This is a genomic window from Rhodococcus sp. NPDC003348 (assembly GCF_053589375.1).
In genome coordinates this window covers 55,989-113,423 of sequence record NZ_JBSFRT010000016.1, presented here as the reverse complement: position 1 = coordinate 113,423, position 57,435 = coordinate 55,989, and the positions used below count along the sequence as shown (strand labels likewise).

Annotated in this window: 51 protein-coding genes and 1 pseudogene (2 of these 52 running past the window's edge); 19 read left to right on the top strand and 33 right to left on the bottom strand. The window is 69.5% G+C overall.

The window, feature by feature from the left end; translation table 11 throughout:
- On the bottom strand, positions 1 to 317 hold the start of the coding sequence (locus ACWDU4_RS13310; RefSeq protein ID WP_450114371.1) for an acetoin utilization protein AcuC. Its footprint begins 964 nt before the window's first position; only the first 317 of its 1,281 coding nucleotides appear in the window; it begins with the start codon at positions 315 to 317; its stop codon lies beyond the left edge, outside the window.
- A 154-nt stretch (positions 318 to 471) separates the two neighbouring features.
- Here ACWDU4_RS13310 and ACWDU4_RS13305 point away from each other — a divergent pair, with 154 nt between their 5' ends.
- From ACWDU4_RS13305 to ACWDU4_RS13295, 3 genes are all read left to right on the top strand, one after another.
- Complete coding sequence (locus ACWDU4_RS13305) at positions 472 to 1,155, top strand: iron dependent repressor, metal binding and dimerization domain protein (protein WP_450114388.1); 684 nt, start codon at positions 472 to 474, stop codon at positions 1,153 to 1,155.
- Between the two features lie 6 nt (positions 1,156 to 1,161).
- A complete protein-coding gene (galE, locus tag ACWDU4_RS13300) occupies positions 1,162 to 2,151 on the top strand; it encodes a UDP-glucose 4-epimerase GalE (RefSeq protein ID WP_450114370.1) in 990 nt (329 codons plus the stop codon).
- A 149-nt stretch (positions 2,152 to 2,300) separates the two neighbouring features.
- A complete protein-coding gene (locus ACWDU4_RS13295; protein ID WP_450114369.1) occupies positions 2,301 to 3,335 on the top strand; it encodes a phosphatidylinositol-specific phospholipase C in 1,035 nt (344 codons plus the stop codon).
- Between the two features lie 21 nt (positions 3,336 to 3,356).
- On the opposite strand, the gene ACWDU4_RS13290 is transcribed toward ACWDU4_RS13295, so the two are convergent.
- A complete protein-coding gene (locus ACWDU4_RS13290; protein WP_450114368.1) occupies positions 3,357 to 4,409 on the bottom strand; it encodes a DUF4192 domain-containing protein in 1,053 nt (350 codons plus the stop codon).
- Between the two features lie 106 nt (positions 4,410 to 4,515).
- Positions 4,516 to 5,250, bottom strand: a complete 735-nt coding sequence (locus ACWDU4_RS13285; RefSeq protein WP_450114367.1) for a sensor domain-containing protein — start codon at positions 5,248 to 5,250, stop codon at positions 4,516 to 4,518.
- Positions 5,251 to 5,493: 243 nt separating this feature from the next.
- Between ACWDU4_RS13285 and ACWDU4_RS13280 the strand changes: the two genes are divergently transcribed.
- The 4 genes from ACWDU4_RS13280 to ACWDU4_RS13265 all read left to right on the top strand — a co-directional run bounded on the left by ACWDU4_RS13280 (position 5,494) and on the right by ACWDU4_RS13265 (position 11,626).
- Positions 5,494 to 6,456, top strand: coding sequence for a proteasome assembly chaperone family protein (locus ACWDU4_RS13280; RefSeq protein WP_450114366.1), 963 nt, complete (start codon positions 5,494 to 5,496; stop codon positions 6,454 to 6,456).
- A 130-nt stretch (positions 6,457 to 6,586) separates the two neighbouring features.
- Entirely contained in the window at positions 6,587 to 7,624 is a 1,038-nt protein-coding gene (locus ACWDU4_RS13275) for an alpha/beta fold hydrolase (protein WP_450114365.1), read from the top strand.
- 43 nt (positions 7,625 to 7,667) lie between these two features.
- A complete protein-coding gene (locus ACWDU4_RS13270; protein WP_450114364.1) occupies positions 7,668 to 10,172 on the top strand; it encodes a DEAD/DEAH box helicase in 2,505 nt (834 codons plus the stop codon).
- A gap of 35 nt (positions 10,173 to 10,207) precedes the next feature.
- On the top strand, positions 10,208 to 11,626 hold the full coding sequence (locus tag ACWDU4_RS13265) for a cytochrome P450 (RefSeq protein ID WP_450114363.1): 1,419 nt from the start codon (positions 10,208 to 10,210) through the stop codon (positions 11,624 to 11,626).
- 11 nt (positions 11,627 to 11,637) lie between these two features.
- Here ACWDU4_RS13265 and ACWDU4_RS13260 read toward each other — a convergent pair whose 3' ends face one another.
- The 3 genes from ACWDU4_RS13260 to ACWDU4_RS13250 all read right to left on the bottom strand — a co-directional run bounded on the left by ACWDU4_RS13260 (position 11,638) and on the right by ACWDU4_RS13250 (position 13,789).
- Positions 11,638 to 12,276 (bottom strand): LysM peptidoglycan-binding domain-containing protein, encoded by a 639-nt coding sequence (locus ACWDU4_RS13260; protein WP_450114362.1) that lies wholly within the window; start codon positions 12,274 to 12,276, stop codon positions 11,638 to 11,640.
- A 166-nt stretch (positions 12,277 to 12,442) separates the two neighbouring features.
- Entirely contained in the window at positions 12,443 to 13,222 is a 780-nt protein-coding gene (locus ACWDU4_RS13255) for a hypothetical protein (RefSeq protein ID WP_450114361.1), read from the bottom strand.
- 132 nt (positions 13,223 to 13,354) lie between these two features.
- Positions 13,355 to 13,789, bottom strand: a complete 435-nt coding sequence (locus ACWDU4_RS13250; protein WP_450114360.1) for a DUF5997 family protein — start codon at positions 13,787 to 13,789, stop codon at positions 13,355 to 13,357.
- 54 nt (positions 13,790 to 13,843) lie between these two features.
- Here ACWDU4_RS13250 and ACWDU4_RS13245 point away from each other — a divergent pair, with 54 nt between their 5' ends.
- Complete coding sequence (locus ACWDU4_RS13245; RefSeq protein ID WP_450114359.1) at positions 13,844 to 14,599, top strand: LysR substrate-binding domain-containing protein; 756 nt, start codon at positions 13,844 to 13,846, stop codon at positions 14,597 to 14,599.
- 59 nt (positions 14,600 to 14,658) lie between these two features.
- Here ACWDU4_RS13245 and ACWDU4_RS13240 read toward each other — a convergent pair whose 3' ends face one another.
- Positions 14,659 to 15,837, bottom strand: a complete 1,179-nt coding sequence (locus ACWDU4_RS13240) for an acetyl-CoA C-acyltransferase (protein WP_450114358.1) — start codon at positions 15,835 to 15,837, stop codon at positions 14,659 to 14,661.
- Positions 15,838 to 16,072: 235 nt separating this feature from the next.
- Entirely contained in the window at positions 16,073 to 17,002 is a 930-nt protein-coding gene (locus ACWDU4_RS13235) for a LysR substrate-binding domain-containing protein (protein ID WP_450114357.1), read from the bottom strand.
- Between the two features lie 208 nt (positions 17,003 to 17,210).
- Between ACWDU4_RS13235 and ACWDU4_RS13230 the strand changes: the two genes are divergently transcribed.
- A complete protein-coding gene (locus ACWDU4_RS13230) occupies positions 17,211 to 17,885 on the top strand; it encodes a PhzF family phenazine biosynthesis protein (protein WP_450114356.1) in 675 nt (224 codons plus the stop codon).
- A 34-nt stretch (positions 17,886 to 17,919) separates the two neighbouring features.
- Here ACWDU4_RS13230 and ACWDU4_RS13225 read toward each other — a convergent pair whose 3' ends face one another.
- Together ACWDU4_RS13225 and ACWDU4_RS13220 are read right to left on the bottom strand one after the other, a co-directional pair.
- Positions 17,920 to 18,495: a transglycosylase family protein gene (locus ACWDU4_RS13225; protein WP_450114355.1), complete on the bottom strand. Its 576-nt coding sequence runs from the start codon at positions 18,493 to 18,495 to the stop codon at positions 17,920 to 17,922.
- A 484-nt stretch (positions 18,496 to 18,979) separates the two neighbouring features.
- A complete protein-coding gene (locus ACWDU4_RS13220) occupies positions 18,980 to 19,666 on the bottom strand; it encodes a hypothetical protein (RefSeq protein ID WP_450114354.1) in 687 nt (228 codons plus the stop codon).
- Positions 19,667 to 19,683: 17 nt separating this feature from the next.
- On the opposite strand from ACWDU4_RS13220, the gene ACWDU4_RS13215 reads away from it, so the two are divergent.
- Positions 19,684 to 19,941 (top strand): hypothetical protein, encoded by a 258-nt coding sequence (locus tag ACWDU4_RS13215; protein WP_450114353.1) that lies wholly within the window; start codon positions 19,684 to 19,686, stop codon positions 19,939 to 19,941.
- A gap of 309 nt (positions 19,942 to 20,250) precedes the next feature.
- Here the strand turns inward: ACWDU4_RS13215 and ACWDU4_RS13210 are convergent, their stop codons facing one another.
- Positions 20,251 to 20,421: a hypothetical protein gene (locus tag ACWDU4_RS13210; RefSeq protein WP_450114352.1), complete on the bottom strand. Its 171-nt coding sequence runs from the start codon at positions 20,419 to 20,421 to the stop codon at positions 20,251 to 20,253.
- A 205-nt stretch (positions 20,422 to 20,626) separates the two neighbouring features.
- On the opposite strand from ACWDU4_RS13210, the gene ACWDU4_RS13205 reads away from it, so the two are divergent.
- From ACWDU4_RS13205 to ACWDU4_RS13195, 3 genes are all read left to right on the top strand, one after another.
- Positions 20,627 to 20,932, top strand: coding sequence for a hypothetical protein (locus tag ACWDU4_RS13205; RefSeq protein ID WP_450114351.1), 306 nt, complete (start codon positions 20,627 to 20,629; stop codon positions 20,930 to 20,932).
- A gap of 117 nt (positions 20,933 to 21,049) precedes the next feature.
- Positions 21,050 to 22,276 carry a C1 family peptidase gene (locus ACWDU4_RS13200; RefSeq protein ID WP_450114387.1) on the top strand — a complete coding sequence of 409 codons (1,227 nt, stop codon included), beginning with the start codon at positions 21,050 to 21,052 and terminating at the stop codon, positions 22,274 to 22,276.
- A 531-nt stretch (positions 22,277 to 22,807) separates the two neighbouring features.
- Positions 22,808 to 23,485 carry a hypothetical protein gene (locus tag ACWDU4_RS13195; RefSeq protein WP_450114350.1) on the top strand — a complete coding sequence of 226 codons (678 nt, stop codon included), beginning with the start codon at positions 22,808 to 22,810 and terminating at the stop codon, positions 23,483 to 23,485.
- Between the two features lie 934 nt (positions 23,486 to 24,419).
- Here ACWDU4_RS13195 and ACWDU4_RS13190 read toward each other — a convergent pair.
- Together ACWDU4_RS13190 and ACWDU4_RS13185 are read right to left on the bottom strand one after the other, a co-directional pair.
- The gene (locus ACWDU4_RS13190) at positions 24,420 to 25,646 is read right to left on the bottom strand and encodes an aminotransferase family protein (protein WP_450114349.1); all 1,227 of its coding nucleotides are present in this window, start codon (positions 25,644 to 25,646) and stop codon (positions 24,420 to 24,422) included.
- Entirely contained in the window at positions 25,643 to 26,323 is a 681-nt protein-coding gene (locus tag ACWDU4_RS13185; RefSeq protein ID WP_450114348.1) for a Pr6Pr family membrane protein, read from the bottom strand. The genes ACWDU4_RS13190 and ACWDU4_RS13185 overlap by 4 nt, the downstream gene beginning before the upstream one ends.
- Positions 26,324 to 26,416: 93 nt before the next feature.
- Between ACWDU4_RS13185 and hrpA the strand changes: the two genes are divergently transcribed.
- Positions 26,417 to 30,325 carry an ATP-dependent RNA helicase HrpA gene (hrpA, locus tag ACWDU4_RS13180; protein ID WP_450114347.1) on the top strand — a complete coding sequence of 1,303 codons (3,909 nt, stop codon included), beginning with the start codon at positions 26,417 to 26,419 and terminating at the stop codon, positions 30,323 to 30,325.
- 80 nt (positions 30,326 to 30,405) lie between these two features.
- On the opposite strand, the gene nrdR is transcribed toward hrpA, so the two are convergent.
- On the bottom strand, positions 30,406 to 30,921 hold the full coding sequence (nrdR, locus tag ACWDU4_RS13175; protein ID WP_450114346.1) for a transcriptional regulator NrdR: 516 nt from the start codon (positions 30,919 to 30,921) through the stop codon (positions 30,406 to 30,408).
- 163 nt (positions 30,922 to 31,084) lie between these two features.
- Positions 31,085 to 31,597 (bottom strand): LysM peptidoglycan-binding domain-containing protein, encoded by a 513-nt coding sequence (locus ACWDU4_RS13170; protein WP_450114345.1) that lies wholly within the window; start codon positions 31,595 to 31,597, stop codon positions 31,085 to 31,087.
- Positions 31,598 to 32,024: 427 nt separating this feature from the next.
- Here ACWDU4_RS13170 and lexA point away from each other — a divergent pair, with 427 nt between their 5' ends.
- Entirely contained in the window at positions 32,025 to 32,750 is a 726-nt protein-coding gene (gene lexA, locus ACWDU4_RS13165; RefSeq protein WP_450114344.1) for a transcriptional repressor LexA, read from the top strand.
- A gap of 76 nt (positions 32,751 to 32,826) precedes the next feature.
- On the opposite strand, the gene ACWDU4_RS13160 is transcribed toward lexA, so the two are convergent.
- The 3 genes from ACWDU4_RS13160 to ACWDU4_RS13150 form a co-directional block, all read right to left on the bottom strand.
- Positions 32,827 to 33,969, bottom strand: a complete 1,143-nt coding sequence (locus tag ACWDU4_RS13160) for an acyl-CoA dehydrogenase family protein (RefSeq protein ID WP_450114343.1) — start codon at positions 33,967 to 33,969, stop codon at positions 32,827 to 32,829.
- Between the two features lie 205 nt (positions 33,970 to 34,174).
- Positions 34,175 to 35,587 (bottom strand): aldehyde dehydrogenase family protein, encoded by a 1,413-nt coding sequence (locus ACWDU4_RS13155; RefSeq protein ID WP_450114342.1) that lies wholly within the window; start codon positions 35,585 to 35,587, stop codon positions 34,175 to 34,177.
- Positions 35,588 to 35,707: 120 nt separating this feature from the next.
- On the bottom strand, positions 35,708 to 36,835 hold the full coding sequence (locus ACWDU4_RS13150; protein WP_450114341.1) for an NDMA-dependent alcohol dehydrogenase: 1,128 nt from the start codon (positions 36,833 to 36,835) through the stop codon (positions 35,708 to 35,710).
- Positions 36,836 to 36,997: 162 nt separating this feature from the next.
- Here ACWDU4_RS13150 and ACWDU4_RS13145 point away from each other — a divergent pair, with 162 nt between their 5' ends.
- Positions 36,998 to 38,083, top strand: coding sequence for an AraC family transcriptional regulator ligand-binding domain-containing protein (locus tag ACWDU4_RS13145; protein ID WP_450114340.1), 1,086 nt, complete (start codon positions 36,998 to 37,000; stop codon positions 38,081 to 38,083).
- 7 nt (positions 38,084 to 38,090) lie between these two features.
- Here ACWDU4_RS13145 and ACWDU4_RS13140 read toward each other — a convergent pair whose 3' ends face one another.
- Positions 38,091 to 39,380: a uracil-xanthine permease family protein gene (locus tag ACWDU4_RS13140; RefSeq protein WP_450114339.1), complete on the bottom strand. Its 1,290-nt coding sequence runs from the start codon at positions 39,378 to 39,380 to the stop codon at positions 38,091 to 38,093.
- 166 nt (positions 39,381 to 39,546) lie between these two features.
- Here ACWDU4_RS13140 and ACWDU4_RS13135 point away from each other — a divergent pair, with 166 nt between their 5' ends.
- Positions 39,547 to 40,185 carry a pyridoxamine 5'-phosphate oxidase family protein gene (locus ACWDU4_RS13135; RefSeq protein ID WP_450114338.1) on the top strand — a complete coding sequence of 213 codons (639 nt, stop codon included), beginning with the start codon at positions 39,547 to 39,549 and terminating at the stop codon, positions 40,183 to 40,185.
- A 43-nt stretch (positions 40,186 to 40,228) separates the two neighbouring features.
- Here the strand turns inward: ACWDU4_RS13135 and ACWDU4_RS13130 are convergent, their stop codons facing one another.
- The 9 genes from ACWDU4_RS13130 to ACWDU4_RS13090 form a co-directional block, all read right to left on the bottom strand.
- Positions 40,229 to 41,407, bottom strand: coding sequence for an alpha/beta hydrolase (locus tag ACWDU4_RS13130; RefSeq protein WP_450114386.1), 1,179 nt, complete (start codon positions 41,405 to 41,407; stop codon positions 40,229 to 40,231).
- Positions 41,408 to 41,471: 64 nt separating this feature from the next.
- On the bottom strand, positions 41,472 to 42,482 hold the full coding sequence (locus tag ACWDU4_RS13125; RefSeq protein WP_450114337.1) for a PHP domain-containing protein: 1,011 nt from the start codon (positions 42,480 to 42,482) through the stop codon (positions 41,472 to 41,474).
- A 77-nt stretch (positions 42,483 to 42,559) separates the two neighbouring features.
- Positions 42,560 to 43,897 (bottom strand): alpha/beta hydrolase, encoded by a 1,338-nt coding sequence (locus ACWDU4_RS13120; RefSeq protein WP_450114336.1) that lies wholly within the window; start codon positions 43,895 to 43,897, stop codon positions 42,560 to 42,562.
- Between the two features lie 93 nt (positions 43,898 to 43,990).
- Positions 43,991 to 45,082: a hypothetical protein gene (locus ACWDU4_RS13115; RefSeq protein ID WP_450114335.1), complete on the bottom strand. Its 1,092-nt coding sequence runs from the start codon at positions 45,080 to 45,082 to the stop codon at positions 43,991 to 43,993.
- A 53-nt stretch (positions 45,083 to 45,135) separates the two neighbouring features.
- Positions 45,136 to 46,578, bottom strand: a complete 1,443-nt coding sequence (gene hflX, locus ACWDU4_RS13110) for a GTPase HflX (protein WP_450114385.1) — start codon at positions 46,576 to 46,578, stop codon at positions 45,136 to 45,138.
- 61 nt (positions 46,579 to 46,639) lie between these two features.
- Positions 46,640 to 47,512 (bottom strand): diaminopimelate epimerase, encoded by an 873-nt coding sequence (gene dapF, locus ACWDU4_RS13105; RefSeq protein ID WP_450114384.1) that lies wholly within the window; start codon positions 47,510 to 47,512, stop codon positions 46,640 to 46,642.
- An 80-nt stretch (positions 47,513 to 47,592) separates the two neighbouring features.
- The gene (locus tag ACWDU4_RS13100) at positions 47,593 to 48,459 is read right to left on the bottom strand and encodes a TrmH family RNA methyltransferase (protein WP_450114334.1); all 867 of its coding nucleotides are present in this window, start codon (positions 48,457 to 48,459) and stop codon (positions 47,593 to 47,595) included.
- Entirely contained in the window at positions 48,456 to 49,451 is a 996-nt protein-coding gene (gene miaA / locus ACWDU4_RS13095; RefSeq protein ID WP_450114333.1) for a tRNA (adenosine(37)-N6)-dimethylallyltransferase MiaA, read from the bottom strand. Before miaA ends, ACWDU4_RS13100 begins: the two co-directional genes overlap by 4 nt.
- Positions 49,439 to 50,176: a class III extradiol dioxygenase subunit B-like domain-containing protein gene (locus tag ACWDU4_RS13090; protein WP_450114332.1), complete on the bottom strand. Its 738-nt coding sequence runs from the start codon at positions 50,174 to 50,176 to the stop codon at positions 49,439 to 49,441. The genes miaA and ACWDU4_RS13090 overlap by 13 nt, the downstream gene beginning before the upstream one ends.
- Positions 50,177 to 50,396: 220 nt before the next feature.
- Here ACWDU4_RS13090 and ACWDU4_RS13085 point away from each other — a divergent pair, with 220 nt between their 5' ends.
- Positions 50,397 to 51,752, top strand: coding sequence for a DUF349 domain-containing protein (locus ACWDU4_RS13085; RefSeq protein ID WP_450114331.1), 1,356 nt, complete (start codon positions 50,397 to 50,399; stop codon positions 51,750 to 51,752).
- 143 nt (positions 51,753 to 51,895) lie between these two features.
- Here the strand turns inward: ACWDU4_RS13085 and ACWDU4_RS13080 are convergent, their stop codons facing one another.
- From ACWDU4_RS13080 to ctaD, 5 genes and pseudogenes are all read right to left on the bottom strand, one after another.
- Positions 51,896 to 52,546 carry an IMPACT family protein gene (locus tag ACWDU4_RS13080; RefSeq protein WP_450114330.1) on the bottom strand — a complete coding sequence of 217 codons (651 nt, stop codon included), beginning with the start codon at positions 52,544 to 52,546 and terminating at the stop codon, positions 51,896 to 51,898.
- 44 nt (positions 52,547 to 52,590) lie between these two features.
- Positions 52,591 to 53,160, bottom strand: a complete 570-nt coding sequence (locus tag ACWDU4_RS13075) for an Rv2732c family membrane protein (RefSeq protein WP_450114329.1) — start codon at positions 53,158 to 53,160, stop codon at positions 52,591 to 52,593.
- Positions 53,157 to 54,683, bottom strand: a complete 1,527-nt coding sequence (gene miaB, locus ACWDU4_RS13070) for a tRNA (N6-isopentenyl adenosine(37)-C2)-methylthiotransferase MiaB (protein WP_450114328.1) — start codon at positions 54,681 to 54,683, stop codon at positions 53,157 to 53,159. The genes ACWDU4_RS13075 and miaB overlap by 4 nt, the downstream gene beginning before the upstream one ends.
- A 61-nt stretch (positions 54,684 to 54,744) precedes the next feature.
- Positions 54,745 to 55,170 (bottom strand): annotated as a pseudogene (locus ACWDU4_RS13065) (group III truncated hemoglobin); the annotation flags it as partial.
- A gap of 193 nt (positions 55,171 to 55,363) precedes the next feature.
- The gene (gene ctaD, locus ACWDU4_RS13060; RefSeq protein ID WP_450114327.1) at positions 55,364 to 57,097 is read right to left on the bottom strand and encodes an aa3-type cytochrome oxidase subunit I; all 1,734 of its coding nucleotides are present in this window, start codon (positions 57,095 to 57,097) and stop codon (positions 55,364 to 55,366) included.
- A 313-nt stretch (positions 57,098 to 57,410) separates the two neighbouring features.
- On the opposite strand from ctaD, the gene ACWDU4_RS13055 reads away from it, so the two are divergent.
- A protein-coding gene (locus ACWDU4_RS13055; protein ID WP_450114383.1) for an amino acid ABC transporter ATP-binding protein crosses the window boundary here: on the top strand, positions 57,411 to 57,435 show its 5' end (the start). The gene runs 704 nt beyond the window's last position; 25 of the gene's 729 nt are visible here — the first part of the coding sequence; the start codon lies at positions 57,411 to 57,413; the stop codon falls past the right edge of the window.

Here is a 57,435-nt window from a genome sequence, read left to right as displayed (position 1 = left end):
AGTCCGTGCGGGGCGGCCTCCCCCTCGGCGCGCGCGTCCGCGAGGCCCTGCGCGGGGCCTACCCCGGCGGCCTTGACGGCCGCGACGTACCCGGGGGTGTGGACCCGCAACAGGTCCGCGTCGCTCGCCGGGTCGGGGGCGACGATCTCGGCGCCCTCGATCAGCCCCAGCCCCCGGGCCAGGGACATGGTCAGGTCCAGGCGGGTGGGATTCATCGGGTGGTCCGCACTCCACCGATAGTTCAGATAGTCCGGGCTCCACACGACGACGCCGTCGGCGCCGCGATGCGGGGTGACAGGAGGGGACTTGTCGGCCATGAGGTCACGCTACTGGCGCTCGGTGGGAAGGCGCGAGCGGCGCACGGCGTTGTACACCATGTGCCGCGTGTGGTGTGAGTCGCACGCTCAGCGCGTGTGGCAACGATTCGTCGGATCCCCCCGGTAGAATCACCGCGAACGAAGGGGCGTGAGCGTGAAGGATCTGGTCGACACCACGGAGATGTACCTCCGGACGATTTACGACCTTGAAGAAGAAGGCGTTGTGCCACTGCGGGCCCGGATCGCAGAGAGACTCGAGCAGAGTGGCCCGACCGTCAGCCAGACCGTGGCCCGCATGGAGCGGGACGGACTGCTGCTGGTCGCCGGTGACCGGCACCTGGAACTGACCGAGAAGGGCCGCGATCTCGCAGTCGCGGTGATGCGCAAGCACCGGCTCGCCGAGCGGTTGCTGGTCGACGTGATCGGCCTCGAGTGGGATCAGGTGCATGCGGAGGCGTGCCGCTGGGAGCACGTGATGAGCGAGGAGGTGGAGCGCCGTCTGGTGAAGGTGCTCAACAACCCGACGACCTCCCCGTACGGCAACCCGATCCCGGGTCTCGCGCAGCTCGGCCTCGATGCCGACGAGGGCGCCGAGACACTGATCCGGCTCACCGAGGTGCCGCCGGGTCAGCCCACAGCGGTGGTGGTGCGCAGGCTCGCCGAGCACGTGCAGTCGGACCCCGAGATCATCGGACAGCTGCGCGATGCGGGCGTGGTGCCCAATGCCCGCGTGACGGTCGAGACCCACCCGGATTCGGTGACGATCACCGTCCCGGGTCACGAGGGTGTCGATCTGCCCGCGGAGATGGCGCACGCCGTCCAGGTCAAGCAGGTCTGATTCCAGGTGCGACTTCTGGTCACCGGCGGTGCCGGTTACGTGGGCAGTGTGTGCGCGACCGTGTTGCTCGAACGCGGTCACGATGTGGTCGTCGTCGACGACCTGTCGACCGGTAACGCCGATGCGGTCCCGGTCGGCGCCGAGTTCGTCGAGGGCGATGTCGCGACCGCGGCGGCACAGGTGCTCAGCCGCGATCCCGGGTTCGACGGCGTGCTGCATTTCGCGGCACAGTCGCTGGTCGGCGAGTCGGTGCTCGAACCGGCCAAGTACTGGCAGGGCAACGTGGTCACGACGTTGGCGCTGTTGGAGGCGATGCGGGCGTCGGGCACCCCGCGGTTGGTGTTCTCGTCGACGGCGGCCACCTACGGGGAACCGGACCGCACCCCGATCACCGAGGACGATCCGACGCGGCCGACCAATCCGTACGGCGCCACGAAACTGGCGATCGACCACGCGATCACCTCGTACGCGAACGCCTACGGTCTGGCCGCGACGAGCCTGCGCTACTTCAACGTCGCGGGCGCGTACCGGGGCGCGGGCGAGAACCGGGTGGTGGAAACGCATCTCATCCCCCTGGTGCTCCAGGTGGCGTTGGGCCAGCGCGAGAAGATATCGGTGTTCGGCACCGACTGGCCGACGCCCGACGGCACCGCGGTGCGCGACTACATCCACGTCCTCGACCTCGCGGACGCGCACCTGCTCGCGCTCGACCACGCCACCGCCGGAACGCATTCCGTCTACAACCTCGGCAGCGGCGCGGGTTTCAGTGTGCGCGAGGTGATCACGGCGTGCCGGCGGGTGACGGGTCTTCCGATCGCGTCGGAGGACGCACCCCGGCGTGCCGGCGACCCGGCGGTCCTGGTCGCGTCGAGCGAGAAGGCGATCGCCGAACTGGGGTGGAAGCCGCAGCACACCGACCTCGACGAGATCGTCTCGGACGCCTGGGCCTATCTCCAGGCCCTCGGCGATCGTTCGCACGCCGCAGGGCGGAGCTGACAGACACCGCACGGGCCGCGCACACCGGCCCGTGCGGTGCCGTATCTCGCGATCCCGACCGCGCCGCGAGCCGACGTGCGATGCTGCACTCCGTTCGTGGGCCGTCGACGGCTCCCTGTCGATGCGCGTGAGCAAAGGACGGATCTGCTGTGGCGGTGCACCTCCGGGTTGTGCGTGCAGGGCGCGCGAGGCGTTCACTGTTCGCCCTCGTCACCGCACTCCTCCTGATTCCGGCGCCGCTCGCCGCGGCCACCACCGGTTCCGCCGATTCCGGCAGTACGCCGGCACTGGGCAGTTCCTCCGGCTCGGTCGCCGACAGCGGGCTCGATCGGGCCGAGAATCCGGACTGGATGGGCGGGCTTCCCGACGACGTCGGGTTGTCGGAGCTGTCGCTGCCCGGAACCCACGACACGATGGCGATGGGGGCGTCGGTGTTCGCCCTCACCCAGGACCACGATCTCCCGACCCAGTTGCGGGCCGGAATCCGGGTCCTCGACGTTCGGACCCGCCATTTCCGGGACGTGTTCCCGATCCATCACGGGGTCGAGTACCTGCACACCAACTTCACGAATGTCGTTGTGCAGGTGACGGATTTCCTGCGCGATCACCCGACCGAGGCCGTCGTGATGCGACTCAAGGAGGAGTACACGGCAGCCGAGAACACCCGCGGCTACGAGGACACGTTGAACTGGTACATCGACGAGAACGCCGAAACGCGTGACCGGCTCCGGCAACACCTGTGGCATGCTCCCGCCGGAAGTGGTTTCCCGGCTCTCGGTGCGGTGCGCGGCAAGATCGTCGTGATCCAGGACTTCCCGGGCTCGGCCTCGTACGGTCCGCGCTGGGGCGGCGCAGGCACCGACATCCAGGACACCTACGAGCTCGCCGGACTCGGCGAGGTCGACCGCAAGTGGGAACTGGTCCGGGGGCAGTTCGAGCGGGCCGCGTCCGGCTCTCCGGCCACCTTCTTCGTCAACCACCTCAGCGGAACCGGAAATCCGGTCGCACTCGCGACGGGGACCGTTCCGGTCACCGTGGCGCGGGGCGGGCCCGGTGTCATCGGGATCCTCGACCGCACGGAGGCCTTCCTCACCGCGAATCCGGCAGGGCGGACCGGCGCGGTGATGGCCGACTTCCCCACGGCCGACCTGGTGGACGCGCTGGTGTCCCGGAACTTCCGGTAGTCCCTCCGCCGCCACTCGCGCTCACGCGGCCGGCGGCAGGGTCACGCCGAGGGTCCGGGCGACGTCGCGGCCGGTCCGGGCGAGGTCGACGATCACGTCCGGACGAATACCGCCGTGCAGGGCGTCGTCGAGGAGCCCGGCGAGGCGATGCCCGGGGTCGGCGTCGAGGGCGGCGGTGAGGGCCACCCCGGCGAGTGGTCCGTCACCGCGGGCGTAGGCGCTGAACCCGAGCAGCGCGGCCGGTTCGGCGCGGGCGGGCCCGGACAGTGCCCGGGCCATGACGATCCATGCCCGTTCGGCGGCATCGGCGAGTTCGGTGATCGCGAGCGCGAGCACCGAGTCGCGCACGGCCGGTGCCTCCAGAGCGACGGCGATCGCGGCGACCCCCTCGTCGGAGAGGGCTCCGTCGGAGGAGGCGATGCGCGCGAGCACGTCTTCGAGCGCGGAGCGGACGGACCGCGGCCGCGCCCGCGACGTCGGATGCCGGGCCAATGCGAGGAGGCGTGCGACGCGGTCCCGGTCCGCGCGCGGGCGCGGCTCGAGGATTCGTTCGAGTTCGAGCCGCGACGCGCGAATCGGGCGGCCGCGGATCACCTGGGCCACGGCCACCGCCGATGCGGTCGGGTCGGGAACGGTGCCGTGGCGCGGATCTCCGAGCAGACCCCACCACTGCGCACCGGTTTCGATGCCGGTGACCGCGTGAGCGCCGGCCAGCGCGACGCCGACCTCGGCGAGGGACGCGGAGAGGAGGTCGACGAGGGCGTGGTGCAGGTCGTGGATCGGACCGTCGCCGTGCGCTCGGTCGTCGACGACCACGACGATCACGGAGGCGGCGCCGGCTCGTTCGCACAGCGCCGCGAGACGGTCCACGGACAGGCGGTCGCAGTTCGAGGCGGTGCCCGCGAGGTCGTGTCGCATCACGGCCTGCACCGTCGCCGGGACACCTCCCAGGCAGATCACCACGAGGGAGCGGTGCGGCCGGAAGCCGAGCAGCGCGGGGACGGCGGCGATCAGGTCTGCGGGGTCGCTGAGGTGAACCCGTCCGTGCGGACTGTTCGGGTACATGGTTGCCATGCACGAACCGTCCCCGACGGCCGCGACGCCAACCGGTCCGCGATGGCCGAATTCGCCCGGCCTGTGGACGGATTCGCGTGCCGTCCCCAATCCCGCGCGCGCGGCTTTACTTCGCGGCCGCGTTGACCTTCTGGACCGCCTCGGTGAACAGCAGGTCGAGCGTCGCCGAATCGGGGGCGCCGTCCCCGAACGACATGTAGGTGGCGGAGATCCGAACGTCGTCGACCTGAGCGAAGAGCCGCAGCATCGACTGGGTCACCGACTGGTCGGCATTGCCGGAGGAGACGGTCTGCCGCAGGGCGAGGGTGTCGTCGGCGTTCAGCGGCGGGGCGGGCAGCACGACGGTGGTGACCTTCGCGGACGCCCCGTTCTTCGTGGTGGTCACCTCGAGACACCGGTCGATCTCGGCGGCGCGGTCCGACAGGGGCGCGTCGACGCGGGTCAGCTCGATGGAGATGGTGGCCCGGGCGGCGTTGTCGGTGCCGACGACAAGGGCGGTGGCGTCGGGACCGAAGTTCTGCGGCGGAGGCTTGCAGCCGGCAGGGTCCACCTTCGCACCGGCGGGGATCCCGTCGAGGTCGGCGGCGGCCTGCTCGACCGCCTGTTCCGGCAGCACGATCGCCTGGTACGGCTGCGGAAAGTTCTCGGGCGTCAAGAGCATCGACGACAGCGGCGCCGCGATCCGATCGGTCGACGCGCCGCCGGCCTTCGGGGCGGCGGTGCCTCCGGAGACGACGGCGGCTCCCCCGACCGGTTCCGCAACCCCCGAGACGTTCGACGAGCACCCGGCGACGGCGAGGGTGACGGCGGCGGCTCCGGCCACCAGGATTCGGCGTGTCACGACAAGGTCCTCTCGGCGATCGCGGGCGTGTGCCCCAACTCTGCCAGCTCGACGACCGGTCGCCGCCGAAGGCCACGGCGCGTCCGCCGACAGCGAACACCGAAACCGGCAACGAACAGGGAATGATGTGCCCGCCCGTCACGTTGATCGAGGCGAGTGTGGGCGCGAGACCCGGGGGTGACGCGCCCCGCCGACCGGTAAGGGACACTGGTCGACAACGAAGACGCGAAGGGGTTGTGAACGATGGACGAGCAGTCGGGCATGTACGAGCTGGAGTTCCCGGCCCCGGTGGTGTCTGCCAACGACGGCCGCGGCCCGGTCCTGGTGCACGGGCTGGAAGGGTTCTCCGACGCCGGTCACGCGGTGAAGCTCGCCACGACCCACCTCCGCGAGAGCCTCGAGACCGAACTCGTCGCCTCGTTCGCCGTGGACGAGCTGATCGACTACCGGTCGCGACGGCCGACGATGACGTTCAAGTCGAACCACTTCACGGACTACGACGCCCCGGAACTGAATCTCTATGCCGTCAAGGACACCGAGGGCATCCCGTTCCTGCTGCTGGCCGGCATGGAACCGGACCTCAGGTGGGAGCGCTTCACCACCGCGGTGCGGCTGCTGGCCGAACAGCTCGGCGTGCGCCGCACCATCGGGCTGAACGCGATCCCGATGGCGGTCCCGCACACCCGCCCCCTCGGCGTGACTGCGCACTCGGCGAACCCGGACCTGATCGGTGAGAACCAGGGCTGGCCGGGCGACCTGCGCATCCCCGGGAGCGCGTCGTCGCTGCTCGAACTCCGGATGTCCCAGCACGGGCACGAGTCGATGGGGTACTCGGTGCACGTCCCGCACTACCTGGCACAGGCCGACTACCCGGCGGCCGCGGAGACCCTGCTCGAACACGTCGGCGAGGCCGGCGAGCTGACGCTGCCGCTGGCGGCGCTCGGCGAGGCCGCCGCACGGGTCCGAGAGCAGGTCGACGCCCAGGTCACGGGGAACGAAGAGGTCGAGTCCGTGGTGCGCGCGCTGGAACGCCAGTACGACACGTACGTGACCGCGCAGGAACAGCAGTCCAGCCTGCTGGCCACCGACAGCGAACTGCCCAGCGGCGACGAACTCGGTGCCGAGTTCGAGCGCTTCCTCGCCCAACTCGACGGCAACGACGAGGGGCCCGGCCTCGGGGACGGGCCCGGCGGGCGCGACCTGTAAATCCGTTTTACAGTTATCAGGCGCGCAGAGGAGTTCATCTATACGATCGTCCAAATCATCGCTCGGTAGGTCGGCCAACGAAACACCCTGTTGTCAGGGGTACGGAGCCGACGAACGACAGGAGTGACCCATGGGCGGAGACCGAACCCGCGCATTGCGTCCGGTGCCCGACACCGAACCCCGCCTCGCGTTCCGGACCATTCACGGATACCGGCGTGCATTCCGGATGGCCGGCAGCGGGCCGGCGCTGCTCCTGATCCACGGCATCGGTGACAACTCGGCAACGTGGAACGAGGTCATCCCTCACCTGGCGAAGAACTTCACCGTGATCGCGCCGGATCTGCTTGGCCACGGGCGTTCCGACAAGCCGCGCGCCGACTACTCGATCGCCGCGTACGCCAACGGCATGCGGGACCTGCTGACGGTCCTCGGGTTCGACCGGGCGACGGTGGTCGGCCACTCGCTCGGCGGCGGCGTCGCCCTGCAGTTCGCGTACCAGTTCCCGCAGATGATCGAACGCCTCGTGGTGGTCTCCCCGGGCGGCGTCACCAAGGACGTCAACCCGGCACTGCGGTTCGCGGCCCTCCCGATCGCCAACGAGGCGTTGCGCCTGCTGCAGATCCCCGGGGCACTCACGCTGGTCGGGGCGCTCGGCCAGGTGGCGGACCACCTGTATCGGGGACCGTTCAAGGGTGCCGCGCTCTTCCACGACACACCCGACCTGGTCCGGGTGCTGCGCGACCTGCCCGACCCCACCGCCCGGGAGGCGTTCCTGCGCACCCTGCGGGCCGTCGTCGACTGGCGCGGTCAGGTCGTCACCATGCTCGACCGCTGTTACCTGACCGCCGACCTGCCCGTCCAGATCATCTGGGGCGACCGCGACGCCGTCATCCCGGTCAGTCACGCCCACCTCGCACACTCCGCGCTCCCCCACTCCCGCCTGGAGATCTTCCCCGGCAGCGGGCACTTCCCGTTCCACGACGACCCGATCCGGTTCCTGCGCGTGATCGAAGACTTCGTCGCCACCACCCGGCCGATGGAATTCGACCACGACAGGTGGAGGCAGATGCTCGCGGACGGGGTCGGCGAATCGCAGATCACCGGTCCCAGCGCGACCCGCGAGGCGGTTCTCGACGCGATGGGCGCCGACGAACGCAGCGCCACCTGACACCAGGGCACCCCGGGTCCACCTTCTCGAATAGCCTGTATCGGTGCTGCTCTCCGATCTGGTCCCCGACTCCCCCGATGCCGACTCCCTCTTCGACGCCTTTGCCGGCTGGGCATCGGAGCGCGGGCTGACGCTGTATCCCGCGCAGGAGGAGTCGCTGATCGAGATCGTCTCGGGCGCGAACGTCATCCTGTCCACCCCGACCGGGTCAGGCAAGTCGATGGTCGCGATCGGTGCGCACTTCGCCGCGCTCGCGGACGGCAGGCGCACCTTCTACACCGCGCCGATCAAGGCTCTGGTGAGCGAGAAGTTCTTCGCGCTGTGCGAAGTGTTCGGCGCCGAGAACGTCGGCATGATGACCGGCGACGCGTCGGTGAACTCGTCGGCGCCGATCGTGTGCGCGACCGCGGAGATCGTCGCGAACCTGGCGCTGCGGCAGGGCGCGGACTCGGACATCGGCCAGGTCGTGATGGACGAGTTCCATTACTACTCCGAACCGGACCGTGGCTGGGCGTGGCAGGTGCCGCTGATCGAACTGCCGAACGCCCAGTTCCTGCTGATGTCCGCGACCCTCGGCGACGTGTCGTTCTTCTCGGATGACCTCACCCGCCGTACCGGCCGGCCCACCACGGTGGTCGGGGGCACCGAAAGGCCGGTGCCGCTGACCTTCTCGTACGCGAGGACACCGATCGGCGAGACGATCGAGGAACTGGTCACCACGCACCAGGCGCCGGTGTACGTCGTGCACTTCACGCAGGCCGCCGCCCTCGAACGCGCGCAGGCGTTGACGAGCGTCAACATGTGCAGCAAGGAGGAGAAGGCCGCGATCGCCGACGCGATCGGCGGATTCCGGTTCACCACCGGCTTCGGCAAGACGCTGTCCCGGCTGGTGCGGCACGGCATCGGCGTGCACCACGCGGGCATGCTGCCGAAGTACCGGCGCCTGATCGAACGGCTCGCGCAGGACGGCCTGCTCAAGGTCATCTGCGGCACCGACACCCTCGGCGTCGGCATCAACGTCCCGATCCGCACCGTCCTGATGACCGGGCTGACGAAGTTCGACGGCACCCGCACCCGGCACCTGCGTGCGCGCGAGTTCCATCAGATCGCCGGCCGCGCCGGCCGCGCCGGGTTCGACACCATGGGCACCGTCGTGGTTCAGGCGCCCGAGCACGAGATCGAGAACCACCGCCTCGTTCTCAAGGCCGGTGACGATCCGAAGAAGCTCAAGAAGATTCAGCGCAAGAAGCCGCCGGAGGGCTTCGTCTCGTGGGGTGAGCCGACGTTCGAACGTCTCGTCGCCGCCGCCCCGGAGCAGCTCACCTCCCGGTTCCGGGTGTCGAACTCGATGCTGCTCAACGTGATCGCCCGGCCCGGCAACTGTTTCACCGCGATGCGACACCTGCTCGAGGACAACCACGAGGCGCGGCCGCAGCAGCGCAAGCACATCCGTCGCGCGATCGCCCTCTACCGCGGCCTGCTGCAGGCCGGGATCGTCGAGCAGTTGGACGAGCCGGACGAGAACGGCTCGTGGGCGCGGCTGACCGTCGACCTGCAGCGCGACTTCGCGCTCAACCAGCCGCTGTCGCCGTTCGCGCTCGCGGCCATCGAACTGCTCGACGTCGACGCCGTCACCTACGCCCTCGACGTGGTGTCGGTGATCGAGTCCACCCTCGACGACCCGCGGCAGATCCTGATGGCGCAGCAGCACGCCGCCCGCGGTGAGGCCGTGCAGCAGATGAAGGCCGACGGCATCGAGTACGAGGAGCGGATGGAACTCCTCGAGGACATCACCTGGCCGAAGCCGCTCGAGGAGCTGCTGTACCCGGCGTTCGAGACGTACCGGGGCGGGCACCCGTGGGTGTCGGAGTTCGCGCTGTCCCCGAAGTCGGTGGTGCGGGACATGATCGAGAAGACCATGACGTTCGCCGAACTCGTCAGCCACTACGGCCTCGCCCGGTCCGAGGGCCTGGTGCTGCGCTACCTCGCCGACGCGTACCGCGCTCTGCGGCAGACGGTTCCCGACTCCGCGCGCACCGAGGAGTTCGAGGACATCGTCGAGTGGCTCGGCGAGCTGATCCGCCAGGTCGACTCGTCGCTGCTCGACGAGTGGGAGCAGCTCACCAACCCTGGTGTCGAGTCCGACGACCAGCAGGTCGCGTTCGGCGCAGACATCCCGCGCCCGGTCACGGCCAACGTCCGCGCGTTCACCGTCATGGTCCGCAATGCGATGTTCAAGCGAGTGGAGCTGGCGTCCCGGCACCGATGGGACCTGCTGGCCGAGCTGGGTGACGGGCTCGAGGAGCAGGACTGGTCGGAGCTGATGGAGCTGTACTTCGACGAGTACGACGAGATCGGCACCGGACCCGACGCCCGCGGCCCGCAGCTGTTCACGGTGTCACGGGAGGCGGAACTGTGGCGCGTGCGGCAGACCCTCGCCGACCCGAACGGCGACCACGGCTGGGCACTGGTCGGCGAGGTCAACCTCGCCGAATCCGACGCCGCGGGCGAGGTCGTCTTCGACGAGTTCGAAGTGATCGAGGGGTGAGCGGAGTTTCGCTCCACACGAAGAGGGGGAATGTCATGTCGGGGGTTCTGCGACCACCACACCCGCCCCGGCGGGTACCGATTCTCGGTGACGTGCTCGGGCTCGACCCGGTACGGCCGATGCAGAAGACCGCGCGGATGCTCGACCGGCTGGGGCCGATCTACCAGCGCCGCATCCTGGGGTTGCGTCTGACGTTCGTCGGCGGCGCGGACCTCGCGGCCGAGGTGAACGACGATGCCGTGTGGCAGAAGGCGGTCGCGCGACCGCTGCAGCTGCTGCGCCCCATCGTCGCGGACGGGTTGTTCACCGCCTACAACGACGAACCCAACTGGGCGAAGGCGCACGCGATCCTCGCACCGGCGTTCACCCAGTCGGCGATGCGGTCGTACCACGACACGATGGTCGAGGTCGTCGACGAGATGTGCGCGGCATGGGACTCGGCCCCCGGTGAGCTCGACGTGGCGGCCGAGATGACGAAACTGACACTCGAGACGATCGGCCGCTGCGGGTTCGGTTACCGCTTCGGCTCGTTCGACCGCGCCGACCTCGACCCGTTCATCCGGGCGATGATCAGTGCGCTCGGGTACGTGCAGAAGCAGGGTGTCCCCGTGCCCGGACGTGCCCTGTACGACCGCGTCACGGGCCGCGCTCGCGACCACCGCGGCAACATCGAGCACATGTTCACGGTCGTCGACGATGTCGTCGCGGACCGGCATGCCCGTCCCCACGACGAGCCACTCGACCTGCTCGACCTGATGCTCGCCACCCGGGACCCGGAGACCGGCGAGCGCCTCGACGCCGTCAACGTGCGCAACCAGATCCTCACGTTCCTCGTCGCCGGACACGAAACCAGCTCGTCCGCATTGGCTTTCGCGCTGTACCTGCTCGCGCGGCATCCGGAGGAGGCGGCTCGGGCGCGCGCGGAGGTCGACGCGTTGTGGGCTGCGCCGATGTCGGCGCCGTGCATCCCCGTCCGGTTCGAGGAGGTGGCGAAGCTCCGGGCCGTCCGCCGGGTTCTCGACGAGACGCTGCGGCTGTGGCCGACGGCTCCCGGGTACTTCCGGAAAGCCAAGCAGGACACCGTCCTCGGCGGCCGCTACCCCTTCGAGAAGGGGCAGATGCTGATGGTGGTGTTGCAGCGGGTCCACCGCGATCCGGCGGTGTGGGGTGACGACGCCGGCGAGTTCCGGCCGGACCGGTTCCTGCCGGAGCAGGTCCGCGCGCGGCCCGGCCACGGGTACAAGCCGTTCGGCACCGGAATCCGGGCATGCATCGGCAGGCAGTTCGCATACCACGAAATGATTCTCGCGCTCGCCACCATCCTGCACCGCTACGAATTCACGGCCGACCCCGCCTACACGCTCGACGTGCGCGAACAGCTGACGTTCAAGCCGGAGGGGTTCCGGATGGCGGTCACCCGCCGCGTGGGATCGAAGTCCGCACACGCTCGGTGAGGGGCGTTCCGTCAGTTCGTCGACGGGAAGAAGAGGACCTGCCCGACGCGGATCAGGTTCGGGTCGGGAATCAGATTCGCGGCCGCGACGAGGGCCACCTTGGTGTCGAGGTCTCCGGGACCGTACGTTTCCAGCGCGAGTTGCGACAGGGTGTCACCAGCGACCACGGTGTGCCGTCCGTTCAGCCGAGGCTGGATCAGCACGGTCCCCAGGGGTGGTTCGTCCTCGAGGTGATTGGCGATGGAGATGATCGGCCACAGATTCGCCTCGCCGTACCAGCGAAGCGCCAGGTCCTGGAGCGTCTCGCCGGCGACCAGAGTGTGGTGCCCGACATCACCCAGGTCGGGGATGAGCAGCCACTCGCCCACCCTGATGTCCCTCTGCGCGGCGTGATTGGCGATCTCGATCACGCCGCGCATGGCGGTGTCGTGGGAGAACTTCGCGGCCAGCCCGGATTTGGTGTCACCGGCCACCACCCGGTGCCGGTAGGTGACATACGGGACAACGAGCTCCTGGCCGACCAGGATCAGGTCGGGGTCCGGCAGGTGGTTGGCCACCGCGATCACCCGGAACAGCCGAGCATCGCCGTAGTACCTCTCGGCCAGCGTCGAGAGCGTGTCTCCCTGGACTACCTCGTGCTTCGCCATCATGGCGGATCCTTCCGCGTCGGGAAGCCGTCCCGCCCGGGCGGACCGGCCGAGGTGACCGGTTCGGGCGGTGCTTCGCTTCGTGTGCGCCCATCAGCAGGACCGACGCTAGGTCGCGCTCGACGGTCTGACACGAGTAGCGGACTACCCGACTGCGCATGCGACCCGATCAGTTCGGGCCGTAGTCGCCCTTGGGTCCGTAGTCACCCTTCGGTCCGTAGTCGCCCTTCGGGCCGTAGTTGCCGCTCGGCCCGTAGTCGCCCTGCGGACCGTAGCCGCCGCTCGGGCCGATCTCGTCGTCGGCCTCGGGCGCGGGTGCGGGTGCGGCAGGACTCTGGGTCTGGGTCGGCTGCGTCGGCGCCTCGGTCACGACGGGTGCGGCGGACTGCTGTCGCGGCGCCGGCTGTGCCGCGACGGGTTCGGGCTCCGGTTCCGGGGTCGCGGCGGTGGTCGGGACGAGTCCGGGCAGCGCGCCGGCGATCACCAGGTCGGCGGCGAAGTCCGTGCCGGACTGCGCGCCCTGGACGACTGCGGAGTCGCCGACCTCGAGATCACCGAGGGTGTCGCCCTTCAGTGTGATGATGCGCGTCGTGCCCGTGGTGCCGACGGTGACCTTGGTGCCGTCCGCGGCCTTGAGGACGAAGGTGTTGCCCGCGATCGTGTCGACGGTGCCGGACGCCGCGAGGAACTGTCCGGGTCCCGGTACCGGCGCGGCAGCGGTGGTCGTCGGGACGACGGTGGTTGCCGCGACCGGCGTCGCGGTCTCGGTGTCCGACCCGTTCGAGCCCACGAGGTAACCCGCGAACGCGCCGATCACCAGGGCGGCGACGGAGGCTCCGGCGGCGATCGCCTTCCCACGTCGCCCCGAGCCGGCGCCCGGTTCGGGGGTCGACGAGGGAACCTGGGCCGGATCCACACGCGGGATGATGACGGTTGGATCCGAACTCATGTCATGCGGGTTCGACACGCGTGGCGCTCCTCATCAGCAGTGGTGACGTCCAAACCAGGCGTGTCCGGGTGCTCCCCCGGACACCGATCAGCCCATCGCGTTCGCGTCGCCACGCGTTACGCGGTGCCGCCTTCAGTCCTGCGGGTGCAGGATCGGCTTGGCATTGCGTTGCTTGCGGTTCGACGCCTCCCGCTGCGCCACCTGCTGCTCGCGAATCCGCTTCTCGTCCTTGCGGACCTCGACCAGGTTCGCGCGCTCGGCGACGAGCCAGTCCGGCTGGTCACCGAGCAGGGCATCGATCTGCTCGGTGGTCAGGGCCTCGGTGACGCCGCCACGGGCGAGCCCGGCGATCGAGACGCCGAGCTTGGCGGCGACCACGTTCTTCGGGTGTGGGCCGTTGGCGCGCAGGTCCTGCAGCCACTGCGGCGGGTTGGTGCGCAGTTCCGCAAGCTGCTCCCGGGACACGGCACCCTCCCGGAAGTCGGCGGGGGTGGCCTCGAGGTACACGTCCAGCTTCTTCGCGGCGGTGGCCGGCTTCATCGTCTGGGGTGTCTTCTGCGCACTCATGGCTCCAGCCTATCGAGCGCCGTCACGACCGCGGCGGCCCGGTAGCCTGGCGGAATGACCGAGCCCGCCGCACCCACTCCGTTCCGGCTCGCGTACGTGCCCGGCGTCACCCCGGCCAAGTGGGTGCGCATCTGGGGCGAACGCCTGCCCGACGTCCCTCTGGAGCTGGTGACCGTGACCGCCGCCGAGGCCCCGGACCTGCTGCGTTCGGGCGGCGCGGACGCCGGGCTGGTGCGTCTGCCGGTCGATCGCGACGGACTGAGCGTGATCGCTCTCTACGAGGAGACCCCGGTGGTCGTCGTGCCGAAGGACCATGTGATCACCGCCGCCGACGAGGTCTCCGCGGTGGATCTGGCCGATGAGATCCTGCTGCACCCGCACGACGATGCGCTCGAGTGGCCGACCCGGCCGGGCACCGCCGCGCAGCACCGTCCCGACACGACGGCCGAGGGTGTCGAACTCGTCGCGGCCGGTGTCGGCGTGCTGGTGGTGCCGCAGTCCCTGGCGCGCCTGCATCATCGCAAAGACCTGACCTACCGGACCGTCACCGACGCCCCGGTCTCCCCAGTCGCCCTGGCCTGGCCTGCCGACCGGACCACCGAGCTCGTCGAGGAGTTCGTCGGCATCGTGCGTGGGCGCAGCGCCAACTCGTCTCGCGGCCGCGGCACCGACGAACCGGCACCCAAACGCACCGCGTCGCAGAAGGCGGCCGCCAAACGAGCGGCCCGTGTCGAGGCGGGCAAGGTGCCGGTCCAGCGAAACACCAAGGGCGGCAAGGGAAAGCCCGCCGCCAAACGCGGCAGGCGCTGACGCGCCTGTGCGCGCTCGCGGTAGGGAGCCACCACGAGCGCGACAGGCAGCGCAGCTGCTTACACGGACAGGATCATGGCGATACCCTGACCGCCACCGCCGCACAGTGCGGCCGCGCCCTTGCCGCCACCGGCCGCCTTGAGCGAATGCGCCAGGGACAGGGCGATTCGCGCGCCGGACATACCGACCGGGTGTCCGACCGCGATCGCGCCGCCGTGGATGTTGACCTTGTCGGCGTCGACACCGAGCTGGCGCATCGACGCGATGGAGACACCCGCGAACGCCTCGTTGATCTCGAACAGGTCCAGATCGGCGACGGTGGTCTCGCCGTCGCGCTTGAGCGCGGCCTCGATCGCGTTGGCGGGCTGGTGCAGCAAAGAGGTGTCCGGGCCGGCGACCAGCGCATGCGCGCGGATCTCGGCGAGCCACTCGATGCCGCGGGCCTCGGCGAGGTCCTTGCGCATCACGACCACCGCGGCCGCGCCGTCGGACAGCTGCGAGGAGGCGCCGGCGGTGATGGTGCCGTCCTTCGCGAACGCCGGACGCAGCTTGCCGAGCGAGTCGACGGTGGTCTCGGCGCGGATGCCCTCGTCGACGGCGACCGTGACGGTGCCCTTGCGGGAGGCGATCTCCACCGGGGCGATCTCCGCCGCAAACGCGCCGGACTCCGTCGCCTCCGCCGCGAGACGGTGCGAGCGGGCCGCGAACTCGTCCTGCTCGGCACGGGAGATGTTCTCCGACGCCTGGTAGCGCTCGGTGGACGCACCCATGGAGATGCCGTCGAACGCGCAGGTCAGCGCGTCCCGGTCGAGCGCGTCCTCGAAGCCGGTGGAGCCGTACTTGAGGCCCTGCCGGGCGCCGCGCACCAGGTACGGGGCGTTCGTCATCGACTCCATGCCGCCGGCCACGACGACGTCGGCGGCTCCGGTCGCGATCAACCGGTCGGCCTGCATGATCGCCTCGAGCCCGGACAGGCAGAGGTTGTTGACGGTGGTCGCGGGCACGGTCATCGGCAGCCCCGCCGCGACCGCCGCCTGACGCGCCGGGTTCGGGCCGACCCCGGCCTGGACGACGGTGCCCATGACCACGGCGTCGACGCCGTCGGTCCCGACGCCTGCGCGCTCGATCGCGGCGGCGATCGCCCGCCCGCCGAGGTCCGCCGCCGTCAACGACGCCAACGCGCCCGACAGCTTGCCGATCGGGGTCCGGGCCCCCGCCACGATGACACTGGTGCTCACGCCTGTCTCTCCTTCAACTGTCGGGTCGTGACGCCGTCGCCCTGACGCGACGGACGTCCTGATCGGTGGCCTGCGGGCCCGGGTACGGGAGGTCGCAGGTCGTGTTCGACGATCTTCCCACCCGGATTCTTCGCCACCGCGCGCAGGACCGCTCGTCCGGCCACTCCCCGACCCCGGGGGTCGGCGTCGGCGGAGCACTCGGCGCGGCCCGGCGGGAACCGGACGAGCGGCCGGCTCACGGACGCAGGGCCACACCGGCGGGAGCGACGGAACGGACGATGTCGGCGAGCCGGCTGTAAGCCTCCACGCGTGTGCTCGACGCCCGGAACACCAGCCCGATCGTGCGGCCCGGCACGGGCGCGGCGAACCGCGCGGTGGCGAGGTCCCCACGCGCGGTCTCCACCTCGACCGCCGATTCGGGCACCAGAGTCACTCCGAGACCGCCGGCGACGCACTGCACGACGGTGGTCAGCGACGTGGCGCGGGTGTCACCGGCAATCGGGTGCGCATTCACCGAGCGGCACAGGTCGAGGGTCTGGTCCCGCAGGCAGTGCCCCTCGTCGAGCAGCAGCAAGGCCAGCTCGTCGAGGACTCCGGGCGCGAGGTCCATGCGCCCCGCCAACCGGTGACCTCGGGGCACCACGACGACGAAATCCTCGTCGTACAAGGGTATTTCAACCACCCCGGAGGCCTCCGACGGCAACGCGAGCATTGCCACGTCCAGCACGCCGCCGCGCAGCGCCTCCAGCAGCCGCGCGGTTTGGTCCTCGACGACCTGCGGGGTGACGGCGGGAAGCTCATTGCTCAGCGCGGGCAGCAACGCCGGAAGCACATAGGGCGCGACGGTGGGGATCAGCCCGATTCGCAACGGACCGGACAGGGCGTGGCCGACTCCGGCAGCCGTGGCGACGAATCCGTCGGCGGCGTCGAGGATCTGCTTGGCCTGAGGCAGCAGGGCCGCGCCCGCGGCGGTGACGAGCACGCGGCGGGTACTGCGCTCGATCAGCTGCACACCGAGGCCGGACTCCAGCGCGGCGAGCGCCTGCGACAGTGTGGGCTGACTCACGCCGAGGCGGGTTGCCGCAGTGCCGAAGTGGCGATATTCGGCGACCGCGACGAACGCGCGCAGCTGCGCAAGGGTGGGCTGATAGGTCTGATCGGACACGCCTATCAGTGTACCGAAACCTATCGCCATTACCTCTCGGACGGCTTCGCGCCGCCGCCGGCACCCGGGACGCGTTCCTCCAGGCCGAGGGCGCCGGCGAAGCACGACTGGGACGACCGTCCGGTCCGTCTCGTCACCGAGGCGCGTGCGCCGGGATCGTTACGCGAAGTGCACCTTTCGTCACTCGGTACGGCGGTATCGTTTTACGATGAGCATTCAGGTAGACGTCGTCCGGGTGTTCACCGATCACGATGGGCGCCACGGCAATCCGCTCGGCATCGTCGACGCGGCCCAGGTGTCGCCGCCGGATCGCCAACGGCTGGCGACGAAGCTCGGGTTCAGCGAAACCGTCTTCGTCGATCTACCCCAGCCGAACGCGGAGGCGACCACCGCCCAGATCTTCACCCCCGCAACCGAACTCCCCTTCGCCGGACACCCCACGGTCGGAGTGTCCTGGTGGCTGACCGAGCAGGGACTGCGGGTCGACACCCTGGAAGTCCCCGCCGGCCCCGTCGCGACGCACACCAGCGACGGCGTCACCTGGGTCCGGGCGAAGGCGGACTGGGCGCCGGAGTTCACGCTGCACTGCAAACCCGACAGCGCGGCCGTACATGCCGTCGACGCGACGTCGTTCACCGACGGCCACCACTACGTGTGGGCATGGGCGGGCGAAGGCGCCATCGCGGCGCGGATGTTCGCCCCGGACTTCGGGGTTCCCGAGGACGAGGCGACCGGCGCCGCGGCCATCCGGATCACCGACCACCTCCGGCGCAACCTGCACATCACCCAGGGACGCGGGTCGAAGATCCTCACCCGCCTGACCCCGAACGGCTGGATCGAGGTCGGCGGCCTGGTGCAACGCGACCGCCCGGTGACCGTCTGAGACGGTGACCGGGCGGCGCAGCGGCATCACCGCATCAGGACAGGGCGAGCACCTGTCCGGGGAAGATCAGGTCGATGTTCGACACCTGCTTGGCGAACACCGACAGGTCGACACCGTGATCGGCGGCGATCCGCGACAGGGTGTCGCCGGCCTGGACGACGTAGCTCGACGCGCCGAGGGTCTGAACCGGGGCGGACTCGGCGATCTGGGTGGCGGCCTCCTGGACGGGGGTCTGCGCGGGGGCCGGAGCGACCGGCTCGGCGATGTCGGAGACACCGGCGGTCAGGTACTGACCGCACACGGGCCACGCACCGACACCCTGCCCGGCGAGGACGTTCTCCGCGACCCGGATCTGCTCGGCCTTGCTGGCGTGGTTCGCCTGACCCGAGCCGCCGTAGGCCTCCCAGGTGCTCTGCGTGAACTGCAGGCCGCCGTAGAAGCCGTTACCGGTGTTGGTGGACCAGTTGCCGCTGCTTTCGCAGTTCGCGACGCCGTCCCAGTTGTGGGTGGCGGCCGAGGCGGTGCCTGCGCTCAGCGCCATCGGGACGGCGGCGAGAGCAGCGGTGGCGGCGACGGCGCCGAGGGCGCGCTTGGGGGTGAAGCGAGTCATTCGGATGAATCCTCTCCTTGCCGCCGGCGTGACGGGCCCGGGCCGCACTCGCGGTGCGCCCTGAGCGTGTCGTCGTCCCACTCCTGTCCCGGGAAGTTGGTGGCGTCCGGCCCGCGGGACAGGATCGAGCGGTAGCGGGTCGGCGGTAGCCCGGTTGTTTCGAGCTGAAACGACCGTAGGCGATGATCACGAGATGGTCACGAGCGGCGTGTTGCGTGATGACACAACACAATTACTGGTATAGAACGGCGTCCCCGCAGGGCACCACGCGGTTCCGACCGGAAACAAACCAGAAGGTTTTCGTCGCATTTGTGACAACCGACACGACGAAACAGTGGCGCCGGTCACAGAATGAGTCGGGTTCGACATCGAAATCCGGCGTAAGAATCACGCCCGGGCGACTGTCGAACTCCCGACATTTCCGGCTGATCGGGCCGATCGGGCCGCCGCGTCCGGTGGGCCCGCGTCGGCCGGCCGGGTCGGATCAGGCTTTCGGCGCGCGCCCGGCCGCCAGATCCGCCGCACTGAGCAGAACCGCGATCTCGTCCCCCAGCCGCACCCCGTCGGCAAGCGGCAACCGGTCCCCACTCCAGAACTTCCCGGGGTCGTACCAGTTGGTCTTGCGGCGACCGGTCAGCAGTCCCATCGACTCGTAGGTCTGCGCGACGACCTCGGCGCAGTACGCGCTCTCGAGCCCGGCCATCTGCTCCTGCCTCCGCCTACGCAGCACGGGCAGCCTGCCACCGAACCACCGCGAGGCGAGCTTCGCGGTGGAAGGGAACGGGGCACCGTTGAGTCGGGCGATGACGCGCAACAGCTCGTCCTCCTGGTCCCGGGTCACCGGCAACTCCAGCTGCCGCAGCCATCCACGCTGGCCGTACTTCGCGCCCCACACCTGCACCGCCGCCCGGAGGTCGTGCAGCTGCACCCCGCGCTGGTATCGCCCCGTCCACATGTCCTGCAGCGAGTGCCCCAGCTCGGCGTGCCACATCAGCGGCGGCATGTCGTCGAGGACCACCGACATGCCCACGTGATTGACCGGACTGTTGGTCAGCGTCTGGATCGCACGGTCGGCGCCGGACTGCCCCCGGAAGATCCAGATGTCCCCGGTGCGGGTGGCATCCACCGCCACGTCGAGGCTCACCTGGGATTCGTGCATTCGCCGACTCATCCCCCTAGGTTAGAGCGATGCGACTGCAACCAAGGCACCTGTGGAAGGTCGTCGGTCTCGCCGGTGTCGTGGGCGTCGCCGCGACCGGGGCACTCACCGTGCGCTCCGAACGCAAGCGGCGCGCATACACCCCCGACGAGGTCCGGGCACAGCTGCACACCCGGTACGCGCAGGCGACCTCCGACGCCGAGCAGCGCCCCAAGGTCGACCTCGCACCGGTCAAACCCACTCTGCGCCAACGCCTCACGGCCATGTTCCGCCGCCGCGGGCGCTGACGCGCTCGTGCGACGCTGTTCGGGTGACGCGGTTTCACGACGTGGGCGCCCGCTCTCGATCGAGGGCGATGACCGAGGGCATCGTGACCGCTACCGGTGCGGGATCGCCTGGCGCGACATCCCTGCGGTGGTCGGTCCGTGGCAGACCATCTGGACCTCGCACCGCCGCCTCGCAGATGACGGCACCTAAGATCGGGCCCTGGAACGTCTTCTCGCGGTGGCGGACGCTGTTGGGATGATCGACCGAGCTGTCTCGGTAGACTCGAGGAACGCCCGCGCGCACCAACGTCACCCGCCAGACTGGGGGTTCTACACGAACCCGCGGATCGAGCTGCCCAACCAGCATTCGACCCTGTCGACCACCGCGGCCGCGATGTCCTCGAACACCGGTTCCACCACCTGAAACGCTGGCGCGGTCTGGCCACCAGCTGTGACAAGCTCGCCGTCGTCTTCCGTGCAGCGGTCGTCGTCAACGGTCATCGCGTGGACGTGAAAAGGTCAGACCTGCCAGGCGCTCCCTTCGCGCACTCCCGATCGGGAAAGGCGGAAAACGAGTAGTCGACTACTCGCGTCTGCCACCCGGTGGGTGGAGATACTAAAAGCACGCGCGCGGATCCACCACACAGCACGCACATCTCTGGATTCGGGAACATTAATCCACCACACGTTCCATCGGAGAAGGAAGGTGAGCGCAATCTCGAATATTCCACTCGAGTCGGTGGACGGCTGGACCGATGATGTGGTCGGAAGGATGCAGGCCGTATGGGTCACCACCGCTCAACAGGTGGTCGCCCTCGCTGCGACGGACAACGGATTCCGGTCGATCGTAGAGCAGTTGCAGGTGGACCCGGAGGAGGCCCGCGCCCTGGTTGAGGCGGCCCGCGCACGCCTTCCGGCGAACGAGCAAATCGAATTGTCCGCCCCCGCGGACACTTCCGATTACGGAACGGGGGTCCTGCCTCCAAGGCAGGAAGACGACGAAAGTCCCTGAACCGCACGTTCAGCGAATTCTCGGGCAATAACCATGCGGGTATTTCGACCTCCGTGAACCGCACGAAAATCAAGCGAAAATCAAGCATTTCTCCCTACACCAGGAGGGGTGAATCTCATGGCCCGAAAGAGTAAGGCCGAGGCCGGTGCTGCCACCGGGGGGACGAATGGTCTCGTCGAGATCTCGGCGTTCGGAGGCCATCTGCTGACCGCCGTACCGGCTCGCCCCGAGGCTGTGATCGTGGCCGATCCGATCGACGCAGCCCTCGCCGAACTAGGCCTGACGGATGCGGAGCAAGTAGTCGCAGCTGCGGCGGTTCCCGATGTGTCCGAGGAGTTCCGGAATGTACTCGGGCTCGACGACCAGACGTTCCAGGAATGGCTGCACTCCGCAGTGGAGGCACTTCCTCCTGATCGGGCAGAACTGGTCGGCCGGCCGGCGGAACCTGACCTCGCACTCGGAGCGCTACTCCCCACGGACGAGATGATCGCCGCGGCCGAGGCGACGGTTCCCGAGGAAGCCGTGGAGGCAGAGCCGGTTGCCCTGCCTCCAGCGGTGAATCTGATCCCGTACCTGCCGGCGATCCGTAGCCAAGCGTCACGTGGTACCTGCGTGTCGTTCACGTTGACCGCGCTGAACGAGTACGTCCTCCACCGACGGGGGCTTGTCCGGGACCTGTCCGAGCAACACCTGTACTACGAGATCAAGTTGATCGACGGGTCCGCCGATACCTGCGGCACCTGGCAGAACCGGGCAGTGACGGCCCTGCAGACAAGCGGCCAGTGCAGGGAACAGGTGTGGCCGTACAATCCGAACCCCCCCTGCAACAACCATGGTTCGCGTCCGGCGGCAGCCCGGTCCGACGGACTCGGCCACCGGTTGGCGACGGTCGCCGTCCCGTCGCGCAATGTCGCCGAGTACAAGACGCAACTCGCCCGGCAGCGGCCGGTGACGCTGTCGTTCCCGGTGTACAACAGCTGGTATCAGTCCGCCGAAACCCGCCGGTCTGGCCGCATCACCATGAGAATCGGCAACGAACCGGTGGCCGGTGGGCACGCAGTGTGTCTGGTCGGCTACCAGGAAACGGCGAGCAGTCCGGGCGGGGGCTATTTCATCGTTCGGAACAGCTGGGGCACCACTTGGGCCTCGCAGTCGCCGTACGGGCGGGGTTACGGGACCATCCCGTATCAGTACATCACCAACGATGCGTACGAGGCGTACACCGCGGTCGTGCCAGGAATCGGCGGCGGCGACCAGGACGAGGACCGAAATACGGAGACGCCGTCGTCGTCGGTGACCATCGAAGTAGGCCGCAACGTGAAAATCACCATCAAGACCGAATGACCGGCAGCGCAAACCGAGGCGCACCCGGCGGACCACCCTCCGACGAGAACGGCGACAGCTCATGTGGGAAGTCGAACTCGACCGGAATGCCCCCCGCGATGGTTGCCCACCCACGCCGAGGCACTGTCAACTTGAGCAATCCGAGGGCGATTTTCGTCGGTTTCACCTCCGTGATGCACCAGTTCGCGTGTGACGTATGTGGTTCATGTGGTTAACGGATGTCCATACGACCTCAAGCTGGCAGTGCCCTGATGGTTACGCAGCGATCCGGAATCCGGAGAACCTGTACCTGCCGAGCGGGCGGTTCGGTTCTGCCACCGCGGAGGCGGATCAGAGCATCCGGACGGCAGGGGTATCCGGGTCGGGTTCCTCTCCAGGTTGGCGTTCACCGACACTGCGGCTATCGCCCGCAGCAATCGGCCAAATTTCAAGTCCAGGGTTTTCCCCGTCGCCGGCCAGCTGTCCCGACCGGATTCCGTTCAGGGGAACGAGATGGCAAATCGTTTGCCATCCTTATCGGAAGGAAAAGACATGTCTGTGTCCCACGTCACCGAAGGTGCCACCGATCAGTATGTGGATGTCGGGGAGGTATCTGCCCACGAAGCGAGCACTGCCCCCCGACCCGGCTCCGGTCCGATCATCACCGGGGCGGACTTGGCCGCGCCCGCGGCGACGCCGGACCCAGATCGGATCAAAGACAAAGTGGAAACCGAAGGGGCCGAGTTGGACAGCGTGGATTGGGAAACGTTGGCCACCAATGGCTCTCCAATGCCAGCTGCGGAGATACGGGGCTTCACCCAAATCGGCGGGTCTGGTCGGATCGCGTTCGGTGGAGGCGTTCCCGTCGGCGGATGGACCCAAATGGTCGTGTATCCCGATGGCAGCTATAACTACAGCGGTCACCTGCATGTTTCAGGAGCCACGAGTTACACCGTTTCGGTTGCTTGGGTTTTGACGACCGGCTCCGGACATCCCTCATTCGTGATGCCGGCGAGTGGCCGTGTGCACGGCACGTTCGAGCCAGGCTCACGGGACTTCGATTGGAACGTCAGCGGCACCAACCCTGCACTCAGGAACGCCTGGCCCGCGTTCAACGCGCAGGGATACCGATGGCGGTGGGCGGCCTCGGCGAACCTTGACATCAGTTCACTCATCGACGGCGTGGGCAAGGCCGTCGGAGCCATCGGGGCGGTAGTGGCCCTGTTGTGAGGGCACTGTCAACTCGAGCAATCCGAGGGCGATAGTCGCCGCCGGTACACCTGCGCGATGCAACAGGCCATGTGTGAAGCAAGAGCCTCATGTGGTTAGTGGGTTGTCCACATGGACTCGAGTTGACAGTGTCACTCCGACTCCGCCGAGGGCCCGACCACATGGATGGGGCGCGTGGCGCTGCGAGTGCGCGTCGACACCGACCTGGGCAGCGTGGATCTGCTCACCGCACCCGATATCGAATCTGCTCTACTTCCCGGGAACCTGTTCACCCTCAGGGACGAGGACGAACATGACACGTCGGGGCGTACGCGTGGTATCGGCTGGCCGTCGAGCCCGCGACGCTGCCCGTCGGCGACCGCACCGCTCCACCGGCCACACCGTCGGCCGAGGCATCGGTGATCGTGCTCCGCGACCTCGACTACACCCCGCAGGCCGCGACCACCCCGATGCCGTACGGGCCACCCGATCTCGTTACGGCACAACGGGGTTCGACCACCCCGAAATCGCGGCCGCGACCAGCATCGCCGCCGATTCCACCCGCCGCTGGAGGCGACCGTCCTCGCACGACTCACGCCGTAACACCTCATCCGAGAACAGCAGACCCGCCACAGTGGAGGCCGGTAATGCCGCTACAGCACTAAGCGGTCGTCAAGGGCCGCCCCATCAACCGGTTGGCCGGGGTCCGGCACGGAACTCAACCCGGAGCCTGCATGCGCGGGAACGCCACCGAAGCGAGCCCGCGCCAGTCGGGAGTTGCTGCGGCGCCGCGGGATCGACGCGGTCATCGCCGAAAGGTCCACGCCTGGCACCGTCGCCGCCGCGGCTCACACGGCGGCCGACCACCGGCATTCGACCCCGCCGACCACCGCGGCCGCAATGTCCTCGAATGCCGGTTCTGCCACCCGGACACTCGAATCGTCAGACTTGCGTCCTAACCCAGCGCGGCGCGGACCCCGGCCGCCATCTCGGCGACCTGCTCGTCGCTCATCACGAACGAGGGCGAGAACTGCATCGCCCCCACTCCGGCCGCGCGGCCCGAGATGCCGTGTTCGCGAAGAGTTTTCACGAACGGCAGCGCCTCCGCCGGGTCCGCCAGCTGGACGGCGGCTACGGCGCCGAGTCCGCTGCGCACCTCCTGCACGCGCGGATGGTCGGCGAGCGGAGCCAGGTGCTCGTGCAGCGACCGTTCCAGGCGCGCCGATTCAGCGAGCAGGTTCTCCCGCTCGATGATCTCGAGATTGGCCAGCGCGGCAGCGGCCGCACCGGCGTGGCCGCCGTACGTGTAGCCGTGCCGCCACCACACCCCGCCGGCGAAGAACGGCTCGGCGACGCGCGGAGCGATGAACACCGCACCCATCGGGACGTAGCCCGACGTCAGGCCCTTCGCCGTGGTGATCATGTCCGGCTGCAGGTCGAATCGGGTGGACGCGAACCAGGATCCGCCGATCCGGCCGAATCCGGTGACCACCTCGTCGACCACGAACAGGATGTCGTGGTCGCGGCAGATCTCGCGGACCTCGGCGAGATAGCCCTCCGGCGGCAGGTAGATCCCGCCTGCGCCGATGATCGGCTCACAGAAGAACGCCGCGATGGCCTCCGCGCCCTCCCGCTCGATCAGCTCCAGCAGGCTCTTGGCGTTGTCCCACTCCACCGTTCGGGTGTCGGGCATCAGCTCGCCGTACCCTTCCCGGTTCACCGGGATCCCGGCGAGCGCGGTGCCGGCGACGTGCATGCCGTGGTAGGCCTTCTGCCGGCCGACGACGATCCGCTTGCCCGGCTTGCCGACCTCGTTCCAGTAGCGGCGGGCCAGCTTCGCAGCGGTGTCCACCGAGTCGGATCCGCCGGAGGTGAAGAAGATCTTGCTGCCGGGCACCGGGGCGATCTCGGCGAGCTTGTCCGCGAGCGCGACCGTCGTCTCCGGCGCGAAGTCCCCGAAGTTCGAGAAGTGCGCCACCGTCGACAGCTGCTTCGCGACCGCGTCCGCGATCTCCGTGCGCCCGTGCCCGACGTTGGTGAACCACAGTCCCGCGGTCGCGTCCAGGTAGCGGGTGCCGTTCTCGTCCCAGATGTACGCGCCCTCACCACGACTGACGACGAACGCGCCGTCGCGTTGAACCGCGCCCATGTCGGCGAAACCGTGCCAGAGCGAACCGCTCATTCCTCGACCTTCCTCTCGACACCGGTGCCGGGTGCCTCGTGTGTGCCCTCACCGTATCGCCACCGGCGGGCGGCGCGCCCGGCGACATTCACGGCCAGACAGATCAGCACGAAGGCTCCGATCAGGACCACCAACCCGATCGTCATCTGCAGATAGCCCTGTGTCCGGGGATCGATGAACGGATACGGGTACCAGTCGGCGATCGGGCCGCGCACGAGCGTGTACACGCCGTACAGGACCGGGAACCACAGCCACGTCATCGCCTGGCCGTCACTGATCCGCATCCGCGGCGGGTCGACCACCCAATCCACGATCAGTACCAACGGCAGCACCCGATGCACGATGTCGTTGGTCCACTGACCCTGCATGCCGACGTCGATGTTCGAGAGCAGGATCGCGTACACGATTCCGGTGATGACCATGTAGACGGTGACCGCACCCCGGAACGACTGCCAGGCGCGGCCGGGCGGATCCGCCGCCGCGCCGATCAGCAGCACGACCACCGCGAGCACGTTGCTCAGCACGGTGAAGTAGCTGAAGTAGTTGAACCAACTGAAGTCGTCGCCACTGTTCAAGGGAATCCATATCAGGGCGAGAAGCCCCAGCGCGGCGAAGGCCAGGCGCAGCACGCGAGCGACCGGGTGCGTCCCGGCGGTGGCCTGAAGGTCTGCACTCATGGCCAGATAGTCGCACGCGCGGCGGACACGCGGCCGGATCGACTCGACGCCACGCGGGATCGACGGCCTCGGCTTCGATACCCTGGCCTGAGCATGTCCACCACATCTCCTGCCGCGCAGCCCGGCCCCTCCCGTCGCGACATCAAGCGACAGCTGGGCGACCTGACCCTCCGTGACGAGTACCGCCTGCGGCGGCGTCTCGATCGCGCCCGCTCGGCCGAGCAACTCGACGCGGTCGCCACCGAGCTCGCCACCGCCCGGGCAAGGATCGCCACCCGTCGCTCCCGTGTCCCGCGGACCAGCTATCCGGAGGCACTGCCCGTCAGTGCCCGCCGCGACGACATCGCCGCCGCCATCGAGGCGCACCAGGTCGTGATCGTCGCCGGCGAGACGGGCTCCGGCAAGACCACCCAGATTCCGAAGATCTGTCTCGATCTCGGCCGCGGCATCCGCGGCCTGATCGGGCACACCCAACCTCGCCGCCTCGCCGCCCGCACGGTCGCCGAGCGGATCGCGGAGGAACTGGACACCGAGCTCGGGGACGCGGTCGGCTACACCGTCCGGTTCACCGACCAGGTGTCCGACGGCACGCTCGTCAAACTGATGACCGACGGCATCCTGCTCGCCGAGATCCAGCGTGACCGGCTGCTGCGCCGATACGACACGCTGATCATCGACGAGGCGCACGAACGCAGCCTGAACATCGACTTCATCCTCGGCTACCTCAAGCAACTGCTCCCCCGCCGTCCCGACCTCAAGGTGATCATCACCTCGGCGACGATTGACCCGGAGCGGTTCGCGGAGCACTTCGCGGTCGACGGGGTGCCCGCGCCGATCGTCGAGGTCTCCGGCCGAACCTTTCCCGTCGAGATGCGGTACCGCCCGCTGACCGTGCACGTCGGCGAGCAGACGATTGACCGGGATCCGGTGGACGCGGTCGGCGAGGCCGTCGAGGAGCTGATGGCCGAGGGCGACGGCGACATCCTGGTGTTCCTGTCCGGCGAGCGGGAGATCCGCGACACCGCGGACGCGTTGCGGGATCGGAGGATCCGCGGCCTGGACATCCTGCCGCTGTACGCACGACTGTCCGCCGCCGAGCAACACCGGGTGTTCGAGAAGCACAGCGGGCGACGAGTCGTCCTGTCCACCAACGTCGCCGAGACGTCGCTGACGGTGCCCGGCATCCGCTACGTCGTCGATCCGGGAACCGCCCGCATCTCCCGGTACTCGGTGCGCACCAAGGTGCAGCGGCTGCCGATCGAGGAGATCTCGCAGGCGTCAGCCCGGCAGCGGGCCGGACGCTGCGGCCGTGTCGCGGACGGCATCTGCATCCGGCTGTACTCGGAGGAGGACTTCGAGTCCCGCCCCGAATTCACCGAACCGGAGATCCTGCGCACCAACCTGGCGTCGGTCGTGCTGCAGATGACGGCACTCGGACTCGGCGACATCGAGGCGTTCCCGTTCGTCGAGAAGCCCGATCCGCGGGCCGTGCGCGACGGTGTCGCGCTGCTCGAGGAACTGGGCGCCCTGGTGCCGGCCCGCAAGGACGCGCCCGCCGAACTCACGCCGGTCGGACGCGAGCTGGCGCAGATCCCGGTCGACCCGCGCATGGCTCGGATGCTCGCGCAGGCCAACCACACCGGCTGCCTGCGCGAGATGCTGGTGATCGTCTCGGCGCTGTCGATCCAGGACGTGCGCGAACGCCCGGCCGAGCACCAGCAGGCCGCGGACGAGAAGCACGCCCGGTTCACGGTCGCCGGCTCGGACTTCCTGGCGTACACGAAGCTGTGGGAGTACCTGCGCACCCAACGCAGAGAGCTCTCCTCCAACCAGTTCCGGAAGATGTGCAAGGCCGAGTACCTGCACTGGCTCCGGATTCGGGAGTGGCAGGACCTGCACGGTCAGCTGTCGCAGATCACCCGCTCCCTCGGCTGGTCCGTCGCCGACACGGAAGCCTCCCCCGACTCCGTGCACCAGGCGCTGCTCGCGGGACTCCTCTCGCACATCGGGTTGCGAGAGGGCGAGAAGAAGGACTTCCTCGGTGCCCGCGGCGCCCGGTTCGCGATCTTCCCGGGCTCGTCGCTGTTCAAGAAGCCCCCGCGCTGGGTGATGGCCGCCGAACTGGTCGAGACGTCACGCCTGTGGGGGCGGATGGCCGCGGGCATCGAGCCGGAATGGGCCGAGAAGATGGCCCCGCACCTGGTCAAGCGCACGTACTCCGAGCCGCACTGGTCCACGAAACGGGCCTGCGCCATGGCGTACGAGCGGGTCACCCTGTACGGCATCCCGCTGGTCGCCAAGCGCGCGGTCACCTACTCGGCGATCGACCCCGAGGCGTCCCGCGAACTGTTCATCCGGCACGCGCTGGTACAGGGCGAGTGGCAGACGCAGCACAAGTTCTTCCATGCCAACCGCGCCCTGCTGGACGACGTCGAGGAGATGGAGACCAGGGCCCGCCGGCGCGACATCCTCGTCGACGACGAGGCGCTGTTCGAGTTCTACGACCAGCGCATCAGCTCGGAAGCGGTGTCCGCCCGGCACTTCGACACCTGGTGGAAGAAGGCGCGACGGGACGACCCCGACCTGCTGACGTTCACCGCCGCGAACGTCGTCAACCCCGAGGCCACCACCGTTCTGGGCGGCGACTACCCGAACACCTGGCGCCAGGGTGACATCTCGTTCCCGCTGACCTACCAGTTCGAACCCGGAACCGAGGACGACGGCGTCACGGCACGCATTCCGGTCGCGCTGCTCGCACAGGTACGCAATGTCGGGTTCGAGTGGCTGGTGCCCGGCATGCGCGAGGACCTGGTCACCGCGTTGATCAAGACGCTGCCGAAGTCGTTGCGCCGCACCGTCGTCCCGGCACCGGACTACGCGCGGGCGGCTCTGTCCGTGGTCAAGCCCCGGACCGAGCCGTTGACCGTCGCGATCGCCAGGGAGCTGACCCGGATGGCGGGTGCCCCGATCACCCCGGCGGACTTCGACCTCACGGCCGTTCCGGACCACCTGCGCATGACCTTTGCCGCCGTCGACCCGGGCGGCAAGGTCCTGGGCCGCAGCAAGAGCCTCGACGACCTGCGGGCCGGTCAGGCACCCCGCGTCGCCGCGGCGGTGTCGAAGGCGGCCGCCACCACCGAACGGGCCGCCGCCACGGTGTGGACATCGGAGACCCTGGGAACCGTGCCGGACACCGTCACCCGCACACTCGGTGGCCAGAAGGTGGTCGGCTATCCCGCACTGGTCCCCGAGGCCGGCGGTGTCGCCGTTCGGGTGCTTGCGACCCCGGCTGCCCAGCGCCGCGCCATGCGGGAGGGCACCCGGGCACTGCTGCTCGCCGCGGTCCCGACCCCGACGAAGTCCGCGATCGGCGGACTCGGCACCCGGGATCGACTGGCGCTGAGTCAGAATCCGCACGGCAGCGTCGACGCCCTGGTCGAGGACTGTCGGACCTGTGCGGTGGACGCGCTGATCGAGCGTCACGGCGGACCGCCCCGCACCCCCGAGGGCTTCGAGACCCTGCAGCGGGCAGTGCGCGCCGAATTGTCCCGCGAGGTGGCGGTCCTGGTACGTCTCGTCGTCCCGATCCTGTCACGAGCACAGCAGCTTCGGGTCCTGCTCGACGGCGCGCGGGGCGATGCCGCCGACGACGTTCGAGAACAACTGGACACGCTGGTGTACCCCGGATTCGTCACCGACACCGGGGCGACGAGGCTACGCGAGCTGCCCCGCTACCTCGACGCCGCGATCATGCGACTCGAAGCCCTCCCCGGGTCGGCAGTGCGGGACCGGCAGAACCTCACCGTGCTGGACGCCGTGTTCGACGAGTACGGCAAGCTACTCGCCCGCCTCGATCCGCGCCGGCACCACGATCCGGACGTCGACGCGATCCGCTGGATGATCGAGGAACTTCGGGTGGGATTGTTCGCGCAATCCCTGGGCACGCCGTACCCGGTGTCGGACAAGAGGATCCGCAAGGCGATGGCCGCGATCGGCAAGTAGGCGACGCAGGGCGGCCCGGGAGACGAACACCGGGCGCATCCGAATCGACTCCACCCGACCCCGATCCGCGGGAATCGGATCTAGGAGACGTCCTGCTTCTCCGACGCCCCCGCCTCGGACCGGCCCTCTGCCGCGGCCCGGGCGGACTCCTCCCGGTGCACCCGCAGGTCCTGGATCTCGCGCTCGAAATCCTCGGCGGACGAGAAGGATCGGTACACCGACGCGAACCGGAGATACGCGACCTCGTCGAGGTCGCGTAGCGGTCCCAGGATCGCGAGGCCGATCTCGTTGCTCGGGATCTCCGCGGACCCGCCGGCCCGCACCGCTTCCTCGACCTTCTGCGCCAACTGATAGAGCGCGTCGTCTGCGACGTCGCGACCCTGGCAGGCACGCCGCACACCGCGAACGACCTTCTCACGGCTGAACGGTTCGGTCACCCCACTGCGTTTGACCACGGACATGACCGCGGTCTCGACGGTGGTGAACCGACGCCCACACTCGGGGCAGGACCGGCGACGACGGATCGCCTGCCCCTCGTCCGCCTCCCGCGAGTCGACGACGCGCGAATCGGGATGCCGGCAGAACGGGCAATGCATGGCGAATCCTTCGTCTGAACCGTGCCGGCGGTCGCGCGACCCGGGAAACCCGAGGAAGTCATGCGTCCCCAGCAGTCCGGGCCCGTGCGATCCACTGGATGTGGTGGGGCCAACAAGGTTCGACAATACCGTCGCCTCGCTCTCGGCTGCGCGGTTCCCCTCCTCAGCCCGCCGACGAGACCGGCACGATCAGCGACTGACCCGGATGCAAGCCGGACCCGGACAAGGCGTTCAGTTCAGCGATTCGCGCCACCACCTGCTCGACCGCTCCACCCGGCACCACCCGCTCGGCCACGTCGCCGAGGGACTCGCCGGCACGTACCTGCACCACCTCGGTCCGGTCCGGCACCGAGTCGCCCGCCGTCCACTGCGCGAGACCGAAGAACCCGAACACCACCAGGGTCGCCGCCAGCGCGGCCACCACCATGGCACCCCACCCGACCTCCTGCCCGGTGCGGGCGTGCGGGACCCGGGAGACCGGAACCCTGGCCGCCCCGTACGCCAGCGGACGACCGCCCGGCCGACGCGTGTCGACGGACCGCCGGGTGCCGTGCCGAGGTCGCGGTGCCCGCTCGTCCTCCCAACGCTCGGCCACCCGGCGGGTGCCCGCCTCCCACCGGCGAGACCCCGGCCGGTCGCCGCCCGCAACGCCGTCGATGTCAATCGCAACGCTCATGAGAATCTCCGCCTGTCTGCCTGGTACTCCAGGTACCCCTGAACTGGTACTTCAGGCACCTCTGGACTGGAACTTCAGGTACCTCTGGTCTGGTACTCCAGGTACCTCTGGGTCAATACGTCAGAACAATCCACAAGTCGTTCGATCACCCGTTCGAAAGAACGCATGTTCGAATTTCTACCACGCGCCTCCGGCAAAGTCCCGCATTCTTCGCGGGAATGTCGAACAGATGTTTGATAAGCACGGGATTTGCGTCTAGATTCGTGTCAGAAGCCACAACACGCCCACGCGTCACACCCGACCCGCTCAGCCACACCACGCGCACCACAGGCACCACCAGCTCCACAGGCAGCACCCACCGGCACCGGGCCCGACCGCATGGGCCCACCAGGACACACCGACGCGCACGACATCGAGGAGGCCCTCCATGAAGGACGACAGCTCCCGCGAAGGTTCGGCGGCCAGCGCAGGCCGACCCGACCCGACGGCGGGGCTAACGGACCGGCAGCGCCGTGTGCTGGAGGTGATCCGTTCGTCGGTCAGCGAACGCGGCTACCCGCCCAGCATCCGAGAGATCGGCGACGCGGTCGGGTTGACGTCGACGTCCTCGGTGGCCCACCAGTTGCGCACCCTCGAACGCAAGGGCTTCCTGCGCCGCGATCCGAATCGTCCTCGCGCGGTGGACGTACGCGGCCTCGACGAACCGGTGGCTGCCGCCGGCCAGCGGGCCGGGTCCGAGCAGTCCACCGCGGGTGCCGAGTCCGAGTCCGAGGCCCCGAAGCCGGCCTTCGTGCCGGTCCTCGGGCGCATCGCCGCGGGCGGGCCGATCCTCGCGGAGGAGGCGGTCGAAGACGTCTTCCCCCTGCCCCGGGAACTCGTCGGCCAGGGCTCACTGTTCCTGCTCAAGGTGGTCGGCGAATCGATGATCGACGCCGCGATCTGTGACGGCGACTGGGTCGTCGTGCGGCAGCAGTCGGTGGCGGAGAACGGCGACATCGTCGCCGCAATGATCGACGGCGAGGCGACCGTGAAGACGTTCAAGCGCACCAAGGGTGAGGTGTGGCTGATGCCACACAACGAGCTGTTCGAGCCGATTCCCGGCAACGACGCGCAGATCCTCGGCAAGGTCGTCACGGTGATGCGCAAGATCTGAGTGGGCCGAAAGCCATCGGGGCCGTGACGAATGTCCGTCACGGCCCCGATGGTGCCCCTCACACAGGTCTCGCGGTCTACAGGTTGAGCCCCCGGCCGATGATCTCCTTCATGATCTCGGTGGTGCCGCCGTAGATGGTCTGCACCCGGGAATCCATGTACGCCTTGGCGATCGGGTACTCCCGCATGTAGCCGTAGCCACCGTGCAGCTGCAGGCAGCGGTCGATCAGCTCGACCTGCTTCTCGGTGGTCCACCACTTGGCCATGGCGGCCTCCTGGACGGTGAGCTTGCCCTCGTTGAGCAGTTCGATGGACTTGTCCACGAAGACCCGGGCGATCTGGGTTTGCGTCGCTAGGTCGGCGAGCTCGAACCGGGTGTTCTGGAAACTGCCGATCGACTTTCCGAACGCCTTCCGGTCACGGCAGTACTGGATCGTCGACTCGAGCACCGACTCCATTGCGGCCGCCGCAACCACGGCGATCGAGAGGCGTTCCTGCGGCAGGTTCTTCATCAGGTAGATGAAACCCATCCCCTCCTCGCCGAGCAGGTTCGCCGCGGGCACCCGCACATCGGTGAAGCTCAGCTCGGCGGTGTCCTGCGCCTTGAGACCGATCTTGTCGAGGTTCCGGCCCCGTTCGAAGCCGTCCATGCCGCGTTCGACGACCAGCAGGGAGAACCCCTGCGCACCCTTTTCCGGGTCGGTCTGCGCAACGACGACGACCAGGTCGGCGTTGATGCCGTTGGTGATGAACGTCTTGGAGCCGTTCAGGATCCAGTGGTCGCCGTCCTTGACCGCACGGGTCTTGATGCCCTGCAGGTCCGATCCGGTACCGGGCTCGGTCATCGCGATCGCGGTGATGATCTCACCCGAACAGAACCCGGGCAGCCAGCGTCGCTTCTGCTCCTCGGTGGTCAGGTCCATCAGGTACGGCGCGACGACATCGTTGTGCAGCATGAAGCCGATTCCGCTGAAGCCGCGGCGAGTGGTCTCTTCGGTGATGATGGCGTTGTAGCGGAAATCGTGAACCCCGCCGCCGCCGAACTCCTCCGGCACCGCCATGCCGAGGAAACCCTGCTCGCCGGCCTTCTTCCAGACCTCGCGGTCGACGATGTTCTGTTCCTCCCACGCATCGTGGTGGGGTGCGACCTCGAGGTCGAGGAATTTGCGGTAGGACTCGCGGAAGAGTTCGTGCTCGGGCTCGAAGAGAGTGCGTTCCATGCGCCCAGGCTAGGGCTCGACCCGGTGCGGGTCGATGACCCGAACGAGCAGAAACTGTGACCGACACGACACTTCTCGCACCCTGGTGCCACCGGCCTCCCACCACACGGGTTCGTCTCGTGGTGGCTCGCGAACGCGACTCCACGGCAGGTCTCACGCAGTCGGTGCACCGCCGCCGGCCGACGCCGGCGGCGGCCGCCGCATGTCACCGCTGAATTGCCTTGACCTCCAGGAACTCCTCGAGCCCGTACACACCTGCCTCGCGGCCGTTTCCGGACTGCTTGTAACCACCGAACGGCGCGTTGACGTTGAAGGCGCCGTCGTTGATCTGCACCTGTCCGGCACGGATCCGGCGGGCCACCTTCTCCGCGCGCTCCCGGGATCCGGACCAGACCGCTCCGGCCAGACCGTAGTCGGTGTCGTTGGCCAGTCGGATCGCGTCCTCCTCGCTGTCGTACGCCTCGATCGCGAGCACCGGTCCGAAGATCTCCTCGCGGTGGATCGTCATGTCCGGGGTGACGTCCGAGAACACCGTCGGCCGCACGAAGGCACCGGGCGCATCGGTGTCGGTCGCACCGCCGGTCACGACGCGGGCGCCCTCGTCGATCGCGGTTCGGATGTAGCCGAGCACCCGCTGCTGCTGGGCACGCGAGGACAGCGGACCGACCGCGATCCCCTCGTCCGCGGGGTCCCCGACCGGCAGCGCCTCGGCGCTCGCCTTCGCCAGTGCCTCGACCTCGGCGAGCCGGTCGCGCGGCACCAGCATGCGGGTGAGCGCGGTGCACGTCTGACCCGAGTTCATCATCATCGCCCGAACGGACGACGGGACGGCCGTCGCGAGGTCGGTGTCGTCGAGGATGACGTTCGGGCTCTTGCCGCCGAGTTCGAGCGAGACCTTCTTGAGGTTCCCGGCGGCCACCTCGGACACGCGCCGCCCCGCCCGGGTCGACCCGGTGAAGCTGACGATGTCGACATCGTCGTGGGCGGCGATCGCCTCGCCGACCTCGGCACCCGAACCGAACACGATGTTGAAGACACCCGGGGGGAAGCCGACCTCGTCGATGATCTCGGTGAGGATGATCGCGCACAGCGGGGTGACCTCGCTGGGCTTGACGACGACGGTGTTCCCGGCGGCGAGACCGTACGCGGCCTTCAGCGCGATCTGGTGCAGCGGATAGTTCCACGGCGTGATCGCTCCGAGCACACCGAACGGTTCGCGGGCGATCGTGGATCCGCGGTACTCGCTCTCGAACCGGTAGTCGCGCACGATGTTCGCGGACTCGGCGAAGCTGTTGATCGGCAGCGGAATCTGAATCGCCCGTGACACCGCGATCGGGCATCCCATCTCGGTGGAGATCGTGCGGGCTATCTCCTCCGCACGCTCGATCAGCTTGCCGGCGACGGCGGCGAGGAGATCGGCGCGCTGCGCCACCGGCGTCGCGGCCCAGGCCGGGAACGCGGCCCGGGCGGCCGCGACGGCGGCGTCGACGTCGTCGCTGGTGCCCGCGACGACCTCGGCGATCACCTCGTCGTCGGCCGGATTCGTCACGGGGATCCGCGTCGTTCCGCTCGAGACGGTCCACTTGCCGTCGATGTAGTTCTTGTCGTGGATCTGCATCGGGAGGTGCTCCGGCTTCTCTGCGTCTGTACTGGGGGTGGCGGCCGATCGGGGCTCGGCCCTCATCGGAACTCGGTGGTCGCCGAGCTCAGCGGTCGTCGGACTCAGCGGTCGTCGGACTCAGCGGTCGTCGTCCGAGTAGACGACGATGCCGCGCAGGTTCTTGCCGTCGAACATGTCCTGGTAGCCCTGATTGATGTCCTCGAGGCGGTACCGGGTGGTGACGAGTTCGTCGAGCTTGAGCTGCCCCGTGCGGTAGAGGTCGAGCAGCTTGGGTATCTGGGTGCGGGGTCCGACGCCGCCGAAGATCGCGCCCTGCACACGCTTCTGCAGCAGAGTCAGCTCGAACAGGTTGAGATCGACCGTCGACTGACTGAAGTCACCCATGCCGGTGACGACCACCTGGCCGCCCTTCCCGGTCAGGCTCAGAGCCTGCTGAATGTGTTCGCCCTTGATCTCACCGACGGTGATGATCGAGACCTGCGCCATTGCCCCCCAGGTGAGTTCGGGCAGCTCGGCGGCCGCTTCCGCGACGGAGGCGTAGGTGTGGGTGGCCCCGAACTCGAGTGCCTTCTTGCGCTTGAAGTCCACGGGATCGATCGCGATCACGAAGCGTGCACCGGCGAACCTGGCGCCCTGGACCGCGTTGATGCCGACACCGCCGACGCCCATCACGACCACGGTGTCCCCGGGTCGGGTGTTGCCGATCTCCGTCGCCGACCCCCAGCCGGTTGACACGCCGCACCCGAGGAGAGCCGCGGTCTCCAGCGGGATGTCCTTCTCGATCTTGACGACCGATGCCTGGCTGACCGTCACGTAGGGCGCGAAGGTGCCGAGCAGGCACATCTGGATCACCGGCCGGCCGTCCCTGGTGACGCGGAAGGTCTTGTCCGCGATGGACTGTCCGGTCAGCAGCCCGGCGCCTTCGTCGCACAGGTTCTGCAGACCGGTCGCGCACGACGGGCAGGTGCCACACGCCGGGATGAACGCGAGCACGACGTGGTCGCCCTCCTCGATCCCGCTGACGCCCGGCCCGACCTTGGTGACCACACCGGCACCCTCGTGGCCGCCGAGGACGGGCATGAACGGCACCGGACTGCTTCCGGCCACCACGTGCGCGTCCGAGTGACACAGCCCCGATGCGGCGAGCCTCACCTGTACCTCACCGGCGACCGGATCCCCCAACTCGACCTCGGAGATCTTCCAGGGTGCACCGACTTCCTCGACGACCGCAGCCTTGACCTTCATGCAACGCCTCCGTTCGATTGTGACTTGGCTCACCTGTTCGACACCGTAGAGCGCGCACTCCGAATCGGCCAGGACAGTCGAGGCCACAACGCGACCGTTCCGGCCACCAACCCCCGATTCGGCCTCGTTGACGGAGCGACCACGGTCGGTGAAACTGGCGGAATGATCCCCGGGGCCGCCGTCCGGCGCGAACTCTCACCGGAACCGGCGCAGGCCTCGAACAGGGTGATCGCGGCCATCACCGACCCGTGGGACCACCCACGCACCGTGGTGTCCGTCGCGATCATGTGCGAATGGGCCCACGCCAAGGGCATTCCGGTCGAGACGCTGCTGCGGGGCACGCGAATCGATGCGGCGGCGCTCACCGACCCCGAAATCCTCGTCGAGGCGTGCCAGGAGGTGGCGGTGATCCGGAACCTCGTGGCCGCGATGGGCAACCGGCCCGGCGTCGGCGTCGAACTGGGCCGGCTCTACCGCCTGACCGCGTACGGCTACCTCGGATTCCTCTTCACCGCATCCGCGTCCGCCCGCGAGACCGTCGAACGCGGCCTCCACTTCGCGCTGCTCACGTTCGCTTTCACCACGATGACGGCCCGGATCGACGCTGACGACCGCTACGTGCTGACCCTCGAGGCGGACGACGTGCCCGAGGACATCCGGCGGTTCCTCGTCGAACGCGACATGGCCGCCGTCCTGCAGATCCACCGGGACATCTTCCCCGGCCGCGACCAGGTGCCGCTGCGCGAGATCCGGCTCGCCACAGACGAACCCGGCTCCACCGCGGTGTACGACGACTACTTCCGCGTGCCGGTCACCTTCGGGCACCCACGCAGCGAGGTGGTCCTGGACGCGGCGTATCTCGACCAGGTCCCACCGATGGCGAACACCCACACCACACAACTGCTGGTCGCGCAGTGCGAGCGGATCCGCGCCGAACGACTGCACCACACAGGCGTGGCCGCGCGGGTGCGCGCACACCTGCTCGACCGGTCGTCACTGGACCTGACGCTCGAGGACGTGGCGTTCCGGTTGCACTGTGCACCGCGGACACTGCGCAGGTACCTCGAGCACGAAGGGACGTCGTTCCGCGAACTGCTCGACGGGGTCCGCCGCAACGTCGCCGAGAGCCTGTTGCGCGAACACACCGTGCCGCGGCACGAGATCGCCCAACGTCTCGGATACCGCGACTGGTCCAGTGTGCTCCGGGCGCAGCGCCGCTGGCGCGCCGGTGACCGAGTGCGCGGATGAGGTGCCGTCAGCGGCGCCACCTGGCCAGCGCCCGCATCAGCGGGTAGCCGACGAGGATGCCCACCGAACCCCAGGCGATGCCACCGAGTTCGACGGACCCGATCGACAGGGTCAGGTCGCCGATCCCGGCCACCAGCGCGGCCGCCACCACCGTCAGATTCACCGGATCGGTGAAGTCGACCTTCGCGTCGGACCAGATCCGCACACCGAGGATGCCGATCAGGCCGTACAGCACCAGCGTCGCGCCGCCGATCACGCCGTCGGGCACGGTGAACACCAGGGCACCGAACTTCGGCGAGAACGCGAGGACCACCGCGGTCGCCGCGGCGACCCAGTACGCGGCGGTCGAGTAGACGCGCGTCGCGGCCATCACGCCGATGTTCTCGGCGTAGGTCGTCGTGCCCGATCCGCCGCCTGCCCCGGCGAGGGTGGTCGCGAGGCCGTCCGCGAACAACGCGTCACCGGCGATCGAGTCGAGGTTGCGTCCGGTCATCGCGGAGACCGCCTTGACGTGACCGACGTTCTCGGCGATCAGGACGATCACGACCGGCAACGCGAGCGCGATCACCGACCAGCGGAATTCCGGTCCGTGCAGGTGCGGAACGCCGATCCACGCCGCCTCCCGCAACGCGTCCACCCTGTCCTCCGCGAGGCCCCCGGTGACCGCGGCGAACACCCAGCCGATCACCACGCCCGCGAGAATGCCGAGCCTGCCGAGCAGTCCGGGACCGATCGCGGTGACGACGAGGACCGCGACCAGCGTGACCGCGGCGATCAGCGGCTGGGCCTCGAAGGACCCGACCGCCGCCGGGGCCAGGTTCAGGCCGATCAGCATGACCACGGCACCGGTCACGATCGGCGGCATCACCGCGTCGAGCACGCGTGCTCCTGCGAGCTTCACCGCCAGCCCGACGAGCATCAGCACCACGCCGACGGACATGACCGCTCCGAGCTGGGCGGCGGGCCCGTCCGCGGCGGCGGCGGTGAGCGGGGCGATGAACGCGAACGACGACCCCAGGTAGCTGGGCACCCGTCCGCGGGTGATCAGCAGGAACAGCGCGGTGCCGATGCCCGAGAACAGAAGCGTCGTGGTGACCGGGAACCCGGTGATCGTCGGCACCAGCAGCGTCGCCCCGAACATGGCGATCACGTGCTGCATTCCGATGCCCACCGTTCGGGGCCAACTGAGTCGTTCGTCGGGCGCGACAACGGCTCCGTCGGTGATCGTCTTGCCATCTCCGTGCAGGCTCCACCCCAGTCCGGCGGTGCGTGCGGGGGCCGTTTCTCGCTTGGTCACGACGCAAATTCTGTCACGGCGCGATAGCCGAGAAACGGCCAGGTCGACGGCGGACACGCCGTGCGTCGTGGGCAAAGGACGAACCGCTGCGGCAGGTCCACGGCCCGGCTAGCGTTGTCGCGTCCACACCCGGCGCCTGCGGGGTCCGAGCGTTCCGAGGAGTTGCATGACCATTCGTGACACGGTGGGGAGTGTCGGCGAACATGAACTGCAGCGCGAGTACGGCACCGTCGAACGCGCGGCACGGTTCTATTCCGATCAGGTCCTCGCACACCTGAACCCGGAGATGATCGAGTTCACGTGCCGCCAGGAGATGATGTTCGTCGCGACCTCGGATGCGCGGGGGGAATGCGATTCGTCGTTTCGCGCTGGAGCACCGGGATTCATCCATGTCATCGACGCGCACACCCTGGCCTATCCCGAGTACCGCGGCAACGGGGTGATGGCCAGCCTCGGCAACATTCGGGAGAATCCCCACGTCGGCATCCTGATGATCGACTTCGTGCGCGACCTCATCGGCCTGCACGTCAACGGCCGGGCCCGCATCGTCGACGATCCGGCGTTGCGTGCACAGGTACCCGACCTTCCCGAAGACCACACCGGCGGACGCGCCCCCGAACTCTGGGTGGTCGTCGACGTGGAGGAGGCGTACATCCACTGCCGCAAGCACATACCGCAGATGGCACCGGTGGCACGGACACGGGACTGGGGCACCGACGACAGCCGCCGCAAGGGCGGCGACTACTTCGACGCGAAGGCCACCAGCGCCGAGGTCCCTCGGGTCACACCGGCGGCGTCCGCCTGACGTCCGCGACGCCGGCCGTGCGCCGCGGTCGCCGACCGGAGGGTCAGCTGCCGAACGACGGTGCGGGCGGCGTGCCGTCGAAGAGGTCCCGCACGAACGGCACGGTGTCGGCCAGGGACGCGGCCATGGTGCCGCTGTGGTCGGTCGGGTAGGTCTTGAACGTCACCGGCTCCCCGTTGCGGGCGAGCGTGGCGCCGAGCTGCAGCGTCGAGGGCATGATGATGTCGGTGTCCCGCAGGCCCTGACCGATGAAGAACGGCTTGTCGTAGCCCGTTTCGGGAATGCCCATGTAGTCGGTGAGCAGTCCGTGCACGTTCGGGATCGACGAGAGCGGCTTCACGAACAACGACCCGAGCACCAGGCCGCGCACCGACTCCTCGAACGGCCCGATGCACTCGGTCTCGGCCCTCGCCATCCATGACCTGCCCTCGTCGCTGAGCAGCGACGGGATGCTCGCCTCGGGGTGCGCGGCGTTCAGGCCCGCGAGGATGTAGAGCGCGTACGCGGTGAGGCCTGCGGGCAGCGCGACCGGCGGCACCCCCGGCCCGGCGAGCGCGACGATGTTCTCGATGTAGGCGGGCACGCCGGTCCCGACCGCGCCGCGGTAGTCCAGCGTGGGCCCGCCGAATTCGGTGGCGTGGCGCGCGGTCGTGATGGCGGCGCCGCCACCCTGCGACTGGCCGATGGTCACCCACCTGTTCGACAGGCCGGGCTGTGCGTTGCGGCCGGCCTTGACCATGTCCACGACGCTGTGGGCCTCGGCCTTGCCGTCCAGGTAGGGCATCGTGCCGGGTGTGCCGAGGCCGGCGTAGTCGCTGGCGACGATCGCGTAGCCCTGGGACAGCCAGGTTCCCAGGTAGGCGAAGTCGCGGTCGCGGGCGGCCGGTCCCGCCACCGACGGTGCGCAGTCGTCACCGAGTCCGACGGTGCCGTGCGCCCACGAGATCACCGGCCAGCCACCCTCGGGCGCCGGCCCGGCGGGCAGGAAGACGGTGCCGGTGCTGAGCGCGGGCTCGCCGTTCGCCCCGGTGGTCCAGTAGGTGAGCTTCTCCGCGTGGGCGGTTCCGGGGTACCAGAGATCCTGCGGCAGCGCGGCCGTCGAGGTGACGGTGCCGGGCGCGGCGGCCTCCGGCACGGCGTGGGCGGGCGCGGCGCCGAACAGCGCGGCGGCGACCGCGAGCGTGAGGCCGAGTGCACGAGCGCGGGTGGATCCGGTCACGATTGCTCCTTCTCGCGGCGGGGCCGTCACCGGACGCGACCGGCACCAGGGGTCACCCGGGTCTCGGTCAGGCGACTGTCCAGGACAGTAGCTCGTCCGCAGGCCAGGTGTTCACGATCCGGTCCTCCGGCACTCCGCACGCCTGCGCGCGCTCGCAGCCGTAACCCTGGAAGTCGAGTTGGCCGGGCGCGTGCGCGTCGGTGTCGATCGCGAACAGGCAGCCGCGTTCGAGGGCGAGCCGGATCAGCCGCGACGGCGGGTCGCGGCGTTCGGGACGGCTGTTGATCTCGACGGCGGTGTCGAACCGACTGCACGCCTCGAACACCACCTCCGCGTTGAACGCGGACTCGCGGCGGGTACCCCGCCCGCCCTCGACGAGCCGGCCGGTGCAGTGCCCGAGCACGTCGACGAGCGGATTCGCGACCGCCCGCACCATCCGCCGGGTCATCGCGTCGGACTCCATCGCCAGCTTCGAGTGCACGCTCGCGACCACGACGTCCAGCTCGGCGAGCAGGTCCGGATCCTGGTCGAGGCTGCCGTCGTCGAGGATGTCGACCTCGATCCCGGTCAGGATCCGGAACGGGGCGAGCTCCGCGTTGAGTTCGGCGACGACGTCGAGCTGGCGGCGCAGCCGCTCGGCGGTCAGCCCGTTGGCGACGGTCAACCGCGGCGAGTGGTCGGTCAGTGCGCAGTAGTCGTGCCCGATCAGGGCGGCACGATGCATCATCTCGGCGATCGGGCTGCCTCCGTCCGACCAGTCGGAGTGGGTGTGCAGGTCGCCGCGAAGCGCGGCGAGCAGCTCGCGGCCGCCCTCCCCGATCTGCTTGGCGGCGTTCTCGACCTCGGTGAGGTACGCAGGCACCTGCCCGGACCACGCCTGCGCGATCACCGCCGCCGTCTTCGGCCCGATGCCGGAGAGGGCAGTCCAGGTGTCCGTGCGGCCGAGCCGGTCCCGCTGCTGCGGCGACAGCTCCTCGACGATGTCCGCCGCGCGGCGGTAGGCCCGCACCCGGTGGGTCTCCGCCCGCCCGCGTTCGAGCCAGTACGCGATCTCCCGCAACGCCTCGACGGGGTCCATGCCGTCCATCCTGTGGCATCGCCGGCCCGACTGCCACCGCGCCGAGCCGGTCCGGCAGAACCCTGCCGCGCGGTGGGTCAGGAGTCGGCGACCAGGTGGGTACGAGCCGCGATCCAGCCCAGTTCGCCCGCGAAGGCCGGCGCCCACACGTCACCGCTGTGCGGACCCGGCAGTTCGTAGTAGCGCACGTCCAGGCCCGCAGCCCGGGCCGCGGCGTACATGCGGCGCTGCTGCGGTCCGTACTCGTCGTCGTCCGCACCCGCCACGAACACCCCCGCGATGTCCGGAGCCGCGCCTCGTCCCAGCTCGTCCCGGGCGCTGACCGCCGCGAACGCGGACTCGTCGCCGCCGAAGGTCGCGGCAACCGTCTCCGCGTGGTCGCCGAGGGACGGTTCGTCCTGCCCGGAGATGTCGAGGAAGGTCGGGTAGACGTCGGGCCGGTTGACGGCCAGCTGCACCGAGCAGGTGCCGCCGTAGGAGTAGCCGCCGATCGCCCACGACCGGGGGTCGGCACTGACCTGCAGCTGCGTGTGCGCCCATTCCGGAACGTCGACCGCGAGGTAGGTCTCGACGTTGCCGAGCCGTGAGTCCAGGCACAGGGGTAGCGCGTCGTCGCCGCCGAGCGCGTCCGGCACGATCACCACCGGCGCCAGCCCGTCGTGCGCCGCCGCGAATGCGGACACCGTCTCGGCCAACGCCATGTCGAGCCAGTCCTCGGGTCGGCCGGGGTTACCGGCGACGAGCACCAGCACCGGCAGCAGCGGCCGCGGCGAGTCCAGATATGCCGGCGGTAGGTAGACGAGCGCGGGCCGGGCCGCGAAACCGGAACGCGCGCCGGGGATCTGGGCGTGCGTGAGCAGTCCGTCCCGGGCGGCGCGCAGCGGCGGCTTCCAGACCCGCGACACCGGGGTACCTGCCTGCACCCGCTGCTGCGGTCCGGGCACCTCATCGAAATCGACGTAGCGCACCGCCGCCGGCGCGCGGTGGCCAAGCAGTGAACCCGCGGTCGGGTAACGCCCGCTGTCCCGGTTCACCACCGCGACCGCGGACCCCGCCAGTGTCACGGCCGCGAACGCCGCCACCGCGGGCACCAGGACTCGACGTGAGCCGGCGGACACCGCCGTCGCGACCGCCACGCACACCCCGGTGACACCCAGCACGACCGCTGTGACCCCGGCACCGCTGAGCTGCAACGGAAGTGGACGGCCGGCCGCCCACACCGCGGACAGCACCATCACCACGCCCAGAGGGGCCGCGACGGCGACGCGGCGCAGTTCCCGCCACGGCAACCGGCGCGCGAGCCCGAGGAGCGCAAGGACCGCAAACGTAGCGGCGACCGTGACGGCAACCGTGGCCGTCGGGCCGATCAGCGACAGTCGCGACAGCGACCGCAGCAGGACGTGAATGTCGGGCACCGCGCCAGTATCCGCCGGTCGGTGCCCCGAACCGAATCGGACAGCGGACGATTCGGGCAGGTGGGACGAACCGCAGCGGACCCGGTTGCGGGTTCAGGCTCCCCGGCGGGCCCGATACAACACGGCGGCTCCGAGCGTGGCGGCGCCGACCCCGACGCCCGCAGCGACCACCGCGCTGGTGTTCGTGCCGCCCGCGCTCGCCGCGACCGGCTGCGCGACGGGCTGCACTGCGGGCAGCGGCACCAGCGCGGTCGCCCCGCGCAGGATCTGGATCGGTGGCAGCGCACCGCCGTTCGACTCGGACGCGCTGAGCAGGTCGCCGTCCGGAGTGAACGCGATCGCCTCGCCCTGCGGCTGGTTCGGCATCGGGACGCGCACCGGCGTCGCGGTTGTCAGCGCGGCCACGATGTCGCCGTCGGGCGCCGGGTAGAGGTAGATGTCGGTGTAGGTGCGGACCGCGACGACCCGACCGTCGGCGCTGACCGCGCCGCCGGTGATCAGGATCGACCCCGCGACCGGCATCGGGCTGCCGGGCGTGTCGGTGGGCGCGTAGGCGAGCTGTCCGACGCGCTCCAGCGGCGCCGGTCCCGGACCGAGCTCGTCGAGGGTGGCGCCGCCGGCCGGGCGATAGATCCCGCTGGCCGCGAGCACCTCCTTGGTGACGATCACCGGCCGGCCGTCCCTGCCGACGAGCAGCGTCTCCGCGTCGTGCGGGCCGTCGGGGTACGTGAGCAGGTGCATGGCACCGGCGCCGGTTGCAGGGTCCACGTCGGTCAGCGACACCTGCTGGCGCACCTTGTTGTTGTCGCCGGTGTCCGAGAGCCACAGCCGACCGTCGGACAGGGCCATGTCCTCGACGTCGACCGGGGTGGGTGGCACCGGCACCGTGTCGATGACCTGGCACTGGTTGTCGAGCACCCACACCCTGTCGTCGGTGCCACTGTCACCGATCGCATGGATTTTGTCGCCGGTGGCAGCCAGACCGGAGATCTCGGAGAGGCCGGACTCGGTTGGCGTACACAACGTCTCGAACGTCGCGTCGACGGCGTCGGACCCCGTCGACGATCCGGTCGAGCCGCCCGAACCCTGGGCGGTGGCCGGGGCCGCCGTCAGGATCGCCGACCCGACCACCGTCAGCGCGAGCGCCGCCATCCGTCTCCGCACCGCGGCGTTCGATCCGGTCATCCTCGAGTTCTCCTCAGCGTCGCGGGGTTCCGACGGCGGTGCCGTCGCGGTACTCACGCGGCGCTGTGACGGAACTGTTCCAGGGCGGAGGCCAGCGCCGGCGGCACCTTCGCCTGGATCAGTGTGCCCTCCACCTCGTGTGTTGAGCCGAGAATTCGCCCATCCGAGTGAATTCGGGCCACCAGATCGCCGCGCGTGTACGGCACGAGGACCTCGACCTCGACCTCCGGCGGACTCACCAGGTTCGCGAGGGTGGCCCGCAGATCCTCGATGCCCTCCCCCGTCCGGGCGGAGACGAACCTCGCGCCCGGCAGCAGGCCGCGCAGCTGGGTGAGGGTGATCGGGTCGGCGGCGTCGATCTTGTTGACCACCAGCAGTTCCGGCGGTGCCGGGGCGTCCGATTCCCGCAGGACCTCGGTGATGACCTCCCGGACCGCCTTGATCTGATCGGTCGGCAGCGGATCGGAACCGTCGACGACGTGCAGCAGCAGGTCGGCGTCCGCGACCTCCTCGAGCGTCGACCGGAACGCCTCCACGAGCTGCGTGGGCAGGTGCCGGACGAATCCGACGGTGTCGGTCAGCACGTACTCGCGGCCGTCCGGAAACTCTGCCTTGCGGGTGGTCGGGTCCAGGGTCGCGAACAGCGCGTCCTGTACCAGGACGCCGGCGCCGGTCAGGGCGTTGAGCAGACTCGACTTGCCTGCGTTGGTGTATCCGACGATCGCGACCGACGGGATGTCGCTGCGCAGCCGCCGGGTGCGCTTCGTGTCGCGGGCACCCTTCATCTCCTTGATCTCGCGGCGCAGCTTCGCCATCCGCTCCCGGATCCGCCGCCGATCGGTCTCGATCTTCGTCTCGCCCGGTCCGCGCGTTCCCACGCCGCCGTCCTTGCCGGCGCGGCCGCCCGCCTGTCGCGACATCGACTCGCCCCAGCCGCGCAGCCGCGGCAGCATGTACTGCATCTGCGCGAGCGCGACCTGCGCCTTGCCCTCGCTGGACGTGGCGTGCTGGGCGAAGATGTCGAGAATCAGGGCGGTGCGGTCGATCACCTTGACCTTGACGACCTTCTCCAGCGCATTGAGCTGAGCGGGAGTGAGCTCGCCGTCGGCGATGACGGTGTCGGCGCCGGTCGCGAGAACCACCTCACGCAGTTCACCGGCCTTGCCAGACCCGATGTACGTGGCCGCATCCGGCTTGTCGCGGCGCTGGACGAGGCCCTCGAGGACCTCCGATCCGGCGGTCTCCGCAAGAGCGGCGAGTTCGGCCATGCTGGCCTCGGCCTGGGTGGCGGTGCCGGAGGTCCAGACCCCCACCAGCACCACCCGTTCGAGGCGCAGCTGCCGGTACTCGACCTCGGTGACATCGGTGAGCTCGGTGGACAGGCCCGACACTCGGCGAAGCGCGCTGCGCTCGTCGAGCTGCATCTCACCCACCGACGGATCGTGGCCGGAAACACCGGCGGGCCGATCATCGTGGTGGTCGGTGTCGTGAGTCATTTCGTCTGAATTCGTCATACCCCGCCATCGTCCCACGGACGGCCCCCGCGGTGCATCCGCATTACCCGCCGAGAGACGACCACCAGGTCTCGTCCAGGCTGCCGGAAGCGACCAGGACCGACGGCCCCCGCAGGGTCGCCTTGCCGGACTTGACGGCGACACGCACCTCACCGCCGGGCACCCGGACCTCGACCTCGCCCTCGGACCTGCCCGCGGCGCGCAACGCCGCGGCCGCCGCGGCGACGGTTCCGGTGCCACAGGAACGGGTCTCCCCCACCCCGCGCTCGTACACGCGCATGTCCACGGCGCCGTCGGCGAGCGCGGTGAGGATCTCGATGTTCACGCCGTGCTCGAAGAAGTCGGCGTCGAAGTCGGGGGCGACCGTCAGGTCGAGTGCCGCCAGAGACTCGGCGGTCAGGTCCTCGACCACGCACGCCAGGTGCGGGTTCCCGACGTCGATGCCGAGACCGCTGAACTCGGTGCCCGCGACCGTGGCGGTGGAGGTCCCGAGTTCCTTGACCACACCCATGTCGACGGTCACGTCGGCGGTCGCGCCGTCGAGGCCGTGCACCACGACCGGGCGCGCGCCTGCCCGGGATCCGACGACGAACTCGTCGGCGAGTTCGAGCCCGGACGCCCGCAGGAAGTGCGCGAACACCCGGACCCCGTTGCCGCACATCTCGGCGATCGACCCGTCGGCATTGCGGTAGTCCATGAACCAGTCGTCCACGCCGACACCCTTCGGCAGGACGTCCAGCACCCCGGCCTCCTTCAGCACGCCCGCCCGCGCGACCCGCAGCAACCCGTCGGCGCCGAGCCCGCTGCGTCGGTCGCAGAGGGTCGACACCCGCGCCTCGGTCAGGTCGATCGTCGCCTCCAGGTCGGGCAGCAGGACGAAGTCGTTCTCCGTCCCGTGGCCCTTGCTGAACTGCATGGCGGCCGTGCGACCCACGCCGGGCATCGTCGCCGCCGCCCCGAACAGGCTCATCCGCGCAGCCAGGTGATCGGCGATGTTCATCGGGTGCCCCCCACCGCGGTCATCCGCTGTCGCGTGACCTCGTACAGGCACACCGCACCGGCCGACGGCGCGCCGAGGGAACTCGCGGCACCACCGATCGGAATGCTGACGGTGACGTCGCAGGCGCCGCGCCAGGCGGCGCTCATGCCACGGGTCTCGTTACCGATCACCAGGATCGTTCCACCTCTCAGGTCGTGGTCGGCGATCGTGACAGCGCCGTGCTCGTCGGTGCCCACGATCTGCATCTCCATCTTCTGGCGGCCGCGGAAGGCGACCACTTCGTCGGGGTCGGCGGCGGTGAACACCGGCATTGCGAACAACGAACCGGTGGACGCGCGCACGCACTGCGGGTCGAACGGGTCCGTGGCGTGCCCGGTGACCACCACCGCGTCCGCCCCGAACGCGTCGGCGCTGCGGATCAGAGTACCCAGGTTGCCGGGCGACGACGGCCGGTCGAACACCACCAGTAGCGGCGCCCGCTCACCGCGGCGCAATGTCAGCGCCGACAGCGGTCGAGTCCGGGTTTTCGCGACCGCGATCAGCTCCGGCGCCGACTCCGACCTCTCACCCAGTTCGGCAAGCAGTTCGCCCGCGACGCCGACCGTCTCACCCGACCACCGCTCGAGGGCGCCACGGGCCCATTCGGACAGCGGCGGGCCGTCGACGCGGAACAGCAGCGTCTCGACGGGCCACTCGTGGTCGAGTGCCAGGGTCAGCGGCCGGACGCCCTGGATCAGGAACCGGCCTGCCTTGGTCCGCTTCGCCCGGGTGGTCAGGTACGACTGCCACTGCTGGAACCGGGCATTGCGCACCGTCACCCGGGGCTGCCCACCCGGCGTCCGGCGCGCCGTCTTCTTCGTCACTGATCCTCCACGACCGATTGTTCATCCACGCTCGACAACTCCTCCACGGCGGGCGGTGCCTGCACGACGGGCGGTGCCTCCACGACGGTCAGGGCCGCGTCGACCAGGTCCGGCCTCGCCGCGTCCAGCCACCGCACGCGCTGGTCCCGCCGGAACCACGACCGCTGCCTGCGCACGTACCGGCGGGTACCGATCAGGGTGCGCATCCGGGCCTCGTCGAGGTCGTACTCGCCGTCGAACGCCGCGAGTACCTGCGCGTAGCCGATCGCCCGCGGCGCGGTGACCCCCTCCCGCAGCCCGGCCGCGACAAGCGTCTCGACCTCCTCGACGAGTCCCGACTCGAACATCAGCCGGGTCCGCAGCTCGATCCGCTCGTCGAGCTCGGCGGTGTCCCGGTCGACTCCGATCACGCGCGTCCCCCACCGCGGCTCCCCGATCGTGGGGGCCGACGCGGCGAACGGGCGCCCGGTCAGCTCGACCACCTCGAGGGCGCGCACCATCCGGCGGCCGTCGGTGGGCAGGATCGTCGCGGCGGCCTGTGGGTCGACCCGCGTCAGTTCCGCGTGCACGCCCGCCACCCCCCGCTCGGCGAGCACCGCCTCCCACTTCGCGCGGACCTGCGGGTCGGTCGCCGGGAACGCCCAGTCGTCGAGCAGCGACTGCACGTACATCATCGACCCGCCCACGATCACCGGCACCGCGCCGCGGGCCAGGATCGCCTCGACGTCGGCGCGGGCGGACTGCTGGTACCGCGCGACCGTGGCGGTCTCGGTGACGTCGAGGACGTCGAGCTGGTGGTGTGGGATGCCCAGCCGCTCGGCGACCGGCAGCTTGGCCGTGCCGATGTCCATGCCCCGGTACTGCTGCATCGCATCGATGTTGACGATCTCGCCACCGAGCCGCTGTGCGAGGGCGAGCCCGAGATCGGACTTTCCGGTCGCGGTCGGACCGACGACCGCGACCGGCCTCGAGGTGTCGGTCACGGCAGCCACAGCCCCACGTGGTAGCCGACGCCGTACGGGGCGCCCTGGTAGTCGGTGCGGCACTTCCTCGGCGTGCGGCCGAACAGCGCGGCCAGGACCTGCCAGGCGGGGCGGCCGGCGATGCCGAGATCGGCACAGGCGACGGGGTCCAGCTGGGCGAGGTACTCGACGTCGCCCTCCGCGAGCGCGTGATCGAGCTCGGCCTGCGCGACGGGCGCGCGGTCGTCGTAGGCGCCGGGCGCCTTCGGGGTCAGCGTGTTCGCACCGTCGGCGACGACCAGGACAGCGCGCGGGCGCGGGTCGGCGTCCAGCTGCTTCCGCAACCGGGCACCGAGCTGGGCGCAATACACCGGAGACGTGTCGGGGGCGACCAGGATCGTCTCGATCTCGGTGCCCGGCGCCCCTGGATTTGCCGAGCGGACGGCCCCGCGCAGCCAGCCTGCGATCAGCGCGGCGAGCGGCAGATTCGGATCGGCGACGCCCTGCTCGCCGGCCGCCCCCAGGGCCACCCGCACGTCGGCGCCGTACCCGCGGAAGGTGCCGCGTGCCGCGGCGGGAACCTCGGCCTCCGTGGCTCCGACCCCGATCGCGGTCCACGTCGGAGCGAGTCCGGCCAGCTCACCGGCGACATCGAGGGTGGCGGCACGCAGGTCGGCGGTCTCCGTCGCCGCCGCGCCCGCGAGTTCGGGAATCAGCAGGGGCGGGGAGGAGACCAGGGCTGCGGCGGTGAACACACCGGCCAACGGTAGTCGCCACCCGTCACGGTTCCACCACCAGATCCGTCCTTTGCGCGCACGCCGCATCCCGCGCAATCCCTACTCTCGCGGTCCAAGCTGTTTCAATGGTCCTGACACCTTGTTCCGGGTTGAATGGGACCAGCGCGCGCAGACGTGAGGATCGGCGTGCGACGAACGAGGCAGCGGCAGCCGTGACGCGCGGCAGAGATGAGGAGTCATGACCGACAGCAGCGCACCCAAGCCCGGCGCCCCGAAGCCGGGCGCTCCCAAGCCGGGCGCCCCCAAGCCGGGCGCCGCGAAACCCGGTCCCGCGAAACCCGCTGCCCCCGCCGCCGTGCACGCACCGGCGGTGACGCCGCCGAGCGATCCGAGCCGATTCGGACGCGTCGACGAGGACGGCACCGCCTGGGTCACGACCGCGGACGGCGAGCGTCAGATCGGGTCGTGGCAGGCCGGCGACGCCGCCGAGGGGCTGGCCCACTTCGGCCGCCGCTACGACGACCTGGCCACCGAGGTGAGCCTGCTCGAAGCCCGCCTGACCTCCGGGTCCGGCGACGCGCGCCGGACCCGCACCGCGGCGGCCGCGCTGGCCGAGTCGCTGCCGACCGCGGCCGTCATCGGCGACATCGACGCCCTGGCCAAGCGCCTGGACGCCGTCATCGCCGGCTCTCAGGAGGCCGCCGAGGCGGAGAAGGCCGAACGCGAACACGAACGCGAGGAGCACACCCACCGCAAGGAGGAACTGGCCGCCGAGGCCGAGCGGATCGGCGCCGAATCCACCCAGTGGAAGGCCGCAGGCGACCGGCTCCGCGAGATCCTCGAGGAGTGGAAGTCCATCCGGGGTGTCGACCGCAAGCTCGACGACGCGCTGTGGAAGCGGTACTCGAAGGCCCGTGAGGCGTTCAACCGCCGGCGCGGCGCCCACTTCGCCGAACTCGACCGCGAGCGCGCCGCGGCGAAGACCCGTAAGGAAGAACTCTGCGAACGCGCCGAGGAGCTGAAGGACTCGACCGACTGGGGTCCGACCGCATCCGCGTTCCGCGATCTGCTCACCGAGTGGAAGGCCGCCGGACGCGCACCGCGCGAGGCGGACGACGCGCTGTGGAAGCGGTTCAAGGCGGCACAGGACGTGTTCTTCGGCAACCGCAACGCCGCCGCGTCCGAGCGGGACGCCGAGTTCGAGGAGAACGCCACCGCCAAGGAGGCACTGCTCGGCAGCGTCCACATCGACCCGGCCAAGGACCTCGACGGCGCCCGCGCCGCCCTGCGGGACCTGCAGGAGAAGTGGGACGAGATCGGCAAGGTCCCCCGCGAGAAGATGCACGACCTCGAAGGCCGGCTGCACGCCATCGAGAAGAAGGTCCGCGACGCCGCCGACTCGCAGTGGCGGCGCACCGACCCGGAGGCGATGGCGCGTGCCGCCCAGTTCCGGGAGCGGGTCGCGCAGTTCGAGGAGCAGGCCGCGAAGGCCACCGCGGCAGGCAAGACGAAGGATGCCGAGAAGGCTCTCGCCCAGGCGCAGCAGTGGCGGGAATGGGCCGACGCCGCCGAGGGCGCCGTCAGCGACCGCTAGACGGCACCGCCGTCAGCGACCGCTAGACGGCACCGCAGTCAGCGACCGATAGACGGCACCGCCGTCAGCGACCGATAGACGGAACCGCCGTCCGTGAGTGAATCTCGCCCCGGTCGGGTGGGCCCCTCTGGGGAGAGATTCACTCACAGGCGCGGCAACTCGGAATCCACCCAGCGGACGCCCGCCGGGACGAGTTCCGACGCGCCGGCGGTGAGTTCCGCGACTGCGGCCGCCAGGTGCTCTGGATCCCGGGTCGCGAGAGTGAAGGTGACCCTGGCGCCGTACGCGGTGTCGACAACCGCAACCCCGCGCCCTCGCAGGTCCGCCTCGACCCGGCCCGCGGTGTCGTGGCCGACCTCGAGGGACAGCAATTCGAGGCGTTCCCGGCTCAGCCACCGTGACGACCCGGCGGCGGCGTCGACCGCGGCGGCCACCGCACCCGAGTAGGCACGCACGAGCCCGCCCGCGCCGAGCTTGATCCCGCCGAAGTACCGCGTCACGACCCCCCCGACGTCCACCAGCTCCCGAGCCCGGAGCACCTGGAGCATCGGCACCCCGGCCGTGCCACCGGGTTCGCCGTCGTCACCCGACCGCTCGGCCCGGTCCGACTGCTCGTTACCCGTGACGTAGGCCCAGCAGTGATGTCGCGCGTCGGGATACAGGCGCCGCTGATCCTCCAGGAAGTCCTGCGCCTCGGCCGGGCTGTCGACACGCCGCAGCGCCGCGATGAAGCGGGAATGCCTGACCTCGGTCTCCACGACCACGTCGGCTCCCGCGGGCAGGGTGAAAGGCACGATTCGACTCCTTCGAGCCCGACGTCACTCCCGCCCGGGGACCGTCAGCGATCCCCCCAGATGAGGTTGTTCTGGTCACCCTCCGCGGTCTTGCGACGCCGTTCCTCCTCCGCCGCCAGCTGGAGCGCGGTGCGCTGCCACACCACGTGCACCCAGTGGAAGGTCAGCACCATGATCAGGACCCACCCGAGAATCAGGCCGATCCCGGGCCCACCACCGGGTGAAGAGGCGTCGAGGGTCTGCCGGGACCAGATCGCCAGCATGCCGAACACGCTGGCCACCGCCGATCCGGCGACCGAGATCCACGCCAGGACCCAGCGCCGGGTCACCAGCGCGAGCATGCCGAAGACGATCCCGAACACCAGCGTCAGCCAGACGAACACCCGCGACGGGAGGGCGATGTCCTCGGCCAGGGCGGCGTCGTTACCGACCAGGACGTCCCAGCCCTTCGCGCCCCCGGTGTGCGGCAACGCGAACGTCGCCATCAACGCGAGGATGCCGACCGCGACGACGAGTGCCCGCATGCCGGGGTCGATCTCGCGCGCCACCTTCTTCTCGGCGGCGTCGATGTCCTTGCGGTATTGCTCGATGGGGTCGGGCTCGTTGTTGCTCATGCTCCACATCCGGTCACGGTCGGCAGCGGCGCGGGCGCGCCGATCTGCGGGAGTCCCAGGCCGACCCCGATCGGCGGGGTCTTCGGGGTGATGCCGCGTTCGTGCGAGTCGCCGGCCCGGGTCCGACGGTGGCCGAGCACCGGACCGTCGGCGATCAGGTGGTGCGGCGCGGCGCCGGTGACGACAGTGGTGATCACGTCGCCGGGACGGACCTGCCCGTCCAGCCGGCCCTCGGGACGGAAGTGCACCAGGCGGCCGTCGCGGGCGCGACCGCTCATCCGCAGCGTCTCCGCGTTCTTGCGGCCCTCACCGGCGGCGACCAGCAACTCGACCTCGACACCGACCAGCTTCTGGTTCTCCTCGAGGGTGATCTGCTCCTGCAACTCGATCAGCCGGTCGTAGCGTTCCTGCACGACCTCCTTCGGGAGCTGCTCGTCCATCTCCGCGGCCGGGGTCCCGGGACGCTTGGAGTACTGGAAGGTGAAGGCGCTGGTGAACCGCGCCTGCCTGACGACGTCGAGGGTGGCCTGGAAATCCTCCTCGGTTTCGCCGGGGAAGCCGACGATGATGTCGGTGGTGATCGCGGCGTGCGGCATGGCCGCACGGACCTTCTCGATGATGCCGAGGAACTTGGTGCTGCGGTACGACCGCCGCATCGCCTTCAGGACACGGTCCGAGCCGGACTGCAGCGGCATGTGCAGCTGCGGGCACACGTTCGGGGTGGCGGCCATCGCCTCGATGACGTCGTCGGTGAACTCGGCGGGATGAGGGGACGTGAACCGGACCCGCTCGAGGCCCTCGATGTCGCCGCAGGCGCGCAGCAGCTTCGCGAACGCGCCTCGGTCCCGCGGCGCTTCCGGGTCGGCGAACGAGACGCCGTAGGCGTTGACGTTCTGACCGAGCAGGGTCACCTCCAGCACGCCCTCGTCCACCAGGGCCTGTACCTCGGCGAGGATGTCGCCGGGCCGGCGATCCACCTCCTTGCCGCGCAGCGCAGGCACGATGCAGAACGTGCAGGTGTTGTTGCAGCCGACGGAGATCGACACCCAGCCGGCGTAGGCGGACTCCCGCTTGGCGGGAAGGGTCGACGGGAACGCCTCGAGCGAGTCCAGGATCTCGACCTCGGCCTGCTGGTTGTGCCGCGCCCGGTCGAGCAGGGCGGGCAGAGATCCGATGTTGTGGGTGCCGAACACCACGTCCACCCACGGCGCCTTCTTGACCACGGTGTCGCGGTCCTTCTGGGCGAGGCAGCCACCGACGGCGATCTGCATGCCCGGGTGTGCGTCCTTCGTCGGGCGCAGGTGGCCGAGGGTGCCGTACAGCTTGTTGTCGGCGTTCTCCCGGACGGCGCAGGTGTTGAACACCAGCAGGTCGGGGTCGGTGCCGGGCACGGCCTTGGTGTAGCCGGCGTCCTCGAGCAGACCGGACAGCCTCTCCGAGTCGTGCACGTTCATCTGGCAGCCGAAGGTGCGGACCTCGTAGCTACGGGGTGCTGTCGAGGTCTCGGGGTCGATCGTGTCCACCCCACCAGGGTACGGCCTGACCGGGAGCACCCCTCACCGCGTCCGGAACCGCCTCGACCACCCCGGTCGGCATCGCTGCCGCCCCGGTCCGGACCGCCTCGGCCGCGAGGCTGGGCAGACCCGCCAGCCGGCGGTGCATCGCGGTGGCGATCCGTTGCCCCTGCAGCTTTGCCCGGTCCGCGACCGGCCCGGTGTACAGCTCGTCGACCGCCTCGCGCCAGAGCAGCAGCCAGCGGTCGAAATGCTCGCCGTCGAACGGGTGCCGTTCGTACGCCTGCCGGTGGATCCGGAACAGACTGCCCCGGTACGTGCCTGCGGAGAACAGGATCGTCTCCCAGAAGTCGCACATCACGGGCAGGTGCGACTCGAGTCCCTGTTCGCGCACCTCCGTGAACGGTTCCGCCAGCAACTCGTCGACCAGGGCGCGGCCGTAGAAGCAGCGGAGCAGCACGTCGATCTCGGCGCGGGTCGTGAGGTCACCGGCCACGGGCGTCGCCCTTCCCCGGAACGCGGCGTGCACCGGCACCGGACACCACCGCTCGACCGCCGCCACCGGACGCTCAGAGCGGATTCCACCATTTGACGAATGCAACGTACAGGTTGGTCGGGAAGAACATCTCCCAGTCCAGTCCGTAGTACGGCAGGTCGGGCAGATTGCCTTGCATGGCGGGTCTCCTGTCTCAGTCGGCGGAGCCGGCGGCGACCTCGGCGACCGCGGTCGACCCGTGGGCGCGCCCGGCGTGGGCCTCGGCGCGCATCCGGTCGACCATGTGCGGGTAGTGCAGCTCGAACGCCGGTCGCTCGGAGCGGATCCGGGGCAGTTCGGTGAAGTTGTGCCGCGGCGGCGGGCAGGACGTGGCCCATTCGAGCGAGTTGCCGAAGCCCCACGGGTCGTCGACCGTGACGACCTCGCCGTAGCGGTAGCTCTTGAAGACGTTCCACAGGAACGGCAGCGTCGAGGCCCCGAGGATGAACGCGCCGATCGTGGAGACTTCGTTGAGTGTGGTGAACCCGTCGGAGGGCAGGTAGTCCGCGTAGCGACGCGGCATGCCCTCGGCGCCGAGCCAGTGCTGCACCAGGAAGGTGGTGTGGAAGCCGATGAACGTGAGCCAGAAGTGCCACCGGCCGAGCCGCTCGTCCAGCATCCGCCCGGTGATCTTCGGGAACCAGAAGTAGATGCCGGCGTAGGTGGCGAACACGATGGTGCCGAAGAGCACGTAGTGGAAGTGCGCGACCACGAAGTACGAGTCGGTCACGTGGAAGTCGAGCGGCGGGCTGGCGAGCACGACGCCCGACAGACCGCCGAAGAGGAAGGTCACGATGAAGCCGACCGAGAACAGCATCGGCGTCTCGAATGTCAGCTGGCCGCGCCACATGGTGCCGATCCAGTTGAAGAACTTCACGCCGGTCGGGATGGCGATCAGGAAGGTCATGAACGAGAAGAACGGCAGCAGCACCGCGCCGGTGGCGTACATGTGATGCGCCCACACCGCCATCGACAGGGCGGCGATCGACATCGTCGCGAACACCATCCCGCTGTATCCGAAGAGGGGCTTGCGGCTGAACACCGGGATCACCTCGGTGATGATGCCGAAGAAGGGCAGCGCGACGATGTACACCTCGGGATGACCGAAGAACCAGAACAGGTGCTGCCACAACATGTTTCCGCCGTTGGCGGGATCGAACACGTGCGCACCGAGGTGTCGGTCGGCGAACACTCCCATCAGTGCGGCCGTGAGGATCGGGAACGCGAGCAGCACCAGGATCATCGTGATGAGGATGTTCCAGGTGAAGATCGGCAACCGGAACATCGTCATCCCGGGGGCCCGCAGGCACACCACCGTGGTGATCATGTTCACGCCACCGAGGATCGTGCCGACACCGGCGACCGCCAGTCCCATGATCCACATGTCGGCGCCGACACCGGGCGCGTGCACGGCGTCGGTGAGCGGACTGTAGGCGGTCCAGCCGAAGTCGGCGGCGCCGCCGGGGGTGACGAAACCGGCCATCGCGATGAGGGCCCCGAACAGGTACAGCCAGTAGCTCAGCGCGTTCAGCCGCGGGAACGCGACGTCCGGCGCGCCGATCTGCAGCGGCAGGATGTAGTTGGCGAAGCCGAACACGATCGGCGTCGCGTACAGCAGCAGCATCACCGTTCCGTGCATCGTGAACAGCTGGTTGAACTGCTCGTTCGACAGGAACTGCATCCCCGGCACCGCGAGCTCCGCGCGCATCAGCAGGGCCATCAGACCGCCGGCGAGGAAGAACGCGAACGACGTGACCAGGTACAGCACCCCGAGCATCTTCGGGTCGGTCGTGGTGACCATCCGGTAGACGTACGAGCCCTTGGGCCCGAGCCGCGCCGGGAACGGCCGAGAAGCCTCGAGATTCGGCTTCGGGGACACCGCGGTCATGTCGGCCACCCCGATCGGTGAACGCGGCCCTGGTGGATCTGGTCGATCTCGGCGTTCGCGTACGTCATGGAGCCCCCTCGGCAGGCTTTGTTCGTACTCGAACCAGTAAACACCCGTCGCAACGACTCGCGACGGGTTCCGTGAGGGATCGCGGGATCGTGCGTCGATTCGTTGCCTTGGTAAAAGTTCCATTACGCCGACCGGCCGAGTCGACACAAAGACTGGGGTTCGTCCTGCCCAGCACCTAGGGTCCATCACTATGACGAACGCGGGCGTATCGGGCGCGGGCGCGCCGACCGCCATCTCCCCGACGATGATCTCGATGACCGGGGTGCAGA

Coding starts and splice junctions, on each gene's coding strand:
- ACWDU4_RS13290 (WP_450114368.1), bottom strand. CDS start 4,409: ATGGCAACCATGTACCCGAACAGTCCGCACGGACGGGTTCACCTCAGC.
- ACWDU4_RS13280 (WP_450114366.1), top strand. CDS start 5,494: ATGGACGAGCAGTCGGGCATGTACGAGCTGGAGTTCCCGGCCCCGGTG.
- ACWDU4_RS13275 (WP_450114365.1), top strand. CDS start 6,587: ATGGGCGGAGACCGAACCCGCGCATTGCGTCCGGTGCCCGACACCGAA.
- ACWDU4_RS13265 (WP_450114363.1), top strand. CDS start 10,208: ATGTCGGGGGTTCTGCGACCACCACACCCGCCCCGGCGGGTACCGATT.
- ACWDU4_RS13260 (WP_450114362.1), bottom strand. CDS start 12,276: ATGATGGCGAAGCACGAGGTAGTCCAGGGAGACACGCTCTCGACGCTG.
- ACWDU4_RS13255 (WP_450114361.1), bottom strand. CDS start 13,222: ATGAGTTCGGATCCAACCGTCATCATCCCGCGTGTGGATCCGGCCCAG.
- ACWDU4_RS13250 (WP_450114360.1), bottom strand. CDS start 13,789: ATGAGTGCGCAGAAGACACCCCAGACGATGAAGCCGGCCACCGCCGCG.
- ACWDU4_RS13245 (WP_450114359.1), top strand. CDS start 13,844: ATGACCGAGCCCGCCGCACCCACTCCGTTCCGGCTCGCGTACGTGCCC.
- ACWDU4_RS13230 (WP_450114356.1), top strand. CDS start 17,211: ATGAGCATTCAGGTAGACGTCGTCCGGGTGTTCACCGATCACGATGGG.
- ACWDU4_RS13225 (WP_450114355.1), bottom strand. CDS start 18,495: ATGACTCGCTTCACCCCCAAGCGCGCCCTCGGCGCCGTCGCCGCCACC.
- ACWDU4_RS13220 (WP_450114354.1), bottom strand. CDS start 19,666: ATGAGTCGGCGAATGCACGAATCCCAGGTGAGCCTCGACGTGGCGGTG.
- ACWDU4_RS13215 (WP_450114353.1), top strand. CDS start 19,684: ATGCGACTGCAACCAAGGCACCTGTGGAAGGTCGTCGGTCTCGCCGGT.
- ACWDU4_RS13210 (WP_450114352.1), bottom strand. CDS start 20,421: ATGACCGTTGACGACGACCGCTGCACGGAAGACGACGGCGAGCTTGTC.
- ACWDU4_RS13200 (WP_450114387.1), top strand. CDS start 21,050: ATGGCCCGAAAGAGTAAGGCCGAGGCCGGTGCTGCCACCGGGGGGACG.
- ACWDU4_RS13195 (WP_450114350.1), top strand. CDS start 22,808: ATGTCTGTGTCCCACGTCACCGAAGGTGCCACCGATCAGTATGTGGAT.
- ACWDU4_RS13190 (WP_450114349.1), bottom strand. CDS start 25,646: ATGAGCGGTTCGCTCTGGCACGGTTTCGCCGACATGGGCGCGGTTCAA.
- ACWDU4_RS13185 (WP_450114348.1), bottom strand. CDS start 26,323: ATGAGTGCAGACCTTCAGGCCACCGCCGGGACGCACCCGGTCGCTCGC.
- hrpA (WP_450114347.1), top strand. CDS start 26,417: ATGTCCACCACATCTCCTGCCGCGCAGCCCGGCCCCTCCCGTCGCGAC.
- nrdR (WP_450114346.1), bottom strand. CDS start 30,921: ATGCATTGCCCGTTCTGCCGGCATCCCGATTCGCGCGTCGTCGACTCG.
- ACWDU4_RS13170 (WP_450114345.1), bottom strand. CDS start 31,597: ATGAGCGTTGCGATTGACATCGACGGCGTTGCGGGCGGCGACCGGCCG.
- lexA (WP_450114344.1), top strand. CDS start 32,025: ATGAAGGACGACAGCTCCCGCGAAGGTTCGGCGGCCAGCGCAGGCCGA.
- ACWDU4_RS13160 (WP_450114343.1), bottom strand. CDS start 33,969: ATGGAACGCACTCTCTTCGAGCCCGAGCACGAACTCTTCCGCGAGTCC.
- ACWDU4_RS13155 (WP_450114342.1), bottom strand. CDS start 35,587: ATGCAGATCCACGACAAGAACTACATCGACGGCAAGTGGACCGTCTCG.
- ACWDU4_RS13150 (WP_450114341.1), bottom strand. CDS start 36,835: ATGAAGGTCAAGGCTGCGGTCGTCGAGGAAGTCGGTGCACCCTGGAAG.
- ACWDU4_RS13145 (WP_450114340.1), top strand. CDS start 36,998: ATGATCCCCGGGGCCGCCGTCCGGCGCGAACTCTCACCGGAACCGGCG.
- ACWDU4_RS13135 (WP_450114338.1), top strand. CDS start 39,547: ATGACCATTCGTGACACGGTGGGGAGTGTCGGCGAACATGAACTGCAG.
- ACWDU4_RS13125 (WP_450114337.1), bottom strand. CDS start 42,482: ATGGACCCCGTCGAGGCGTTGCGGGAGATCGCGTACTGGCTCGAACGC.
- ACWDU4_RS13115 (WP_450114335.1), bottom strand. CDS start 45,082: ATGACCGGATCGAACGCCGCGGTGCGGAGACGGATGGCGGCGCTCGCG.
- hflX (WP_450114385.1), bottom strand. CDS start 46,578: ATGACTCACGACACCGACCACCACGATGATCGGCCCGCCGGTGTTTCC.
- dapF (WP_450114384.1), bottom strand. CDS start 47,512: ATGCAGTTCAGCAAGGGCCACGGGACGGAGAACGACTTCGTCCTGCTG.
- ACWDU4_RS13085 (WP_450114331.1), top strand. CDS start 50,397: ATGACCGACAGCAGCGCACCCAAGCCCGGCGCCCCGAAGCCGGGCGCT.
- ACWDU4_RS13075 (WP_450114329.1), bottom strand. CDS start 53,160: ATGAGCAACAACGAGCCCGACCCCATCGAGCAATACCGCAAGGACATC.
- ctaD (WP_450114327.1), bottom strand. CDS start 57,097: ATGACCGCGGTGTCCCCGAAGCCGAATCTCGAGGCTTCTCGGCCGTTC.